At 60.6% G+C, this 57,671-nt stretch carries 44 protein-coding genes (2 of these 44 cut by a window edge); 15 read left to right on the top strand and 29 right to left on the bottom strand.

Going from position 1 to position 57,671, the window contains the following annotated elements:
- Positions 1-235: the 3' portion of a hypothetical protein gene (locus CRN80_RS31015; protein ID WP_138183577.1), read on the top strand. The gene continues 179 nt to the left of window position 1, outside the view; only the last 235 of its 414 coding nucleotides appear in the window; the start codon falls outside the window, past its left edge; its stop codon occupies positions 233-235.
- Between the two features lie 69 nt (positions 236-304).
- Here CRN80_RS31015 and CRN80_RS25385 read toward each other — a convergent pair whose 3' ends face one another.
- Positions 305-1,477, bottom strand: coding sequence for a Gfo/Idh/MocA family protein (locus tag CRN80_RS25385; protein ID WP_256588561.1), 1,173 nt, complete (start codon positions 1,475-1,477; stop codon positions 305-307).
- Positions 1,478-1,577: 100 nt separating this feature from the next.
- Complete coding sequence (locus CRN80_RS25380; protein WP_202877252.1) at positions 1,578-1,937, bottom strand: hypothetical protein; 360 nt, start codon at positions 1,935-1,937, stop codon at positions 1,578-1,580.
- A gap of 331 nt (positions 1,938-2,268) precedes the next feature.
- Between CRN80_RS25380 and CRN80_RS25375 the strand changes: the two genes are divergently transcribed.
- Together CRN80_RS25375 and CRN80_RS25370 are read left to right on the top strand one after the other, a co-directional pair.
- Positions 2,269-3,306 (top strand): YCF48-related protein, encoded by a 1,038-nt coding sequence (locus CRN80_RS25375; RefSeq protein ID WP_098951766.1) that lies wholly within the window; start codon positions 2,269-2,271, stop codon positions 3,304-3,306.
- Positions 3,307-3,324: 18 nt separating this feature from the next.
- A complete protein-coding gene (locus CRN80_RS25370; protein WP_098951764.1) occupies positions 3,325-5,700 on the top strand; it encodes an RND family transporter in 2,376 nt (791 codons plus the stop codon).
- 65 nt (positions 5,701-5,765) lie between these two features.
- Here CRN80_RS25370 and CRN80_RS25365 read toward each other — a convergent pair whose 3' ends face one another.
- Positions 5,766-10,769: a dermonecrotic toxin domain-containing protein gene (locus tag CRN80_RS25365; RefSeq protein WP_098951762.1), complete on the bottom strand. Its 5,004-nt coding sequence runs from the start codon at positions 10,767-10,769 to the stop codon at positions 5,766-5,768.
- A gap of 285 nt (positions 10,770-11,054) precedes the next feature.
- On the opposite strand from CRN80_RS25365, the gene CRN80_RS25360 reads away from it, so the two are divergent.
- The 3 genes from CRN80_RS25360 to CRN80_RS25350 all read left to right on the top strand — a co-directional run bounded on the left by CRN80_RS25360 (position 11,055) and on the right by CRN80_RS25350 (position 12,849).
- Entirely contained in the window at positions 11,055-11,351 is a 297-nt protein-coding gene (locus tag CRN80_RS25360) for a DUF5629 family protein (RefSeq protein ID WP_032892149.1), read from the top strand.
- On the top strand, positions 11,338-12,513 hold the full coding sequence (locus CRN80_RS25355) for a lactonase family protein (RefSeq protein ID WP_098951760.1): 1,176 nt from the start codon (positions 11,338-11,340) through the stop codon (positions 12,511-12,513). Before CRN80_RS25360 ends, CRN80_RS25355 begins: the two co-directional genes overlap by 14 nt.
- A 156-nt stretch (positions 12,514-12,669) precedes the next feature.
- Positions 12,670-12,849: a hypothetical protein gene (locus tag CRN80_RS25350; RefSeq protein ID WP_032892147.1), complete on the top strand. Its 180-nt coding sequence runs from the start codon at positions 12,670-12,672 to the stop codon at positions 12,847-12,849.
- A 608-nt stretch (positions 12,850-13,457) separates the two neighbouring features.
- On the opposite strand, the gene CRN80_RS25345 is transcribed toward CRN80_RS25350, so the two are convergent.
- The 5 genes from CRN80_RS25345 to CRN80_RS25325 form a co-directional block, all read right to left on the bottom strand.
- A complete protein-coding gene (locus tag CRN80_RS25345; RefSeq protein WP_098951759.1) occupies positions 13,458-14,051 on the bottom strand; it encodes a glutathione S-transferase in 594 nt (197 codons plus the stop codon).
- Positions 14,048-17,686, bottom strand: coding sequence for an AAA family ATPase (locus CRN80_RS25340; protein ID WP_098951757.1), 3,639 nt, complete (start codon positions 17,684-17,686; stop codon positions 14,048-14,050). Before CRN80_RS25340 ends, CRN80_RS25345 begins: the two co-directional genes overlap by 4 nt.
- Positions 17,683-18,924: an exonuclease SbcCD subunit D C-terminal domain-containing protein gene (locus CRN80_RS25335; protein ID WP_098951755.1), complete on the bottom strand. Its 1,242-nt coding sequence runs from the start codon at positions 18,922-18,924 to the stop codon at positions 17,683-17,685. Before CRN80_RS25335 ends, CRN80_RS25340 begins: the two co-directional genes overlap by 4 nt.
- 90 nt (positions 18,925-19,014) lie before the next feature.
- Positions 19,015-20,988, bottom strand: a complete 1,974-nt coding sequence (locus CRN80_RS25330; protein WP_032892143.1) for a zinc-dependent metalloprotease family protein — start codon at positions 20,986-20,988, stop codon at positions 19,015-19,017.
- A gap of 160 nt (positions 20,989-21,148) precedes the next feature.
- The gene (locus tag CRN80_RS25325) at positions 21,149-21,388 is read right to left on the bottom strand and encodes a DUF6124 family protein (protein WP_032892142.1); all 240 of its coding nucleotides are present in this window, start codon (positions 21,386-21,388) and stop codon (positions 21,149-21,151) included.
- Positions 21,389-21,945: 557 nt separating this feature from the next.
- Here CRN80_RS25325 and CRN80_RS31310 point away from each other — a divergent pair.
- Positions 21,946-22,263, top strand: coding sequence for a hypothetical protein (locus CRN80_RS31310; RefSeq protein WP_228391225.1), 318 nt, complete (start codon positions 21,946-21,948; stop codon positions 22,261-22,263).
- Positions 22,264-22,915: 652 nt separating this feature from the next.
- Here CRN80_RS31310 and CRN80_RS25310 read toward each other — a convergent pair.
- The 7 genes from CRN80_RS25310 to CRN80_RS25280 form a co-directional block, all read right to left on the bottom strand.
- Positions 22,916-24,556: a BatD family protein gene (locus tag CRN80_RS25310; RefSeq protein ID WP_098951751.1), complete on the bottom strand. Its 1,641-nt coding sequence runs from the start codon at positions 24,554-24,556 to the stop codon at positions 22,916-22,918.
- On the bottom strand, positions 24,553-26,292 hold the full coding sequence (locus CRN80_RS25305) for a tetratricopeptide repeat protein (protein ID WP_098951749.1): 1,740 nt from the start codon (positions 26,290-26,292) through the stop codon (positions 24,553-24,555). Before CRN80_RS25305 ends, CRN80_RS25310 begins: the two co-directional genes overlap by 4 nt.
- On the bottom strand, positions 26,289-27,377 hold the full coding sequence (locus CRN80_RS25300; protein WP_098951747.1) for a VWA domain-containing protein: 1,089 nt from the start codon (positions 27,375-27,377) through the stop codon (positions 26,289-26,291). Before CRN80_RS25300 ends, CRN80_RS25305 begins: the two co-directional genes overlap by 4 nt.
- Entirely contained in the window at positions 27,370-27,864 is a 495-nt protein-coding gene (locus tag CRN80_RS25295) for a DUF4381 domain-containing protein (protein ID WP_056784594.1), read from the bottom strand. The genes CRN80_RS25300 and CRN80_RS25295 overlap by 8 nt, the downstream gene beginning before the upstream one ends.
- Positions 27,861-28,793: a DUF58 domain-containing protein gene (locus CRN80_RS25290; RefSeq protein ID WP_032892136.1), complete on the bottom strand. Its 933-nt coding sequence runs from the start codon at positions 28,791-28,793 to the stop codon at positions 27,861-27,863. Before CRN80_RS25290 ends, CRN80_RS25295 begins: the two co-directional genes overlap by 4 nt.
- Positions 28,794-28,798: 5 nt before the next feature.
- Positions 28,799-29,758, bottom strand: a complete 960-nt coding sequence (locus tag CRN80_RS25285) for a MoxR family ATPase (RefSeq protein WP_032892134.1) — start codon at positions 29,756-29,758, stop codon at positions 28,799-28,801.
- 462 nt (positions 29,759-30,220) lie between these two features.
- Entirely contained in the window at positions 30,221-30,574 is a 354-nt protein-coding gene (locus CRN80_RS25280) for a hypothetical protein (protein WP_034135431.1), read from the bottom strand.
- A 482-nt stretch (positions 30,575-31,056) separates the two neighbouring features.
- Between CRN80_RS25280 and CRN80_RS25275 the strand changes: the two genes are divergently transcribed.
- Positions 31,057-35,925, top strand: a complete 4,869-nt coding sequence (locus tag CRN80_RS25275) for an NAD-glutamate dehydrogenase (protein WP_032892132.1) — start codon at positions 31,057-31,059, stop codon at positions 35,923-35,925.
- 223 nt (positions 35,926-36,148) lie between these two features.
- Here the strand turns inward: CRN80_RS25275 and CRN80_RS25270 are convergent, their stop codons facing one another.
- The 3 genes from CRN80_RS25270 to CRN80_RS25260 all read right to left on the bottom strand — a co-directional run bounded on the left by CRN80_RS25270 (position 36,149) and on the right by CRN80_RS25260 (position 39,037).
- On the bottom strand, positions 36,149-36,835 hold the full coding sequence (locus tag CRN80_RS25270) for a GntR family transcriptional regulator (RefSeq protein ID WP_098951745.1): 687 nt from the start codon (positions 36,833-36,835) through the stop codon (positions 36,149-36,151).
- 16 nt (positions 36,836-36,851) lie between these two features.
- Positions 36,852-37,553, bottom strand: a complete 702-nt coding sequence (locus CRN80_RS25265) for a FadR/GntR family transcriptional regulator (RefSeq protein WP_014718317.1) — start codon at positions 37,551-37,553, stop codon at positions 36,852-36,854.
- 158 nt (positions 37,554-37,711) lie between these two features.
- Positions 37,712-39,037, bottom strand: coding sequence for a C4-dicarboxylate transporter DctA (locus CRN80_RS25260; RefSeq protein WP_169855370.1), 1,326 nt, complete (start codon positions 39,035-39,037; stop codon positions 37,712-37,714).
- 215 nt (positions 39,038-39,252) lie between these two features.
- Between CRN80_RS25260 and CRN80_RS25255 the strand changes: the two genes are divergently transcribed.
- Complete coding sequence (locus CRN80_RS25255) at positions 39,253-39,882, top strand: DNA-3-methyladenine glycosylase I (protein ID WP_098951744.1); 630 nt, start codon at positions 39,253-39,255, stop codon at positions 39,880-39,882.
- A gap of 126 nt (positions 39,883-40,008) precedes the next feature.
- On the opposite strand, the gene CRN80_RS25250 is transcribed toward CRN80_RS25255, so the two are convergent.
- From CRN80_RS25250 to CRN80_RS25230, 5 genes are all read right to left on the bottom strand, one after another.
- Entirely contained in the window at positions 40,009-40,410 is a 402-nt protein-coding gene (locus CRN80_RS25250; protein ID WP_098951742.1) for a cupin domain-containing protein, read from the bottom strand.
- Positions 40,411-40,494: 84 nt separating this feature from the next.
- The gene (locus CRN80_RS25245; RefSeq protein WP_098951740.1) at positions 40,495-41,928 is read right to left on the bottom strand and encodes a PLP-dependent aminotransferase family protein; all 1,434 of its coding nucleotides are present in this window, start codon (positions 41,926-41,928) and stop codon (positions 40,495-40,497) included.
- 70 nt (positions 41,929-41,998) lie between these two features.
- On the bottom strand, positions 41,999-42,766 hold the full coding sequence (locus tag CRN80_RS25240) for an SDR family oxidoreductase (protein ID WP_032892126.1): 768 nt from the start codon (positions 42,764-42,766) through the stop codon (positions 41,999-42,001).
- Between the two features lie 21 nt (positions 42,767-42,787).
- Positions 42,788-43,855, bottom strand: a complete 1,068-nt coding sequence (locus CRN80_RS25235; RefSeq protein ID WP_098951739.1) for a phosphotransferase family protein — start codon at positions 43,853-43,855, stop codon at positions 42,788-42,790.
- Positions 43,856-43,984: 129 nt separating this feature from the next.
- On the bottom strand, positions 43,985-44,938 hold the full coding sequence (locus tag CRN80_RS25230) for a 2-hydroxyacid dehydrogenase (protein WP_098951737.1): 954 nt from the start codon (positions 44,936-44,938) through the stop codon (positions 43,985-43,987).
- Positions 44,939-45,225: 287 nt separating this feature from the next.
- Between CRN80_RS25230 and CRN80_RS25225 the strand changes: the two genes are divergently transcribed.
- The gene (locus CRN80_RS25225) at positions 45,226-45,558 is read left to right on the top strand and encodes a hypothetical protein (RefSeq protein ID WP_032892123.1); all 333 of its coding nucleotides are present in this window, start codon (positions 45,226-45,228) and stop codon (positions 45,556-45,558) included.
- A 12-nt stretch (positions 45,559-45,570) separates the two neighbouring features.
- Here the strand turns inward: CRN80_RS25225 and CRN80_RS25220 are convergent, their stop codons facing one another.
- Together CRN80_RS25220 and CRN80_RS25215 are read right to left on the bottom strand one after the other, a co-directional pair.
- Positions 45,571-45,984, bottom strand: a complete 414-nt coding sequence (locus CRN80_RS25220; protein WP_032897465.1) for a hypothetical protein — start codon at positions 45,982-45,984, stop codon at positions 45,571-45,573.
- Between the two features lie 90 nt (positions 45,985-46,074).
- The gene (locus CRN80_RS25215; RefSeq protein ID WP_078803003.1) at positions 46,075-46,575 is read right to left on the bottom strand and encodes a DUF4822 domain-containing protein; all 501 of its coding nucleotides are present in this window, start codon (positions 46,573-46,575) and stop codon (positions 46,075-46,077) included.
- 413 nt (positions 46,576-46,988) lie between these two features.
- Between CRN80_RS25215 and CRN80_RS25210 the strand changes: the two genes are divergently transcribed.
- On the top strand, positions 46,989-48,266 hold the full coding sequence (locus CRN80_RS25210; protein WP_098951736.1) for a serine/threonine transporter: 1,278 nt from the start codon (positions 46,989-46,991) through the stop codon (positions 48,264-48,266).
- Positions 48,267-48,945: 679 nt separating this feature from the next.
- On the opposite strand, the gene acnB is transcribed toward CRN80_RS25210, so the two are convergent.
- A complete protein-coding gene (gene acnB, locus CRN80_RS25200) occupies positions 48,946-51,555 on the bottom strand; it encodes a bifunctional aconitate hydratase 2/2-methylisocitrate dehydratase (protein WP_032892119.1) in 2,610 nt (869 codons plus the stop codon).
- Positions 51,556-51,950: 395 nt separating this feature from the next.
- Here acnB and CRN80_RS25195 point away from each other — a divergent pair, with 395 nt between their 5' ends.
- The gene (locus CRN80_RS25195; protein ID WP_032892118.1) at positions 51,951-52,421 is read left to right on the top strand and encodes a DUF1289 domain-containing protein; all 471 of its coding nucleotides are present in this window, start codon (positions 51,951-51,953) and stop codon (positions 52,419-52,421) included.
- 127 nt (positions 52,422-52,548) lie between these two features.
- Here CRN80_RS25195 and CRN80_RS25190 read toward each other — a convergent pair whose 3' ends face one another.
- Entirely contained in the window at positions 52,549-53,412 is an 864-nt protein-coding gene (locus CRN80_RS25190) for a universal stress protein (RefSeq protein ID WP_098951734.1), read from the bottom strand.
- A 150-nt stretch (positions 53,413-53,562) separates the two neighbouring features.
- On the opposite strand from CRN80_RS25190, the gene CRN80_RS25185 reads away from it, so the two are divergent.
- Positions 53,563-54,165 (top strand): tRNA-(ms[2]io[6]A)-hydroxylase, encoded by a 603-nt coding sequence (locus tag CRN80_RS25185; RefSeq protein WP_032892116.1) that lies wholly within the window; start codon positions 53,563-53,565, stop codon positions 54,163-54,165.
- On the opposite strand, the gene CRN80_RS25180 is transcribed toward CRN80_RS25185, so the two are convergent.
- Positions 54,121-55,320 carry an MFS transporter gene (locus tag CRN80_RS25180; RefSeq protein WP_098951732.1) on the bottom strand — a complete coding sequence of 400 codons (1,200 nt, stop codon included), beginning with the start codon at positions 55,318-55,320 and terminating at the stop codon, positions 54,121-54,123. The genes CRN80_RS25185 and CRN80_RS25180 overlap by 45 nt on opposite strands.
- 157 nt (positions 55,321-55,477) lie before the next feature.
- Between CRN80_RS25180 and CRN80_RS25175 the strand changes: the two genes are divergently transcribed.
- Positions 55,478-56,185 (top strand): response regulator, encoded by a 708-nt coding sequence (locus CRN80_RS25175; protein ID WP_032892114.1) that lies wholly within the window; start codon positions 55,478-55,480, stop codon positions 56,183-56,185.
- Positions 56,186-57,463, top strand: a complete 1,278-nt coding sequence (locus CRN80_RS25170; protein ID WP_098951730.1) for an ATP-binding protein — start codon at positions 56,186-56,188, stop codon at positions 57,461-57,463. It begins immediately after the preceding gene.
- A gap of 118 nt (positions 57,464-57,581) precedes the next feature.
- Here CRN80_RS25170 and CRN80_RS25165 read toward each other — a convergent pair whose 3' ends face one another.
- Positions 57,582-57,671: the final stretch of an AAA family ATPase gene (locus tag CRN80_RS25165; protein ID WP_003190840.1), read on the bottom strand. Its footprint extends 429 nt past the window's final position; 90 of the gene's 519 nt are visible here — the last part of the coding sequence; its start codon lies off the right edge, out of view; the stop codon is at positions 57,582-57,584.

The raw sequence follows: 57,671 nt of genomic DNA, 5'->3' as shown, positions 1-57,671 counted from the left end.
AAGGTACGGCGACCAGCCCGCGTTATACTATTTTAGTAATGTTGCACCACTTGAAAAGCCTGAGGGGACGGAGTTTGTGCAAACAGCACAACAGTTGAGAGTAAGAGGCTTGCCAAATTTAATGGATGTGCCGTCCATGTCAGGAGTTCCTATTTGGGAGGTAAGCCTACTTGCAGAAAAGCAGGTTAGCGAGGCTGGTTTGATTTTTTGCCAAACGTTTCGTTATCGATACTAGTATTATATGACAAGGAGTATTTCCGGTGGTCCGCGATGCCTAGGCACTCGCGGACTAGCTGACTTTAATTTAAAGTACCGTGCCCTCTACCTCCCCAAAATTTTTGGGTTGACTGTTTTTGAGTGGCCCGTGCGCGCTGACCTTGACCCAACGTTCTTCGAGGGCTGCCACGCGAATCGCTGTCGCCAATCGCTCTATCTCCCATGCAGCCTCGAAGTCGGTGCCATCCGCACCTTGCCCCGCCAGCGCCATGATCAACTCCTGCACCTCCAGCGTCTTCAACTCGTTGTAGCCCAACTGATGCCCCGCCGCCGGGCTGAACGCCGCATAGCCGGGCAGGGCAGGGCCAGCCAACAGGCGCTGGAAACCGTCCTGGCCGATGCGGCACAGGCGCAGTTCATTCAAGCGTTCCTGGTCAAACGCCAGCGTGCCTTGGGTACCGCTGATCTCGAAACTCAGATGGTTCTTGTAGCCGTGCTTGAGCCAACTGCTGCTCACCGTGCCACGGGCGCCGTTGGCAAAGCGCAACAGGGCGTGCACTTGGTCATCCACGGCAATGGTTTTTGAGGTCGGGCTGCCGGCGGTGGCGGGGCGCTGGCTGTGTACGGTCTGGGTATCGGCACACACATGGGTTACCTCGCCCACCAGATAGCGGGCCATCGACAGCAAATGGCTGCCCAGGTCCGCCAGGGCGCCGCCAGCATGCTCCACTTCGCAGCGCCACGACCAAGGGGAAGCCGGGTCGGCCATGAAGTCTTCGCTGAACTCACCTTGAAAACTGATGATCTGGCCCAATTCGCCCTGGGCAATCATCTGCCGCGCCAGCACGATCATCGGGTTGTGCTGGTAGTTGTAGCCGACCCGAGTCACCACCCCGGCGGTATGGGCGGCGCGGCGCATGGCATCGGCTTGTTCAAGGCTGACGGCCAGGGGCTTTTCGCAATACACGGCTTTACCCGCCGCTATCGCGGCCATGGCCATGGGGTAATGCAAATGGTTGGGGGTGGTGATAGCTACGACGTCGACTGTGGGATCGTTGACCAGCGCTTGCCAGTCACCATGGGCCTGGGCAAACCCCCAGGCGCTGGCGCAACGCTGGGCGCGCTCGGTGTCGGCATCGGCCAGGGCGGCCAGCTTGAGGTGCACCGGCAGTTCAAATACCGCCCGCGCGTTATTGAACGCCAGCGCGTGGGCGCGGCCCATGAAGCCTGTGCCGATCAAGCCGATTCCGAGTTCACGCATCGTCGTGGTCCTTTGGATTATTGTTTTCAGGAAGCCTATTAATGGAATAAACATTCTCTAAACTCAATAGATGGAATAAAAATTCATTCCGCCTGATCGCTCACCACTTGATCAGCGGCCGTTCGACTTTTGTGCGAGTCCAACCATTTTTGTACATGCAGTCCTTGATCAACGTTTCCCGAGGCAGGCGGTTTTTATCCGTATAGCTGTACTCGGTGTCGGTCTGTTCATTCTTTTTCCTGCAAGTGCTGTCGTCACTCGAGCAGGTTGAGCGTTTGGACGTTGCCGACGCCCTCACGTTATTGGGGGGCAGTGCCCTTAGCGCATCCGCTTCACACGCTGCTTGCTGATGCTTGCGTTGCTCGCGGGAGGCATCGGCCTTGACCCACGTTCGATCGTAGGTCGTACAGGAAACCAGTAGCAGGCAAGACACTAATAGGGTTAGGGCAGGGGTTTTCATGGCTGGCGCGTCCTTATGGCAAGGTTTGAGCGCCGATTGTGGTTCAGCTTGCAAAGGGCCAGCCAGTAAGCCGTTTCCGAATAGGCCCGTCGAAATTTCCGATATCGCACGTTAAAACGCCATCATTGCGCCGAATGCTCGGCTATTCACCCTTCGCTTTGCAGCCATCAGTTAACAAAAGATAACGTAGCGCCGATTGTCAGACGATTCCAAAGCCCGATAGGATGGCTCCTGCTTCCTCCAGGCGCTCTAGATTGCAGGTTTCAAGGTCCTGGCAGAGAAGACGACCTAACAATAATAAATGGGAGAAAGGTCTATGAGTGAGCCTGTCATGGGTTGGGTTGTTTGCCGCCCACGCGCCGCACGCAGGGTTGCGTTGCTGGCCACAGCGCTCTCGCTGCTTGCTGGCACGCTGTTGTCGATGCCGGTTCTGGCCGCCAGCGATACCTCCGCCGCCGCAGTCTTTGCGATTGAATCCCCCAAGGCCGCCAAAGGCTTGATGATCGACGTGGTTCACGCGGGCAAGCGCCTGGTGGCGGTCGGTGATCGTGGGCATATCCTGTATTCCGATGACCAGGGCAGCACCTGGGCCCAAGCCAAAGTGCCCACCCGGCAACTGCTCACGGCGGTGTTTTTCGTTGATGATCAGCACGGTTGGGCCGTCGGCCATGATGCGCAGATTCTTGCCAGTACCGATGGCGGCGCCACATGGACCCAGCAATATCAAGACCTCAAACGCGAAGCGCCGTTGCTCGATGTGTGGTTCAACGACGCCAACCACGGCCTGGCCGTGGGCGCCTACGGTGCGCTGATCGAAACCACCGACGGCGGCAAAACCTGGAACGACGTCAGCGAGCGACTCGACAACGAAGACCAGTACCACCTCAACGCCATCGCCCAGATCAAGGGCGCCGGCCTGTTTATCGTCGGTGAGCAAGGCAGCATGTTTCGCTCCAGTGACGACGGCCAGACCTGGGAAAAACTCGAAGGCCCCTACGAGGGTTCACTGTTTGGCGTGATCAGCACCGCACAGCCACAGACCCTGCTGGCGTATGGTTTGCGTGGCAACCTCTACCGCTCCACTGATTTCGGCAGCACCTGGGAGCAGGTCCAATTGAACGCGGCACGTGGTGCGCTGGAGTTTGGCCTGTCGGGTGCGACCTTGCTGGAGGACGGTTCTATCGTCGTGGTCGGCAACGGCGGCAGCGTGGTGGTCAGCCATGACGACGGCCAGACCTTCAGTGTGTTCAATCGCCCAGACCGCATTTCACTCTCGGCGGTCACGGCGGCAGGCAATGGCAATTTGATCCTCGCGGGGCAGGGTGGCGTGCGGGTTGCCACTTCGGCCGGCGCAGAGCTCTCAAAATAATAAGAAGGCGGGGATTCAATGAGCAGTCATCACAACGATAAAGCGACCTTTCTTGAGCGTCTGATCTTCAACAATCGCCCGGCGGTGATCGTCATCTGCCTGCTGGTGAGCCTCTTCCTGTTCTGGCAGGCGACCTTGATTCGCCCGTCCACCAGCTTTGAAAAGATGATCCCCCTCAAGCACCCCTTCATCGAAAAGATGATGGAGCACCGCAACGACCTGGCCAACCTGGGCAACACCGTGCGTATTTCGGTGGAGGCCAAGGACGGCGACATCTTCACCAAGGAGTACATGGAGACCCTGCGCCAGATCCACGACGAGGTGTTCTACATCTCCGGTGTGGACCGCTCGGGCCTCAAGTCACTGTGGAGCCCCAGCGTGCGCTGGACAGAAGTGACCGAAGAAGGGTTTGCCGGCGGGGAGGTCATCCCGCAGAGCTACAACGGCTCGCCGCAGAGCCTCGACCAGTTGCGCAATAACGTGCTCAAGTCCGGCCAGGTCGGGCGGCTGGTGGCCAATGACTTCAAGTCGAGCATCGTTGATATCCCGCTGTTGGAGTCCTACCCGGACCCGCAAGACCAGGGCAAGCTGCTGGCCCTGGACTATCGCAAGTTCTCCCATGAACTCGAAGACAAGATCCGCGACAAGTTCGAAACCCAGAACCCCAACGTCAAGATTCATATTGTCGGCTTTGCCAAAAAGGTTGGCGACCTGATCGACGGCCTGGTGATGGTGGTGCTGTTCTTCGGCGTTGCGTTTGTCATCACCCTGGTTCTGCTGCTGTGGTTCACCAACTGCCTGCGCAGCACCATTGCGGTGTTGAGTACGACATTGGTGGCGGTGGTCTGGCAACTCGGGTTGATGCACTTCTTCGGTTTCGGGCTGGACCCGTATTCCATGCTGGTGCCGTTCCTGATCTTCGCCATCGGCATTTCCCATGGGGTGCAGAAGATCAACGGCATTGCCCTGCAATCCAGCGAGGCAGACAACGCCCTGACCGCTGCGCGGCGTACCTTTCGGCAACTGTTCCTGCCGGGGATGATCGCGATCCTCGCCGACGCAGTGGGCTTCATCACGCTGCTGATCATCGACATCGGTGTGATCCGCGAACTGGCCATCGGCGCGTCCATCGGCGTGGCGGTCATTGTGTTCACTAACCTGATACTGCTGCCGGTCGCGATTTCCTACGTGGGCATCAGCAAACGCGCCATCGCCAAGAGCAAGAAAGACGCGAACCGCGAACATAGCTTCTGGCGCCTGCTGTCCAAATTCGCCAGCCCGAAAGTCGCGCCGGTTTCGGTGTTCCTGGCCCTGATCGCCTTTGGTGGCGGCCTCTGGTACAGCCAGAACCTGAAGATCGGTGATCTGGACGAAGGCGCACCGGAACTGCGCCCGGACTCGCGCTACAACAAGGACAACAACTTCATCATCAGCAATTACTCCACCAGTTCCGACGTGCTGGTGGTGATGGTCAAGACCAAGGCCGAAGGCTGCTCGCGCTATGAAGCCATGGCGCCCATCGACCAGTTGATGTGGAAGATGCAGAACACCGAGGGCGTGCAGTCGGCGATCTCGTTGGTGACCGTGTCCAAGCAAATGATCAAGGGCATGAACGAGGGCAACCTGAAATGGGAAACCCTGTCGCGCAACCCGGATGTGCTGAACAACTCCATCGCCCGTGCCGATGGCTTGTACAACAACAATTGCTCCCTGGCGCCAGTGCTGGTGTTCCTCAACGACCACAAGGCCGAAACCCTCGACCGCGCCGTGCATGCAGTGCAGGACTTCGCCAAGGAAAACAACAAGGACGGCCTGGAATTCATCCTCGCCGCGGGCAATGCCGGGATCGAAGCGGCCACCAACGAGGTGATCAAGGAGTCGGAGCTGATCATCCTGATCCTGGTGTACCTGTGTGTAGCGACCATGTGCATGATCACCTTCCGTTCCTGGGCAGCGACCCTGTGCATCGTGCTGCCGCTGGTGCTGACCTCGGTACTGGGTAACGCGCTGATGGCGTTCATGGGCATTGGCGTCAAGGTCGCGACCTTGCCGGTGGTGGCCTTGGGTGTGGGCATTGGCGTGGACTACGGCATCTACATTTACAGCCGCCTGGAAAGCTTCCTGCGTGCCGGCCTGCCGTTGCAAGAGGCGTATTACCAGACGCTGAAATCCACCGGTAAAGCCGTGCTGTTCACCGGCCTGTGCCTGGCCATCGGCGTGTGCACCTGGATCTTCTCGGCCATCAAGTTCCAGGCTGACATGGGCCTGATGCTGACCTTTATGCTGCTGTGGAACATGTTCGGCGCGCTGTGGCTGTTGCCGGCGCTGGCGCGGTTCCTGATCAAGCCCGAGAAGCTGGCGGGGCAGAAGGGCAACTCATTGTTCGCGCATTAAGCCTGGGTAGCAGAACAAAAAGCCGCACACTGTGCGGCTTTTTGTTGGGCCTCAGGCCCAGGGTTTCACAATTTCAAGAACAGCTTTTCAGCCAGCGGCTTGGTGATAGCGGCCTTGATGAGTTTCTCAACGACCCCGTTGTTTCCGGCTTCTTCAATCAGCATCTTTTGAGTCTTGATGCGTTGCTGCGGTGTTTTCAAGTGCGCCGCCCTGAAGTCATCACGCGCCCAGCCTTTTTCTGGGTAGTGAAAGTGGGCATACCACAACGCATCGATTTTGTTTTTCTTGCGCACCACATACTCGGTGAAGACATCGCCACTTCTGGTCGGGATGTCGCGCCGTACCAGGTTTATATCGACAAAACCGTGACGCCACAGGTAATCGACGTTTTCCGCCGTGGGCGTCTGTACCAGATAGCCATCAGCGGTATGCTGGCGGGCCTTTTGCAGCATTTGTTCGGCCGCTGCTCGCCAGCGCGCCACCCATTCGGCGGTTTCCGGCTTGTTGCCGTGGGCGGCTTGTGCCTGTTGCGCCTTCTCGAAAAGCAGGTTGGCCTGGGCTTCGAGCATGTCGTTCCAGTCGCGGGGGCTGACAGTGTCTCGCCACAGCGGGTCATCGAGTTTCTTTTTCTGAAAGAGGATGGTTTTTTCTATCTTCGGCACGCCGTCGATGAGGTTTTGCGCCTCACTCTTATACGTGGACCAGGACTTGGGCGGTGAGGCTGGGCGAGGTGCTGTGGGCTGTCCCTGGACGATTTTCACCCAGCCGCGTTCCCCAGGGTGTTCGCTGTAGCTGGCAATGGGTTGCCCGCTCATTGGGTCGACCACGTCGATGATATCGACGGTTCGGCCCGGCTCCGAAGGGCGCAACGTGCCGATAAATGTTTCCTGGTGCTCGGTCCTGAACACGCGTTGGTTCTGCGGTTTCGCCCTTTGGTTGGTGCGCGCGGGCGCGGCAGGAAGCAGAAACTGCTCTTCTTTGACCACCTGGACCAGTTCGGTTTCGGCCTGAGTGATGAACTCATTGAGCAATTCGTTGAAGCGGTGGTGGTACTCGACTCGAAAAAACTCTGGGCGCTGCTCCTGCATCAGTCGACTGTCGTTCAGCACTTGTTTGAACTTGGTAATAATGGTGATCAATGCGGCATGGCGCTCCTCAAGGGTGTAGTCGTGGTATTGGCGAAGATCCTCGTAGGTCAATATTTCGGTTTTCAGGTTTTCTGTCATCAAGCGGTTCATCTGAAAATACACGGCTTCATCGAGGCGACGTGCAGCCCGTGTAGTGGTCAGTTGCTGGAGGTACGACAATCTGTTCACTTGTGTTGTGAGTAGCAGGGTGTCCAGCGATACCGGATACCGTTGCTTGAGGAAGCTGTCGGCGGCCTTGTAGCCAAAAGGCGAGTCGTTCCTCCAGCGTTCGAATATGGAACTGATGGTCTGTCGCACTGCCAACAGGTGCTCGGTGTCCTGATAGCCTATTTTGAACGCCTCCATCATTTCGTTATATGACACCTCCAAGCCGTTATTGGATTTGTCAGTCAGTTCGGCCAATGAAGCGCCATTCACGCCATGTTTCAGCATTTCGCTGGTCAGGCCCACATATATATTATCTAGCTCGATCAGCGCGCTTAGAGTCTGCTGATATTCCAGTGAGCGGTTCTTTTTGAGCTCGGATAAATCGTCAATGCCGCCGATCTTTTTCGGCGCCAAGGTTTCGATGTTGTGCTCGCTGGCCGCTATCAGTGACTGCGTCAACGGCCTGAGGTTTTCAAGTTGTTGGTCCAGGTCGGCTCTGAGTGCTTCGGCGGCCTGCCGCTGATTGGAGTAGGTCGCGGCGAAACGGTCTGCAGATGCTTCATTGTTTGCCAGACCGCGTAGCGTCTTGAGTTTTTTTCGTGCTTGTTCGTACTCGGCAAAGGCGTTGCGGATTTTTTCCATGCTGCCAGCATGTTCTTTTGAAATCTTGCTGCGTTCCTGCCAGCCGCGTTGAAAATCCTCTTTGGTTCGGGCCCTGGCTTCCAGGTTTTGTCTGATCGTACTCTGCAAGTCTTTCGTTTTCGGCATTCCGCCCTTGAGCCTTGGCGCCAAGTCAAAATACCAGTTGCCCCGGGCGTCCCGTGCTATCGAGGGCGCGGTGCGTGCCTTGTTGTGTTCGTCAATCACGTAAGGGCCATCCAGGTCGGTGGCGACGCGAAACCAGTGATTGTCGATTTTGGCGTACCAGCGGTTATCCACCTGATACAGGCCCTTCCTGATGCCTTCGGCGATGGGGGTGCCGGGAGCTGCCGGTGCGGGCGCTTTGAACGAGTCGATGTGCGCGCGCAGCTCAGGGGTGAGTCCGCGTGGGCTCGACAGCCTGATATCGATGGCCGTACCTGCGCCCAAACCGGTGGTGACCGGCGCGTTCGGGTCCTGGTGAATGGTGGGCGCAGGGCGTACGGGGTCATTGCTCTGACGGGGGCGAGGCGCAGGGTTGCTGGTCTCTGGCCTCGGCTTGAACGGCTCAAAGGTGCGCGTCGGCGTGGGTTCGGCAACTGGGACATGGGTCAGGGTCATGCCCAGGTTCACCAGCAGGTCGACCATTGCCCCGGCCGGGTCCGGATCGTTCGCGGTCGACAGGCGCTTGATGTCGTTTTCGGCATTGGCCAGTTGCAGCAACCAGCCGGCCATGGCGCCCGGCCCGCGCATCAGCGGCAGCAGGGTATTGAACAGCAGCCAGCCGAGTTCCTTGTAGGAGGCCCAGCGGCTTTGCGCATCGGAAGTGGATTGGCCTTCTGCGAGGGTAACCAGGCTGTTGGCGTTGGAGTGGAACCAGTGCGTGGCCAGGTCGCCATTGAGCAGGTCCTGGCGTAGCGTGCTGGCAGCGGCATAGCCGTCGACAGCCAGGGCGGTCGGCTTGGGCGTGGCAGGCGGGTCAAACTCATTGAATACGGTAAAACGGGCAATATTGGGCGTGTGAAAACCGCCATTGCCGTACACCGCCCGTACTTTGTCGTCCGGCAACCAGGCCAACACGCTTTCCTGCAGCGCACCGGGCTTGCGGATGGCCTCCAGCAGCGCGTCGCGGCTGGCGAACTCCAGCAGTGCCGGCTTCAGCTGGGGGCGATACAAAAGGTGCGGGCCGCTGCCGTTGGCCAGCGGTTCGATGATGAACATATTGGCGACCACATCCGGCGTCGCTCCCGGCTTGCGCACAAACGCCAGGGGCCGCACGGTAATCTCTTGGCCGTCCACCCATTTGCTGCCCGCGCCGGGTTGGGTGACGGCTTCGATAAACGCGTGGCCCTGGGCGGTGATGCCGGCTTCACCCTTGAGCTTGAGTTCCAAGGCCTGCATCGCGAGCTGCAGGGGTACCTGCTCGATGAAACGTGCCAGCCGATCACGGGCCGCTGGGCTGTCGTCCAGCAGTTCACGCTTGAGCAATTCGGGGTAGTGGCCGCCTATGTCCACGGTATTGATCAAGTCCTTGAGCATTTTTGGCAGGCTGGCATCGCTGACCCGTTGCCCATGCAGGTGGACTTCCATCTCACCCTTGGGCAAGCCCGAAAGGTTTTCCAGGGCCATGTCCACCAGGCTCATTTTCACCCGTTCCAGGTAGTTGCTGCCCATATCGCCCACCGGGACCTTGAACACCACCTCCACATCCTTGGCGGTGTAACCCTTGCCGGCTAAATGCTGGTCGAGCTGTTGCTCGGTGTAGGTGCGGATATCGGGGATGCCGTCGAGGAAGGTGCGGCCATTGTTGCGGCGCACACTGCTGGCCAGGGCCAGTGCGTGCTGTCGATAGGTGTCGCGTTCTGCGGCGCTTGCCGAGCCGAACCAGGTAGGCAGCTGTTCATGCAGGCGGTCAAGCTCGCGCGCGTTGGGCGCATAGGCCCCGACAAACCAGGGGCTCGGGTCGCTGGCCTGGGTGAAAGCCTGCTCCAACGCCTCAAGCGAACCGGTGGTGGGCACCTCGATGGACGCAACGTTCTCCACCACGGCATTGAGGATGACCGCCGCCTGGGTATCGAAAATATTCCCCGCAGGCTCCTGGCGCTTCCAGTTCAGGCTGTCGAAAACGAAGGCATCGCCCATTTTCTCGCCCCAGGCTTGGCCGAATGCGTGCAAGGAGTCATAGGGCGTCACCACGCCGGCGGCGGTGGCGTGCAGCACCTGCATGCGGCCATCGACCTGGCGCGTGATCAGCAGGTCTGGGGTGAGTTGCGAGGCATTGCCACCGGCATGGCTCACCGCAGAGTCGAGGATAAACACCTGCGCCGCGGCCTCGCCTTTGGCCGCTTGGCGCTGCGCACGGTCCGGGTAGGTCAGTACCTGGTCGAGGGTTTCGCGCTGTTGAGCGCTGAGCCCCGGCTGTTTCAGAGCGGCGATGGTCAAAGTGTCGCGCAGCGTGTCGCTGAGCCAGCGCCAGGGGTTGTCGCCTTGAGAATGGGCATCGGTGCTGGCCATGAAGTGCTTGAGCAGGGCCTGTTCGAAGGTTTTTTTGAGCGGGGCGCGCAGGCTGCGGATCGCCAGTTCGATGGCCTGCATATCAATGCCGGGCATCAAGGCATCCGGCGACGGCGTCGGCTTGAGGGTGTGCCCGGTGACTGGGTCGATCAGCGTGCAGGGCAGTGCATGTTTGTCGGTAAAGTCGAGGTCGCCTTCGGTGGTCAGGTGCCTCAGGGCGATGTCCAGCAAGGGGGTCAGGCGGTACTGGGGCGGGCTGCTTGAAATGGGTTCGGCGACCGCCGTTTCGGCGGGATTGAATGCCAAAGTGGGGTACAGGCTTTTGATCGCCTCCTCGAGCATCCCCGACACCACTGAACGCAGCGTAGGGCGGGTATCGAACTGGTGGGCGACCGCCGTTGCGGTGAGCGGCGCCGAGCTTTCGCTGGCCGGGGTGGAAGCGGTGGTCCCTGTGGTGCGCAACGGTGCGGATGCACGTCGGGGCCGGCTCAGCGGTTGGTCGTTTGCGGTATTCGATAAGGGTTCTTGATGGGGGCCGACCGTCTGGCGGGCAGCCGGTGTTGGCAGTGACAGGGGCAGGTTAGGGGCAAAAAAACGCTGGGGGTAGTTTCCCTGGATCATCGTGCAGCTTCCTTGTCGAGTCATGCTAGTCATAGAGGTGACCCTGTTCGCGTCATGCGGGCAGGTAACAAGGAAACTACCGAGGCGGGTTTTTCAGTGAAATCGGCAAAAGGTAATCAAGCATTTCGATTGGCACGCGCTGGCCGTCAACCCTTGATACGGCACGGGGTGGAGCAGGGCGCGGGATATGTGGCTGCATGTAAACGCGGCGCAGGCCACGCGAGGATTTACGCCGCTGCAACCATTTGCCCTATCATGGGGTCTTTCCTCTGAACGATTGATGTTATGACTGCCGAATCCGCCTCCTTGCGCCCCGTGCTTGAAACCAGCGACATGCTTGAAATCGACGGCCTGCATGCCTTTGATTTCGAGTTGACTGAACTAAAGCTTGTGATTACCGCCATGGATGGCCGGGCCGAAAAACGCTGGAGCTTCACCACGGCGCAGGTGGACGCCGCCACATTTGACGACACGCTGCAAAGCTGGACCCTTACCGGTGAGTCGGGCGAGCACCGCTTGATCTGCATGAGCGCCTTCACCGGCAACAATAACGATGAGGACGAAGCGGATGATGATGCGTAAATTCTGGCCCCTGCTGATGGCAGGCAGCGTCGGTGCGATGTCGGTACAGGCCGCACCCAGCGATGTGCATGAACTGCTGGTGGGCAGCTACACCGCCGGTAGCAGCGAGGGTATTTACCGCCTGCAGTTCGACAGCCGCACCGGGCAGTTCAACGGCAAGCCGGTGCTGGCGGCGAAAACCGCCAACCCTTCCTGGCTGACGATTTCCAAAGACCAGAAGCAATTGTTCGTGGTCAATGAAAACGGCCCGGGCCAGGAAGACCCGGTGGGGCGTGTCAGCAGCTACAGTATCGACCCGCAGAACCACCAGCTGACCCTGATCAACCAGGTGCAGAGCCTGGGCAATGAGCCCACCCATTCCAGCGTGGCCGCCGATGGACGTTACCTGTTCGTCGCCAACTATTCGGTGGTGGAAGACCCGGGTGGCAGCTTGGCGATCTTGCCGGTGGATGCCAGTGGCAAGCTGTCGGCGCCGGTGCAGTTGAGCGGGCACCCGGCCAGCCGCGTGAACCCGGAGCGCCAGGCGTCCAACCATGTGCATTCGGTGGTGTCGTCGCCGGACGGCAAGTATGTATTCGTGCAGGACCTGGGCGCAGACAAGGTATTTGCCTACCGCTACGACCCCAAGGCCAATCACGAGCTGCCACTCACCGCGGCCAACCCGGCGTCGGTGCAGTTGCCACCGGGCAGCGGCCCGCGTCACTTGCTGTTCAGCGCGGACGGCAAACACGCCTGGCTGACCACTGAGATGAGCGCCCAGGTGGCCGTGTTCGACTACAACGACGGCAAGCTTAAGCAAACCCAGGTGGTGGACTATGCCGCCGGCCAACCGGTGTCCGACAAGGCCGGTGCAGCGTTGCATGCGTCAAACGACGGCAAATTCCTGTACGTGAGCAACCGTGGCACGGCCAATCAGATGCTGGTGTTCAGCATCGACCCGGCCACCGCGCACCTCAAGGAAATCCAGCGGCGCTCTGTCGAAGGCGACCATCCGCGCGAGTTCAGCCTCGACCCGAGCGGCAAGTTCCTGCTGGTCGCCAACCAGAAAAGCAATGAAATCGTGGTGGTTGAACGCGACCCCAAGACTGGTCTGCTGGGTAAAACCGTGCAGAAATTGCCGATCGATGCCCCCAGCGACCTCAAGTTTCTGGTGCGTCAATAAGCCACAGGCCCCGCAATGCGGGGCCTGAGCCTTTGTATTAATGGCAGTGATAACGGCTACTGTTTCAAAGCATTTCTAAGGTTCAACCCTCGGGCGTAAGTTGGGTTCCAAGGCCTTCCCAGGCCACCCAACCAAACGCACACAAGGGTTACCGCCATGAATTTCAATCTCTTCTCGATCATTGCTGCTTCTGCTGTTTCCGCTACTGTGGCATTGCCTGCCGCTGCTAGCGTGGAAGTCTCCGGCAAAAAATCCAGTGTCACGGCCTATACCCAGAAGTACCTGCAACAGAGTGCCAATTTCTATGCTGCGCTGGATCACAAGAGCCAGCACTGAGGCGCCATTGAGCCAAGGTCAACTGTGGGAGCTGGCTTGCCTGCGATGATGGCCTGCCAGCCGACACCTATCTACCTGAAACCCCACGATCCAACTGTGGGAGCTGGCTTGCCTGCGATGACGCCCTCACAGCCGCCCCATATCTACCTGGCGCCCCAACGATCCAACTGTGGGAGCGGGCTTGCTCGCGAAGGCGGCCTGGCGGGCGACACTGTTATATCGAGTACATATTCATTGCTGCGGTAACGGCTACTTAGGGTTCCGCCCTGACGGCGGCTCACTTTTGAAAAGCGCAAAAGTAAGCAAAACGCTCTTGCCCCACCACTCGGCACCTCGCTTAGGCTCGGTGTGCCCGTAATCCGCCAGTGATTTGGGGGGCCGCCGCCACGCGCCATCCATGGCGCGGGGCGGCTAAACCGGCATCCCTGCCGGTTTACCCCCCAAATCCCTGTCGAATTCCGGCCAGCGTGGTTTGACGGGGCGCCTAAGATCAAAAGCAGATCAAGATCAAGAGCGGCTCGCTTCGCATCGTGGTTACCGTTGAGCGCTACAGAGTTGTCCTATGGCCATCGCAGGCAAGCCAGCTCCCACAGTTGATTGGATTAGCCTCAGGGTTTCGCCATCACCGCCATAAACAACGGTGAATCCAGAAACCGTTGCAGCCAGGCCTGCAAACGCCCATACCGTGTGCTCGCAAACCACTCCCGATCCACATGGGCAAACTGGCGTACAAACGGCATCAGCGCCGCATCTGCCAGGCTCAGGTGCTCGGCGAGCAGGTACTCACGGTCTGCCAGCAATGTTTCCAGTTTCTGTAAGAACACTTCACCCTCGGCCCGATAATGCTCCATCGAGTGCTCCGGGTAGCGTTCGGCGTACTTGTATCGATTCAAATGATGCTTGAACACCTGATCATTCTCGGTAATCAACGCCAGCACCGCAGGGTCACCTTGCAGCAGCCAATCATCCGGGTCGTGCTGCGCCAGCGCCCACTGCATGATCTGCAGGCTTTCCTCGATCACTCGACCTTCGACACTCAGCACCGGCACCGTGCCCTTGGGCGACAGCTTGAGCATCTCGGCCGGCTTGGCTTTCAGGCTGACTTCGATAATGCGCACCGCCACGCCGGAGTAGCGCAGCGCCAGCCGCGCGCGCATTGCATAGGGGCAGCGCCGGAACGAATACAGCAGCGCTTCGCTCACTTGACCTCCAACGTGCTCAGGCCGTTGCCCTGGCGCTGGACCTGAATCTGCACCGGGATGCGTTCATGCATTTCCTGTACATGGGAGATCACCGCCACTTTGCGGCCCTGGGCTTGCAAGCCGTCCAGGGCGTCCATTGCCAGTTGCAATGACTCGGGATCGAGGCTGCCAAAGCCTTCGTCGATAAACAGCGACTCGATCTTTAAGGTGCTCGACGCCATCGACGCCAGCCCCAACGCCAGTGCCAACGACACCAGGAAAGTTTCGCCACCGGACAGCGAGTGCACCGAGCGCAGTTCATCGCCCATTTCTGTGTCCATGACCAACAGCCCGAGCATGCTGCCGCCGCGTTTAAGCCGGTAGCGGCGCACCAGTTGGCGCAGTTGCACGTTGGCGTGGTGCACCAGCAAGTCGAGGTTGTAGGCCTGGGCGATCTTGCGGAAGGTGTCGCCGGTGGCCGAGCCGATCAGCGCATTCAGGCGGGCCCAGCGCTGCCACTGCTCGTAAGCTTTGGCGATCTGTTCGGCCAGGGCCTGGTTGGCATTCTGGCGACGCTGGTCTTCGGACTGGCGTGCGCGCAGTTCGGCGCAGTGTTTCTCACCCTCGAGCAGTTGCTGGTTAAGCGTTGCCAGGGTGGCGTCCAGTTGCTCGGCCTCCAGGTTGCCGTTGTGCAGGGCCTGGTGTTCGGCCAGGCGCTGTTCGCGCTCGTGCAGCAGAACCTTGGCCTGTTCCACGGCCTTTTCGCTGCTGTGCAGGTGCTGACGCAACTGCGTGACCTGGGCCTCATCGAAGGCCAACAGGCGTGCCAGGCCTTGATCATCCAGTTCGGGGTGCAGGGCGCGCCATTCGCTGATGCGTGTCGCGAGGGCTTGCTGTTCCGCCTCCAATGCCTGCTGGCGTTGCTGCTGGGCGTTGAGGTCGGCGGCCAGTTGTACCAGGGCCGTGTGCACAGCGTGCAGTTCCTGGTTGGCGTCGGTCTCGCTCTGGCGGGACTGGATGACGGCTTGTTCCAGTTGCTGTTGCCAGTGTTCGGCGCTGGGGTGGTCCCCTAGCACGGCGCGGAGTTTTTCCTGGACGGCGTGTTGCTGGTCGGCCAGCTCGGCGACTTGCAGATTCAAGGCATCGAGTTGCTGCTGACGATGCTGCTGGTGGGTGTGTTGTTTCTCGATGGCCTGTTGGCGCTCCTGCTGCTCGGCCTGCTCGTCGCGTTGATGGCCCAATTGCTCAAGGCGCTGGCTGACCTGCTGGTCGAGCTGCATGAAGGTCGCCGCAGGCGCGCTGCGCAAACCCTCCAGCGTATCGACGGGCAACAGGCTGGCGAAGGCGCTGAGTTCCGTCTCCAGGCGTTCGCGGTCGCCGGCCAGTTGCCGCTGTTGGTCCACCAGCAATTGCCGGGCTTGCTGGCTGGCGTCCTGGGCGGCTTGCAATTGTTGCTGCAAGCGCCCGGCGTTCTGTTGCAGGTTGAGCAGGGCGCCCTGGCGTTGTTCGTCCTGGCTGATGCTTTGGGTCAATTGGGCCAGTTGCTGGGCCAGCCAAGGGCTGCGCTTGTCGACGTCCTGGTTGAACAGCGAGGCGCACAGCGGATGGGCTTGCAGGCTCGGTGCCAAACCCTGCTGCTGCGTGGCCAGCTGTTCCTGCTGTTGCAGGAATTCTTTTTGCTGAGCGATCAGGCCGCCCACTTCACCGCGCAATTCAGTGAGTTTTTCCTTGAGGCTGTCGACGGCTTTCTGCGCCGCCGCCTCTTCACTTTCATCATGGCGACCCAGGCTTTGCAGCAGGGCTTCAGGCTGGTGATAGGGGTGCTCGTGGCTACCGCACACCGGGCAGGGTTGGTCATCCTGCAACTGCTCGCGTAATTCCTCGACGCTGGCACTGCGGGCCAGGCGTTGGCGTTCCAGCAGTTGCTTGGTCACCGCCAGGGTTTGTTCGGCAACGGTGAGTTCGGCCTTGGTTTGCAGGCCGGTCTGGTTCAGTTGTTCGCGTTTTTGCGCGGCCTCGGCAAGCTTTTGCGTCAGCGCAGCGGCCTGTTGATCCAGCTGTTGCTGGCTGTCCCACAAGCGGGCCAGGTCTTCGAAGGCGCGCTGTTGCTTGCGATTGTCTTGCAGCAGGCTGGCCAGTAACTGGATTTGTTCGGCCACCGCGTGCGGTTCGGCACCGGCCTCGTGGTAGAGCAAATCCAGGGCTTCGCGCTGTAGGGTGAACTGTTCGGCGGCGGCGCTGGCGCGCTGTTCGAGCTGCCCCAGCTCGGCCTGGCCTTGGTTGAGGCGATTGCCAATCAACACCAGCTGTTGCAGGCGGTCACGGTAGGCGTTCCAGGCATCGCTCAGCGGGGCGAGGGCGGCGCTGTGTTCAAGCTCGGTGGCCAGGCGTTGCAGGCGCTCGCTGCCTTGGGCCTGCGTGTGTTGCAAGCCGTCGAGCAGGGCCTGGCCTTCGGTGCAGGCGCTTTCGTGCTGGTGTTTTTCCTCGTTGCGCTTGGCCAGTTCGCGGCTCACGTGGGCGAGGGTGTTTTGCTCCTCGATGGCCTGGCGCAGCAGGGGCGCGGCGTCGGCCTGGTTTTTCAGGGCCTCAGCCAGTGCTGCCTGGGCGGCCACTTGCTGGTGTTGCGCCTGTTCCTGGCGGGTGTGCAGGGCGGTTTGTTGCTCCAGGTGCTGGGCAATCTGCGCCGCCAGCGGTGTCAGCAAGGTGGCGAGTTCTGCCTGGCGCAGGAAGTGATGGCGTTGCGGTGCCAACTGCTCCAGCAGGCTCAGGTCCTGGCGTTGCTGGCCTTGGGCGGCCCAGGTCTGTTCGTCGCGTTGCAGTTGCTCCACGGCATGCTGATGGCGCTCCTGCCATTCACGCAGCTCCTTGAGCCAGGTGTGCTGCAACTCCAACTGCTTGAGCTGGGCTTGCTGGGTCTTGAGCTGTTGCTGAGCTTCGGCCAACTGTTGGTCCAGCTCGGCGCGGGCTTCGGGGGCCAGGGGCACCACGCCGGTGGCTTGGTCCTGCAGCTGTTTGTGGGCGTCCTTGGCCTCTTTGGCCTTGTCGAACGCACGGCGGCCGAGCTGGGTGTAAAGCGCGGTGTCGGTGAGCTTTTCCAGCAGCTCGCTGCGCTCATTGTCATTGGCCTTGAGGAAGGCGCTGAACTCGCTTTGCGCCAGCAGCACCGCACGGGTGAACTGTTCGAAGTTCAGGCCCAGGGCCAATTCCAGCTGGGTCTTGTATTCGGTTTTCTGGCTGGCCAGCAGTTGGTCGCTGTCCAGGTCGATCAGGCTTTGCCGGCTGTTCTGTAACTTGCCGCTGGCTTTGTCGCGAGCGCGGTTGGCTTCCCAGCGCGCACGGTAGCGACGGCCACTGACACCGACAAAATCCACCTCGGCATAGCCACCACCGGTGCCGCGGCGAATCAGGGTGCGCGGGTCGCCGATGGAAATATCCGTGTCGGCATCCGGCATTTTGGCCTGGCCGGTATCACCCAGGCGCGGCACCGCGCCAAACAGCGCCAGGCACAACGCATCGAGCAGGGTGCTTTTACCCGCGCCAGTCGGCCCGGTGATGGCGAACAGGCCCGCACTGGCCAGCGGCTCGGCGGTAAAGTCGATTTCGAACGGGCCCGCCAGGGAGGCGAGGTTTTTCAAGCGGATGGCGAGAATCTTCATGGCTGTTCGCCCTCCTGTTGCACTTCCTGGAGCAGCACGGCGAAGTCCTTCAAGGTCTGTTCATCCACTTCACTGCCGTAGCTGTCCTGCCAGGCGCGGCTGAACAGTTCCTGGGGCGTGAGCTGGTCGAGTTCGATCAGTTGCGCATCGTCTGCCTCTGCGCTGCCGCGTGTGCCGGCGTATTCGGCGGCGATACGCACCAGGCGCACGGCCTTGCCTTGCAACGCGGTTTCGATCTGTTGGCGCAGGTCTGGTTGCGGCTCGTCGAGGCGCACGCGCACTTCCAGCCAGGGGTGGCGCTGGGTTTCGGCGAGCAGGTCGATGTCGGGCAGTTCACCGAGTTGCTTGAGGATATCGGCCAGGGGCGCGGCGTCCAGGCGTTGCAGGTTGACGGAGCGGGGGATCAGGATCGGTTCGCAGCCCACCAGCCTTTCGCCCTGGAACGTCACGTCGAGAATCTGGTGCTTGTAGCCGATTTCGGAGAACGACAAGGGTATCGGCGAGCCGCTGTAGCGAATGCGCTCCTCGCCATTGACCTTTTGCGGCTTGTGCAAATGGCCGAGGGCCACATACGCCACGCTTCGGTCGAACAGTGTGGCGGGCAGTGCCTCGGCATTGCCGATGATCAGGCTGCGTTCGGAGTCTTCGGATACCGAGCCACCGGCCATGTGCGCATGGCTGATGGCTATCAACGCCTGGCCTTTGTTGCGCTTGGCATTGGCGGCCGCGATCAGCCATTCATGCACTTGGCCGATGCCGCGCAGGTAATCATCGCCCAACTGGGCACCGGTGACTTCCGCTGGCCGCAGGAAGGGCAGCGCCAGGCACCAGGCGACGATCTTGCCTTTGGCATTGGGCAGCGGGATCAGCAGGCGGTCGGCATCCAGTTGGCCGTCATCCAACCACAGCACCCGGCCCAGGGCATGGGTGCGCAGGCGGCGCATCAGGGGCGCGGGCAGTTCGATGCGCGAGCCGGAGTCATGGTTGCCGGCGATCATCACAATGGTCAGTGTCGGCTGTTGTTCGTGGGCGCTGATGATGAAGTCATACAAGCGCTCCTGGGCCTTGAGCGGCGGGTTGACCGTGTCGAAGATATCGCCGGCGATCAACAGCACATCCGGGCGCTGGGCCTTGAGTTGGCCCAGCAGCCATTCAAGGAAACAGGCGTGTTCGAAGTCGCGTTCCTGGCCGTGGAGGTTTTGGCCCAAGTGCCAGTCGGAGGTATGAAACAGACGCAAGGCGAACTCCGTGGAGAAGATGAAAAGGAGGGGAGTTTACCTGTATTGCGAACACGCTGCCCCCGCTGTCCCATTCTTCAATTGCTGCAATCAATGGGAACAGCTACTCAACTTCCGCCACGGTTTGCCCTCTGGCCCAGCGTTCAGGTCGGGACGCTGACGTTGTGTCCAGTGCGCAACCTCATAGTTGTAGCCGGCGTAGGATGCTTTCTCGTTAACGGTTGCGTAGATTTTTTCTTCCTCCCAGGGCGCAGCGCATAGGGCCAGCGCTGTAAGAATGACGACGCTCGAACTGCGTTTAACCTCGTTTGTGCCGTCGCTGACCGTCACATAAATAGTGGTGTTAGTGTCTTTATCGACGTCTGCCGCAGTATAGATGCCGCTGGGCCGCCCCCCCGTGGTGCCGGTGTACATGCCCGCCGTCCTGGACCAGGCGTAGGTCAGTGGTTTGTCGGTTGAACTGTAGGCGTCGACCTTGACGGGCAATTGACCACCAGCGATAACGGTCGGCGGGATATCCATGGTGGCGGTAATCGGTGCAATAGCGGGCCTGATCGTGAGGGTCTTGTTCAGTAGGGTGGTGCCATAGGCGTTGGTCAATTTCACCGAAATGGGTTTTCGCAGGGGTTGCGCAACATTCGGGGCTTTCAAGCTCAGCGAATCGGCGCTACCGACCTCGGGTGTGAAGCCAGGCGCGGACCAGGCATAGTCCAATGTGCTGCCACCGGGGTCGGTCGCTATAGCGCGGGCGACGAACGTCTGGTTGGCCTCGACATCCAGGGGAATCTCCAATTGGCCGACAGGCAGTTGGGCCTCGAGTGGTGGGTAAAAGTTGGCGAGCACTTCGCGCCGTAGATTGAGGACACGCACGCTGTTGTGAATACCGGCGATGCCCATGGGCAAGCCGTTATATGTACGGTTGGGGCTGGACCAATAATTGCCCCTTGGACACGCCGGTATGCAGTCGTAGGCCATGGTCGTACGCCAGAAAGGACTATGCCCTTTTTGTTGATAGCCGAAGCCATCGCCGTATTGGCCTGCCGGCACATCCGAATAATGGTTCAAACCAAAGTTATGCCCCATCTCATGGGCGAAAGTGTAGTTGCCGGTTGGGCAACTGACGATGCTGAAGGCGTAACCCTTGGGCGCATTCACGTAGGCCAGCCCGCAATAGATACTGGCCTTGCTGACCATGACAACCAGATCGGCCCGTTGTTGTTCACGCAATAAACTTACCGGCCCGCCCAGGGCCGCATGGGTGGGTGTCCTGAGGTCCACGAGCATTTGGCTGTAACCGTCCGTTCCCTGCTTATCGGAATAGTCGAGGTGATAGACCCCTGCGCTCTCAAAATAGATCGGTACGTCGCTATGGGCCATGCCTTGATTGGCTTCAGCGAACATCAGTGCGGCATGGCCTTCCATATCGGGCCACGCCGCCTTGGCCTGGTTGGTGTAGATCAGCAGTACACGAATGGCGCTTAGCGCAGTGCTAGTCGGTGCTGCCGGGGAATGTTCCAGGGGGGGATCAACCGGTAGGACGAGGTCTTCAGGGTATTTGGAGGTGTCTACTTTAACGATGACGTGTTCTCCCGCGCCCACCGGAACGATTTGATACAGCTGGCCGAGATAATGAATAGAACCGGAGACTTGATCGCCATTGCGCACCAGTATCGCGCTATTGAGCTCGTCCACCGGCACTTCTTTGCCGGTTTGCACCCCGGCGTTGATCATGCGCTGATCGGGAAGGCGTCCATGCCAGGTGAACAGGCGAGTGCTGGCGAATTCGGCTTGAAACTTACTCGCCACGACAACCAGGCCTTCCTCCAGGGGAAACGCCAATTCCTGCATATCGGTTGTCAGCAACCCAGCATCCAGGGTCAATTGGTTGACTTGTACTGTGGTCTGATCGTCGAGGATGGCTTTCAAGGCGCTGTTCGCCGGATGGCCTGCCGTGGACTGGGCTGATACCTGTGGGCCCAGCAGAAATAATGCCTCGGCTGCGAACAGCCGTGAAGACATTAGCAGCCAGCAGGTGGCAAGGGCATAAAGTACGGGTCTGTTCATTGTTTGCGCTCTCCTGGATGCTTCCCGCTTGGGACGTTCCGTACAGCTAAATCGGGAATCGCGCGGGCGGATACTGTCGTAAATACCAGTTCCGATCAGTGGTCAGGAGGGGAAGCGCCTAAGTGCCTGGGTGCCTGCACACACCCAGGCTGGGGTTACGTCATACCTTGGGTTGCAGGCAATCCAGCGCACGGTCGGCGAGGGTGCGGGCCATGTCGATCAGGTGAGCGGTGGAGCAGGCCATGTCTCGCTGGGTGCCTTTGAGGCCCTCGGCGGTTTCGGTGGCGGTGGTGGCGGCGCAGCGCAGTAGCGAGGAGATGCTGGCGATGGCGTCTTCGAAACTCAGGTCTTCGTGGGCGACGAAAATCGGGAAGGGTGGGTCGGGGATGAGTTTGTTCATGGATAAAGCTCCTGCTTGGATTGGGAGCCATTCTTTTGCCGATCTCACACGTCAAAAGGTGGCAGCTATGTGCGGGGTGAGATACCGGAAAACAGGACCCGGCCAGACCGAAGTCTGCCCGCACACAGCCGCCATAGACGGTTGTAGCGCATTGCGCCTGCTAATAACGGGATCTCACACCCGATCGCTGATATGCAGCGACGAAGCGAAGGCTAGCCAGCGAAATGAGCGGGCGCAAGGCCAAAGGATTGTCTAGGAAACGTCCTGCAAATTAAAGGGATATGGATTGCTGGCCTTTAACAATGCATGTCGAGCGGGCGGTGATAAATGGAACGGCAGGTTGAGTGACGACCACCCACAAGGTGGATTTTTCAATCAATCCCTGAATGAATCAGAGGCCCAGCATGACATTTTCAATAAAGCCATCTTCCACTAGCGCTTTCACCGCTCTACCCGAGCAACCGGATGCTGACAGTCGCTCACGCCAAGCTAGCCATCGACAGGCACGAAGCGCTGAAACCCAGGCCATCGTCCCCGACACGCGCCCGTACGCTAGTGTGACTGACCGACAACTAATAGGGCTGATCCGCGACCACTTCCGCGAATTCGCCGCAGGGGCGACAGACAGCTATGTGAACTTCAATGAGTTGAAAGAAGCCGCCGGCCTGGTTGCCACCGACAGGACATTTTCACCAGAGGCACACCACGCGGCCAAGGAGTTACTTTCACGTCCCAAGCTGCTGCGCAAGCTGGATATCGGCATCAGCTTCTTCGGTGGCCCCGGTAAGGAGGATGGCCGATTCGATATGGATAACCTGAACTATCTGTACAAATTCCCCCATCGTGAATGGAAGGTGCCGCGTCGTAATCATTAAGTGCAGGCAGGCGTTCGAGCAGGCACTGCAGATCAATTGTGGGAGCTGGCTTGCCTGCGATGGCGGCCTGACAGCCGACGCTGATCTAGCTGACGCGCCGCAGTCCAAATGTGGGAGCTGGCTTGCCTGCGATGGCGGCCTCCCAGCCGACGCCTATCTACCCGATGCCCCACGATCAAACTGTGGGCTTGCTCGCGAAGGCGGCCTGGCAGTCAACACAGTTGGATTGTGTACATATCCATTGCTGCGGTAACGGCCGCTTAGGGTTCCGCCCTGACGGCGGCTCACTTTTGAAAAGCGCAAAAGTAAGCAAAACGCTCTTTCCCCACCACTCGGCACCTCGCTCACGCTCGGTGTGCCCGAACGCAGGCTTGAATCCGTGGGCCGCCGCCACGCGCCATCCATGGCGCGGGGCGGCTAAACCGGCATCCCTGCCGGTTTACCCCCCAAATCCCTGTCGAATTCCGGCCAGCGTGGTTTGACGGGGCGCCTAAGATCAAGATCAAGAGCAGATCAAGAGCCAGATCAAGAGCGGCTCGCTTCGCATCGTGGTTACCGGCTGCTGCTACAGGCTACAAAGTTGTGTAGATACCTATGGCCATCGCGGGCAAGCCCGCTCCCACAGGGTTTTGTGGTGTTGGTTGAGGCTGGGTTATTTGGGGTAGAGCGGCGGCAAGCTGGTGGTGTCGGTCGCCGGGTCTTGCTCGCGTTCGGCCACGGGGATCGCCTTGATCGCGCGCCATAGGTCATCGCCCAACCAGTATTGGCCGCTTTCGCTGTACAGCGCACCATTCAACCCGTCCAGGGCATCTGACAACGGCACAAACCGTGCGGCCATGTCGGCCAGGGTTTCGGGTTGTTGCCTTGCCCAGGCGTCGAGGGCCTGGCGGGTGGCGTGGGGGTCGTTGGCCTGGGTGGCGCGCTTGAGGTCGTCGAGCAGCGTGCGTGGGCTGGGGCCGGTTTGGGCGGCGCGTTGTACCGCCGGTTGCCGGCGTGCGCGCCACCACAGGCCAAAGCCCAGCAGGGTGGTGCAGGCCAGTATCAGTGTGCTCAGTTGCCAGAGCCACAGGCGGTCATCGTCGGGTGCGGTGATGATGGTCGGTGTCGCCGGGGTGTCGACCACCAGGCTGGGGTTCACCGCCACGTGCACGGTACGCGCCGGCAGGCTGGTGCGTTCCAGATGGTCTTCGTGGGTGTTCCACCACACCACTTCCACGGCGGGCAGTTCCAGCTCGCCGGCGCGGGTCGGCACCAGGGCTTCGCGGTCTTCACGGCTGCCGGTCAGGCCGCGGTCGCTGGTGCGGTTAGCCATCACCGGTTGGTCGGGGTAGCGGCGCAGGCCGTTGACCTCGGTGCCGGGCAGCGCCGGCAATTGTGCGCTGGACAGGCCTTCGGCCTCCACGGTGAGGCTGCGGGTCAGTGAGTCGCCGACTTGCACGTGGTCCGGCGTGGGATTCCAGCCTTCGCTCAAGCTCAGGCTGCGTGCGGGCAGCCAGGGGGCGTCGGCGGGGTAGGCGTCCGGTTTGGGTTTGACCGTCAAGGGCAGGGGCGCGGAGCTGACGTGAATCATCTTGCCCGGCTTGGTGCCCTGCAGGGTGTTTTCCTGGGGCGGGCGCGATTCCACCAGGGTGGCGCTGAAGGTCTGCGCCGGAATCACTACCGAGCCACTGTGTTGCGGGTAGAGGGCGTAGCGGGTTTCGATCACGCCATGGCGGATGCTGTTGATGACCTTTTCATAGGTGCGTGATTCGCCCAGTTGTTCGACACGTGCATCCGGTATCTGCAAAGGCGTGAGGCTGCTGTCGTCATACAGCGACACCGAGTGGTACACGCGAACGGTCAACAGGGCCTGGGCCTGCACGTACACGCTGGTCTGGTCGAGGTTGGCTTCGATGAACACCGGGGCCAGTTCGGCGCTGGTGTTCTGGCTGGCGCTTTCCACCACTTGCAGGGTGATCGGCTGGGTCTTGAGCGCGCCCACTTGCAGCGGCGGGATGACCACGTTGCCGTTCACCTTGGGCAGCAGGGTAATGATCCAGCGGGTGGTGGCGTGGTTGTCGCCGTCCAGTGTTGTAAGTTGGTTGATCTGGCGGGTGCCGCTGACTTCGAACTGTGCGTCCAGGGGCGACAGGTCCGGTTTGCCGAACTGGGTCACATCACTCGATTGCACCGTCAGTTCCACCGTTTCCCCGGAGTTGAGGCGGCTGCGGTCTACGCTGGCGACCAGGTCCGCCGCCTGGGCGTGGCCTGCCGACAGCGCGAGCAGGAGCAAAAGGGTGGTGCGGCGGCTCATCGAGTGGTGTCCTGATGTTGTTGCTGTTCGTACCAGAATTTGCGTCGCAACAGTTCGCCGGGGTTGTCCGGGATCTCCTGCAACCATTGCTCCAAGGCCTGGCGGCGCTCGCCTTCCAGGCGTGTGTCGGCGGGGCGCAGTGGGGGCGTGGTGGTTTGCTCGTCGCCCAGTTCGCTGCCTGGCACTTCATTACCGCCAGGCAGTGGCGTGGCGGCTGTCTGAGTCTCAGCGGTGCCCGCTTCGCCCTGGCCGTGGGACGACTGCTCGCCACCCTGTGCCGTTTGTGCGCTGGCACCCGGTTGCGCAGTTTGGCCGGGTTGGGCGGTTTCGTCATCTTCGTTTTTTGCTGGCGGCTCTGCCTCGGGCTGCGCTTGCTCCTGCATCAGGGTTTCAACCAGGGCTTTGTTTTTCAGTGCCGGTTGCAAATCGGGCTGGGCTTCCAGGGCTTGTTCATACGCATCAATGGCCGCTTCAAGCTCGCCGGCCTTGGCCAGGGCATTGCCACGGTTGTAGTGGGAATAGGCATCGCTGCCTTGGGCAAACCGCTTGATGGCCTCGGCGTAATTGCCGGCTTCATACAGCGCCACGCCTTGCCATTGCGGGTCCTGGAAGTGTTCGGCGGCTTCGGCCGGGCGTTTGTGCTTGAGCAGGTACTGGCCTTGTTGGTCGGGGCGCAGCCACAGGTCCTGCAGCCCAAAGGCGTAGCTGGGTTGCGGCGCGCCCATCAGCAATAAGGGCAGGCAGAACAGCCAGCCGCGACGCCCGGCGCACGCGGCCAGCAGCAATAGCGGCAAGAGCAGCCAGTAACCCTGGTCGGCCCAGGTGTCCAGGCGCAGCCGTTGGCCGTCGTCGCGCAGGGCTTGGGCGCTGTCGAGCATGCCGAGTTGGCGCAGGTCCTTGTCATCCAGGCGCGCCGCACGGTAGCGGCCGCCCATTTCGCTGGCGAACGCCTTGAGGGTCGGGCTGTCGAGACGCGGCACCAGGATCGCGCCCTGGTCGTCCTTGAGGAATTCGCCGCTCTCCTGAGTCACCGGCGTGCCTTCGCGACTGCCGATGCCGAGGATCGACAACGTTGGAGCCTGGGCACTTTGCAGTTGCAGGCGGATGCCTTGGCGCTCTTGTTTGGACAGTGAGGAACCGATCAGCAGCAGGCGCCCTTGGCCGAGACCGCCTTGCTTGAGCAGGCCCAGGGCTTTTTCCACGGCCAGATCGGCACGATGGCCGGGCTCGGGCATGATCGAGGGGCGCAGGGCTTCCAACAGGTTGCGGCTGGTGGCCAGGTCATCGGACAGCGGCACCAAGGTGTGGGCGCTGCCGGCGTACACGATGATGGCTGTTTGCGCATCGGTGCGCGCTTGCAGCAAGTCATACAGCTTGCGCCGCGCCTGCTCCAGGCGGTTGGGCGGGCTGTCGGTGGCGAGCATTTCCGGGGTCAGTTCCAGCAGCACCACCAACGGGTCGGAAGGTTTCTGGCTGGCTTGTTCAACCCGTTGCCAACTGGGGCCCAGCAACGCCAGCACGGCCAACAGCCAGGCGATGCCGAGCACCACCCAAGGCGACTTACTCTCGCGGCCATTGCCACCACTGAGCAACTCGGCATGGAACGCCGGCGGCAGGATCATCTGCCAACGCCCGGCGCGCTTTTGCCGGTGCCACAGCTGCCACAGCAGCCAGCCAAGCAGGGGCAGCAACAACAGCCACCAGGGGCGCAACCAGTGCGGCCACAGCGCGATCATCGACGCCTCCGCAAACGCAGGCGCTGCAGACGCTGGCGCCATTCAGGGTGTTGCTGCAAAAAGATGCCCCTGCTCGATAGTCGATTGAAGCCTCGCTGCAAGGCGTTGTTCGGCCAGCGTTCCTGGATCACCAGCAACAGGCTCAAGATCAGCGCCAGGGCCAATGGGCCGCTGTACAGCGCCTGGGCCGGGCGGGCCTGGGTGGGTTGTTGCTCCACCGGCTCAAGGGTGTCGAGGGTGTCCTTGATCTTCAGCAACTCCTCACCATCACGGGCGCGGAAATACTGGCCGCCGGTGGCCTCGGCCAGTGCCTTGAGCGCCGGTTCGTCGAGGTCCAGGCTCGGGTTGACGCCAAGGATGCCCAGGGAGCCGGTTTGCTCGGGGTCGGCACCGATGCCGATCGGGTAGATTTTCACGCCTTCCTCGGCCGCCAGGCGCGCAGCGGTCAACGGGTCGATCTGCCCGGCGTTGTTGGCGCCGTCAGTGACCAGGATCAGCACGCGGCTTTGCGCCGGGCGTTGGCGCAGGCGCTTGAGGGCCAGGCCGATGGCGTCGCCGATGGCGGTGTTCTTGCCGGCAATGCCGATGCGCGCTTCATCCAGCCAGGTGCGCACGGTGCGGCGGTCAAAGGTCAAGGGCGCTTGCAGGTAGGCTTGGCTGCCAAACAGGATCAGGCCCACGCGGTCACCTTCACGCTCCTCCAGAAAGTCCCCCAGCAGGTGCTTGACCAGGGCCAGGCGGCTGACGTCCTCGTCCTGCCAATGCATGTCGGGAAAGTCCATGGAGCCGGAGACGTCCACCGCCACCAGCAGATCCCGGCCGCTGGCAGCAATCGGCAGGGGTTCGCCCAGCCATTGCGGGCGGGCGGCGGCGGTCAACAGCAGCAACCACAGCACCACGAACGGCGCTTGCTGACGCCAGCCGGGCAGGTTGACGCGGGCACGGCGGCGGGCCAAGCCTTCGAGGTCGCTGAGGTAGCTGACTTTCAGCGCCGGTTCGCCGCTGTCGGCCACGGGCAGCACCAGGCGCATGACCCAGGGCAGTGGCAACAGGGCGAAGATCCACGGCCAGGCGAACTCAAACATGTTTGCGAATCCAGGTGTCGACGGCTTGTGTCAGGCCAGCGATGGCTTTGTCGTCGAGCTTGCATTCGGGCTTGTAGGCGCCTTCCACCAACACCATCCAGCGCGTCAGGCCGGCGGCGGGGCAGCGGTTATCCAGGAAGGCCAGCCATTTACGCCCGTTAAGGGTGTGGCTCTGGCTATAAGGGTAGTCGTTACGGCACAGGCGCTTGAGCAGGCCGTTGAGTTGCTGCAGCCAGGCGCCAGCCGGCGCGCCGTCGTAGGGCTTGGGCATCAAAGCCAGCTCGGCCAGGGCGGCGATGCGCAACGGGTCCAGCGGTTGTTCGGCACGCGCCACGGGGCGGCGGGCCGGCAGATAACGGCGCAGCCACCACAGGCCCCAACCGAGCAGGGGGATCACCAGCAGCAACAGCCACCAGCCCGGCGCAGGCGGCCAGAAGCCAATGGCGGGCGGGGCGATCAGTGGTTGCAGTTGGTCCAGGCTGCTCATGGTTTTTTAACCGGGCGTTGCGGGTTGAGGTATTCGCGCAGTTGCTCGACCATTTCACTCTGGGTACTCAAGGGCATCAACAACAGCCGCAGTTTCTGCGCGAGCCGTTCCCAACGGGCGATACGGGCTTCGGCCTGGGCCTTGTAGGCCTGGCGCAGGTCGATATTCAGGGTGTCCAGTTCCAGTTGCGCGCCTCTTTGCGCGAAACGCAGCAGCCCGGCGGCGGGCAGGGCATGGTCCAACGGGTCGGAGATCGGTAATAACAGCAGGTCGCAATGGCGCGCCAACAGGCTCAGCTGTTGCTCGGCGCCTTCGGTGAGGGCGCGTTCATCACAGATCACCACCACCAGGCTGCCCGGGCGCAGCACCTCGCGGCCACGGCGCAAGGCCATGCCCAGGGCATCCGCTTCCGGCTGACGCTCGGTGTTCAGGCTCTGGTTGACCCGCACCAGCCGGTTAAGCAGTTGCAACAGGCTTTGCTTGCTGCGCCGTGGCTTGATCTCGTAGTGCTCGCTGTCGCCGAACACCAGCCCGCCCACTCGGTCGTTATGGCCCAGGGCGGCCCACCCGATCAGGCTGGCAGCCTGGGCGGCGAGCACCGACTTGAACATTTGCCCCGAGCCGAAAAACAGCCGGCAACTTTGCTCCACCATGATGAAAATCGGCCGTTCGCGCTCTTCGTGGAACAGCTTGGTGTGCGGCTCCTGGGTACGCGCCGTCACGCGCCAGTCGATGGTGCGCACGTCGTCGCCGGCCTGGTACACGCGCACCTGGTCAAAATCGACGCCACGCCCGCGCAGCTTGGAGTGATGCAGGCCCACCAGCGGGCTACGTTGGCCAGGCGTGGAGAACAACTGCACTTCACGCACGCGGTGGCGCATCTCAATCAATTCACTGAGGGTTACGCGGATGCCATCGCTTGCGTTCATCGACTTCAAGCGACGGCAACGACGTCGAGAATGCGCTGCACCACGCGGTCCTGGTCGACCCCGGCGGCTTCGGCCTCGAACGACAGGATGATGCGGTGGCGCAGCACGTCGAACAGCACCGCCTGGATATCTTCGGGGCTGACGAAATCGCGACCGGCCAGCCAGGCATGGGCGCGGGCGCAACGGTCCAGGGCGATGGAGCCTCGGGGGCTGGCGCCGTAGGCGATCCACTCGGCCATTTCCGGGTCGAACTTGGACGGGGTGCGCGTGGCCATCACCAGTTGCACCAGGTATTCCTCCACGGCATCGGCCATGTACAGGCCGAGGATTTCCTTGCGTGCGGCAAAGATGGCCTGCTGGCTCACCCGACGCTCGGGCTTGGTTTCGCCATTGAGCGCTTCGCCACGGGCTTGCTGCAGGATACGGCGCTCGACGGCGGCGTCCGGGAAGCCGATCTTGACGTGCATCAGGAACCGGTCGAGCTGGGCTTCGGGCAGCGGGTAGGTGCCTTCCTGCTCGATGGGATTTTGCGTGGCCATCACCAAAAACAGCGGCGACAGCTCGTAAGTGCTGCGGCCCACGCTGACCTGGCGCTCGGCCATGGCCTCGAGCAAGGCCGACTGCACCTTGGCCGGGGCACGGTTGATTTCGTCCGCGAGCACCAGGTTATGGAAGATCGGCCCTTGCTGGAACACAAAGCTGCCGGTTTCCGGGCGATAGATCTCGGTGCCGGTGATATCGGCGGGCAACAGGTCGGGGGTGAACTGGATACGATGGAACTGCGCTTCGATCCCTTCGGCCAACTCCTTGATCGCCTTGGTCTTGGCCAGCCCCGGTGCGCCTTCGACCAGCATATGGCCGTCAGCGAGCAGGGCGATCAGCAGGCGATCGATGAGTTTTTCCTGGCCGAGAATCTGCGTAGAAAGAAAGGTTCGCAGCGCAAGCAGCGCTTCACGATGTTCCATCGATGACGGTTCCTGGAAAAGATGAGCCTGGGTGTTGTGACAAAACACCGGGCCTGGGGCGTTTACTTTAATGCATCGCGGGGTGCGGCGACTAACGGCTTGATGGGTATTTTTGGCGAAACTTACAGGATTGCGGTGTGAGAGGCATGACAGCTGGGTAGGTAGAGTACGGCCACACACTCCACGATGCGAAGCGAGTCGCTCTTGATCTTGATCTGCTTTTGATCTCAGGCGGCCCCCCAAATCACTGGCGGATTACGGGCACACCGAGCCTAAGCGAGGTGCCGAGTGGTGGGGCAAGAGCGCTTTGCTTACTTTCGCGCTTTTCGAAAGTGAGCCGCCGTCAGGGCGGAACCCTAAGTGGCCGTTACCTAAATAACGGATATGTACCCGGTCCAACTGTATTGACTGCCAGGCCGTCATCGCAGGCAAGCCAGCTCCCACAGGGGGTCTTCGGTGCATTCAGATCCGAATGAAAGTGCCGGTGCCCGTGAGGATGTTCTGCAGGGTTTCCTGCACTTCAGCCATGTCTGCCGCAGCGGTGCTGTGGGTGATCTCCAACTGGTCCTTACCGCCCAGGGCATCGGCATCGCCAGCCGCCAGTTCGATCAATAAGGTGGTGTCGCCCAGCGTCACTTTCAGCCCATCGAGGGTCGAAGGTTCGTAGTCCCAGGTCAGCTCCACTTCATCTTCATCCGGGTAACGGGTGAGCATGAACATTTCGCCGTTCTTGCCGTGACAGCACAGCATGGCCATGTTGTCTTCTTCGTCGTCGCACGGGGTGACCATCAGGGCGTCGGTTTTCAGCTGCAGCATGGGGCAATCCTGTGTAGGGGAGGGCAATTGTGCCATTGCGGCGAATTTTGTGCTTCATCCTGTGTCGGAACTTAGGCATGACCTGACGGACCGGATCGGTCATTTCTGGTACTGATGGTGTGCAAAGTAGCAAGATTTTCCACCGAAAAACCGGGGTTGCCCAAGTTGCAACCGGCCCCCTGCTTACCGATGACCGAATATGTCGCAGCGTCGCAAGCAGCGCTCTTCCTACACTCGTTAAGCTGCGCAACGGATGTGCCCTGTGCCAGGCGCCTGACCTGCCCGTCGTATCGTCATCTGGCCAAGGGCATGCCGTATGGAAGTTGTATGTGACCTGACTGTCTTGTCCAGCTTCACCCACCTGTCACCCTGATTCGTTTATGGTGCTTGTCAGCACACCAGCGAACAGAGCTGACGGTCTCCCCGCAAGGGGACAACACGCGACGCTTTCATCAATAACAAGCCCAAGCGGAGTACCACAGATGGCGTTCTTCACCGCAGCCAGCAAGGCCGACTTCCAGCATCAACTGCAAGCGGCACTGGCGCAGCACCTCAGTGAACAGGCACTGCCACAAGTGGCGCTGTTCGCTGAACAATTTTTCGGCATCATTTCCCTGGACGAACTGACCCAGCGTCGCCTTTCCGACCTGGCCGGTTGCACCCTGTCTGCCTGGCGCCTGCTTGAGCGCTTTGATCACACCCAACCGCAAGTGCGGGTCTACAACCCCGATTACGAACGTCATGGCTGGCAGTCGACCCACACCGCGGTCGAAGTGCTGCACCATGACCTGCCCTTTCTGGTGGACTCGGTACGCACCGAGCTGAACCGCCGTGGCTACAGCATCCATACCCTGCAAACCACCGTGCTCAGCGTGCGTCGTGGCAGCAAGGGCGAGCTGCTGGAAATCCTGCCCAAGGGCACCCAGGGCGAAGGCATCCTGCAAGAATCGCTGATGTACCTGGAGATCGACCGCTGCGCCAATGCCGCCGAACTGAACGTGCTGAGCAAAGAGCTTGAGCAGGTGCTGGGCGAAGTGCGCGTGGCCGTGGCCGATTTCGAACCGATGAAAGCCAAGGTCCAGGACCTGCTGGCCGGTATCGACGCCAGTGCGTTCGCCATCGACGGCGAAGAAAAAGCCGAGATCAAGAACTTCCTCGAATGGCTGGTGGGCAACCACTTCACCTTCCTGGGCTACGAAGAGTTCGTGGTACGTGACGAGGCGGACGGCGGTCATATCGAATATGACGCCAGCTCCTTCCTCGGTCTGACCAAGCTGCTGCGCGCCGGCCTCACCGCTGAAGACCTGCGCATCGAAGACTACGCCGTGGCCTACCTGCGCGAGCCGACCGTGCTGTCGTTCGCCAAGGCCGCCCACCCAAGCCGCGTGCACCGCCCGGCTTACCCGGACTACGTGTCGATCCGCGAGATCAGCGCCGACGGCAAGGTCATCAAGGAACACCGCTTCATGGGCCTGTACACCTCGTCGGTGTACGGCGAAAGCGTGCGGGTGATCCCTTATATCCGTCGCAAGGTTGCGGAAATCGAACGTCGTTCGGGCTTCCAGGCCAAGGCGCACCTGGGTAAAGAGCTGGCCCAAGTGGTTGAAGTACTGCCCCGTGACGATCTGTTCCAGACTCCGGTCGACGAGCTGTTCAGCACCGTGATGTCGATTGTGCAGATCCAGGAGCGCAACAAGATCCGCGTGTTCCTGCGCAAAGACCCGTACGGTCGTTTCTGCTACTGCCTGGCCTACGTGCCACGCGATATCTATTCCACCGAAGTGCGCCAGAAGATCCAGCAAGTGCTGATGGACCGTCTGAAGGCTTCGGACTGCGAGTTCTGGACCTTCTTCTCCGAGTCCGTGCTGGCCCGTGTGCAACTGATTCTGCGTGTTGACCCCAAGAACCGCCTGGACATCGACCCGCTGCAACTGGAAAAAGAAGTGGTGCAGGCCTGCCGCAGCTGGCAGGACGATTACGCCAGCCTGGTAGTGGAAAGCTTCGGCGAAGCCCAGGGCACCAACGTGCTGGCGGATTTCCCCAAAGGCTTCCCGGCCGGCTACCGCGAGCGTTTTGCCGCACATTCGGCTGTGGTCGACATGCAGCACCTCAACAGCCTGACCGAAGCCAACCCGCTGGTGATGAGCTTCTATCAGCCGCTGGGCCAGGTCTCCGGCCAGCGTGAGCTGCATTGCAAGCTCTACCACGCCGATACGCCGCTGGCGCTGTCCGACGTGCTGCCGATTCTGGAAAACCTCGGCCTGCGTGTGCTGGGCGAGTTCCCGTATCGCCTGCGTCATGCCAATGGCCGCGAGTTCTGGATCCATGACTTTGCGTTCATCGCCGCCGAAGGCGTGAACCTGGATATCCAGCAGCTCAACGACACCCTGCAGGATGCGTTCGTGCACATCGTGCATGGCGATGCTGAGAACGATGCGTTCAACCGCCTGGTCCTCACTGCCGGCCTGCCTTGGCGCGACGTGGCGCTGCTGCGTGCCTATGCTCGCTACCTGAAGCAGATTCGCCTGGGCTTCGACCTGGGTTACATCGCCAGCACCCTGAACAACCACACCGACATCGCCCGCGAATTGACCCGGTTGTTCAAGACCCGCTTCTACTTGGCGCGCAAGCTCACTGCCGACGACCTGGAAGACAAGCAGCAACGCCTGGAGCAAGCGATCCTCAGCGCCCTGGACGACGTCCAGGTGCTCAACGAAGACCGCATCCTGCGTCGCTACCTGGACCTGATCAAGGCCACCCTGCGCACCAACTTCTACCAGACTGATGCCAACGGCCAGAACAAGTCCTACTTCAGCTTCAAGTTCGACCCGCGTGCTATCCCAGAGCTGCCCAAGCCCGTGCCGAAGTTTGAAATCTTCGTGTACTCGCCACGGGTCGAAGGCGTGCACCTGCGCTTTGGCAACGTGGCCCGTGGCGGCCTGCGCTGGTCCGACCGTGAAGAAGACTTCCGTACCGAAGTGCTCGGCCTGGTAAAAGCCCAGCAAGTGAAGAACTCGGTGATCGTGCCGGTGGGCGCCAAGGGCGGCTTCCTGCCGCGTCGCCTGCCATTGGGCGGTAGCCGGGACGAGATCGCGGCCGAGGGCATTGCCTGCTACCGCATCTTCATTTCCGGTCTGTTGGACATCACCGACAACCTGAAAGACGGCGCCCTGGTGCCGCCGGCCAACGTCGTGCGTCATGACGACGATGACCCGTACCTGGTGGTGGCGGCGGACAAAGGCACTGCGACTTTCTCCGACATCGCCAACGGCATTGCCATCGACTACGGCTTCTGGCTGGGCGATGCGTTCGCTTCCGGTGGTTCGGCCGGTTACGACCACAAGAAAATGGGCATCACCGCCAAAGGCGCGTGGGTGGGTGTGCAGCGTCACTTCCGTGAGCGCGGCATCAACGTGCAGGAAGACAGCATCACCGTGGTGGGCGTCGGCGATATGGCCGGTGACGTGTTCGGTAACGGTTTGTTGATGTCGGACAAACTGCAACTGGTCGCAGCCTTCAACCACCTGCATATCTTCATCGACCCGAACCCGAACCCGGCCACCAGCTTCGTCGAGCGCAAGCGTTTGTTCGAACTGCCGCGTTCGGCCTGGACCGACTACGACACCAGCATCATGTCCGAAGGCGGCGGTATCTTCTCGCGCAGCGCGAAAAGCATTGCCATCTCGCCACAGATGAAAGAACGCTTCGACATCCAGGCCGACAAGCTGACCCCGACCGAACTGCTCAACGCCTTGCTCAAGGCGCCGGTGGACCTGTTGTGGAACGGCGGTATCGGTACTTACGTCAAGGCCAGCACCGAGAGCCATGCCGATGTGGGCGACAAGGCCAACGACGCACTGCGCGTCAATGGCAACGAGCTGCGCTGCAAGGTAGTGGGCGAGGGCGGTAACCTCGGCATGACCCAGTTGGGCCGTGTGGAATTCGGCCTCAATGGCGGCGGTTCCAACACCGACTTCATCGACAACGCCGGTGGCGTGGACTGCTCTGACCACGAAGTAAACATCAAGATCCTGCTCAACGAAGTGGTGCAGGCCGGTGACATGACCGACAAGCAGCGCAACCAGCTGCTGGCGAGCATGACAGACGAAGTCGGCAACCTGGTGTTGGGCAACAACTACAAGCAGACCCAGGCCCTGTCCCTGGCCGCGCGCAAGGCTTACGAGCGTGCTGCCGAGTACAAGCGCCTGATGAGCGACCTGGAAGGCCGTGGCAAGCTGGACCGTGCCATCGAGTACCTGCCGACCGAAGAGCAGCTGACCGAGCGCGCCTCCAGCGGCAAGGGCCTGACCCGTCCGGAACTGTCGGTGCTGATTTCCTACAGCAAGATCGACCTCAAGGAAGCGCTGCTCAAGTCGCTGGTACCGGATGACGAGTACCTGACCCGCGACATGGAGACCGCGTTCCCTCCGAGCCTGGTGGCCAAGTTCGGCGAAGCCATGCGTCGCCACCGTCTGAAGCGCGAGATCGTCAGCACCCAGATCGCCAACGACCTGGTCAACCACATGGGCATCACCTTCGTTCAACGACTCAAAGAGTCGACCGGCATGAGCCCGGCGAACGTGGCGGGCGCGTATGTGATCGTGCGGGACATCTTCCATCTCCCGCACTGGTTCCGTCAGATTGAAGCCCTGGACCACCAGGTTTCCGCTGACGTGCAACTGGAGCTGATGGATGAACTGATGCGCCTGGGCCGTCGCGCTACGCGCTGGTTCCTGCGCAGCCGTCGCAACGAGCAAGACGCCGGGCGTGACACCGCGCACTTCGGTCCGCACCTGGCCGCGCTGGGCCTCAAGCTCGACGAACTGCTGGAAGGCCCGACCCGCGAAGGTTGGCAGAACCGCTACCAGGCCTACACCCAGGCCGGCGTACCGGAGTTGTTGGCGCGCATGGTTGCAGGTACTACCCACCTGTACACCTTGCTGCCGATCATCGAAGCCGCCGACGTGACCGGGCATGACGCCGCCGAAGTGGCCAAGGCCTACTTCGCCGTCGGCAGCGCCCTGGACCTGCCTTGGTACTTGCAGCAGATCAGCGATCTGCCGGTTGCCAACAACTGGCAGGCCCAGGCCCGCGAAGCCTTCCGCGATGACGTGGACTGGCAGCAACGGGCGATCACCATCTCGGTCCTGCAAATGGCCGATGCGCCACAAGACATGGAAGCCCGCGTGGCCCTGTGGCTTGAGCAGCACCAGGACATGGCGGATCGCTGGCGCGCCATGATGGTGGAAATTCGTGCCGCAGTGGGCACGGACTACGCCATGTACGCGGTGGCCAACCGTGAGTTGCTGGACCTGGCGTTGAGTGGCCAGTCGGTGTTGCAACCGGCTTGATGCCTCGCTAAACCAAAAGCCCCCGCATCGTGAGATGCGGGGGCTTTTTTATTTGATCTGGAATGCGATCAATGTAGGAGCGAGCTTGCTCGCGAAAAACGTCAACGATAACGCGTGCTTGCTGAATGAATGCGGCGCCTGTGCGTTTTTCGCGAGCAAGCTCGCTCCTACAATCGCATTAAGGCAAGCCAGCTCCCACAGGTTGATCTTCATTCACTGGGGATCAGTGGTGTTTGAGTAGTCGGGTTTCCAGGTGATCCAGGTGCTGGGTCATCAAGGCGACGGCCATGTGGGCGTCGCGCTGTTCCACGGCATCCACAATCGACACATGCTCCTGCCACGCGCAATACGTGCAGGCCTTGGCTTCAAATTGCGCAATGATCAACGACGTCAACGGCACCAGGCTGTTGAGAAACTGGGCCAGCGGCGCATTGCCGGCCATGTGCGCCAGTTGCAGATGAAACTCTCCGGAAAACCGGATCGCCGGCCCCCGTTGGTCACGCTCAATGGCGTCGCGCTCCTGGGCAATCAGCTCGCGCAGTTGGCGAATCTGCATCGCGGTGGCCTGGGCGCAGGCCAGTTGCACCACGGTGATTTCGGTGAGGCGCCGGGCTTCCAGGATCTGCCGTGTGTGCTGGGCATCCGGCGCGGCGACCTGGGCGCGCTGGTTGGGGCGCAGGATGACCACTTGCTGATGGGACAGCTTGGCCAGTACCCGGCGAATCACGCTGCGGCTCACGCCAAAGAGTTCGCCCAGGCCTTCTTCGGTGAAGCGGCTGGCGGGCGCAATGCGTTGCTCAAGGATGGCGTCGAACAAGCGTGGGTAGATGTCGTCCACCGAGGGCTTTTTCTCGGGCGTCCAGCGTAAGGACGTGAGGGTGCAATTGCGTTGCAGGGCGTGAGCGTTCATGGCCGGTCTCCGAAAATCAACTGCCCAGATGGTCGTCCGGGATATTCAAGCGAATGCCCATGCGCAGGCCTTCCTGCAGGATGTGCCGGCGCATTTCGGCACTGGCCAGGGCGCTGTTCTTGTTGCGGATAGCGCGTACCACGGCTTCGTTTTCTTGCAGGCGTTCGGCCAGGTGTTCTGGCGAGTTGCGCAATACCTGGGCGCTTTGTTTGAGCGCGGTGCTGGTTTGCTGCACCACGTTCTGAAAGATCGGGTTGGAAGTCAGGGCGAACAGTTCTTCATGAAAGTCGATATAGGCGTTCATACCGGCTTCGGCATCGCCCGCATCGAGAGCCTCGCGCATGTCCATCAGGGTCAGGCGCAGTTGGCCGATTTCCTTGCTGCTGATGGACTGGGCCACCAGGCCGACGATGAAAGGTTCGAGGGTGTAGCGCAGTTGCAGGATGTCCTCGAGGCTGGCATCGGCCACGGCGTCGCTCGATTGCGGCTCGCTGACGCTGGTTTCCAGCACGACCACGCCTTTGCCGGGCATGGAGCGCACCAGGCCAAGGGTCTCCAGCACGATCACCGCTTCGCGCAGGCTCGGGCGGCTGATGCCCAGCTGTTCGGCCAGTTCACGCTGGCCAGGCAGCATTTCACCGCGGCGCCACTGGCCTCGCGCCAAGGCGGCGCGCAGTTTTTCTACCACTGAATTGACGACGGTTGAGGTGCTGATCACGTCGAAGGCTCCTTGATGTTGCTCATACAGTATTCAGTCTGGCGAAGGTCCGATGTGGGAGCTGGCTTGCCTGCGATGACTGAGTGTCAGGCACTACATTTGACGCTGACCCACCGCTATCGCAGGCAAGCCAGCTCCCACATTGGATGGGTGTTGTTCTAGAACTCCTGATGCGCCGGCAGCACCGGCTTCTTGGCCTGGAAGGCATAGCCTTGCTGGCCGTCGAGCACCTTGTTGGCGCGCTGGATATCAATGTCTTTTTCCCAGCGTGCAATCGCCACGGTGGCCACGCAGTTGCCGATCAGGTTGGTCAGCGCCCGGCCGATGCCCATGAACCAGTCCACCGCCAGCACCAACACCAGGCCGACCACTGGAATAGCCGGGATCGCCGTGAGCGTTGCCGCCAGGATCACCAACGCCGAGCCTGGAATGCCATGGGCGCCCTTGGAGGTGATCAACGATACCAGGAGGATGGTCAGCAAGTCGGTCATCGACAGCGGTGTGCCGGTGGCGTTGGCAATAAACACGATCGCCAGGGTCAGGTAGATGGAGAAACCGTCGAGGTTGAACGAATAGCCGGTGGGAATCACCAGGCCCACGGTGGAGCTGCCAATGCCCAGATGCTCCAGTTTGCGCATGATCTGCGGCAACACCGCATCCGACGAAGCGGTGCCCATCACGATCAGCAGTTCTTCACGCAGGTACTTGAGCAGCGGCAACATGCGCAGGCCCGAGAGGCGCATCACCAGCCCGAGGATCACCGCCACGAAGGCAAAGCAGGTCAGGTAGAAAAGCCCCACCAGGCTGCCCAAGTGTTGCAGTGAGTCCAGGCCATAGGTGCTGGTGGTGAAGGCGATGGCACCGAATACGCCAATTGGCGCTAGGCGCACGATCATGCCCATGATGCGGAAGATCACATGGCTCAATTCGTTGATCAGCCGCGAGATGCCGCTGGCCGCTTCGCCCACCAGGTTCAGCGCGCTGCCGAACAGCACCGAGAACAACAGCACTTGCAGCACGTTGTTATCGGCAAAGGCGCCGACCACCGAATTGGGGATCAACTCCATCAGGAACTGGCTGGTGCCGCGGATGTGCTGGCCCTTGTCGGCCAGCTCATTCAAGCCAGCGGAAGAGAGTTGCTCCAAGTGAATATTGGCGCCGCTGCCAATGCCGGTGCTGAAGGCCATGATCAGGCCGAGCACCAGGGCGACGGTGGTGAGCATTTCAAAATAGATCACCGACTTGAGGCCGATGCGCCCGACTTTCTTCAAGTCGCCCGCGCCGGAAATACCGCTGACCACCACGCAGAACACGATCAGGCCAATCAGCATTTTGATCAGCTTGATAAAGCCGTCACCCAAGGGTTTGAGTTGCGAGGAGAATTCGGGAAGGGCCAGGCCGCAGGCGATGCCGAGCATCAGGCCAATCACGACTTGCAGGAAAATCGAACGCGAGCACCATCTGAGCATGGGAGGGATCTCTATTCGGTGCCCTGGTGGTTCCAGGGCTTAATTGTTGTGGTCTTACCGGTAAGTCCAGTGCGGGGCCAGTCTACGCTCGGTTTTTTTCAAATCACAAGCAATTATTTGGCGGTTGGCAGGTCCCGGTCTGACCAGTTGGTCGGTAAGCACGATGCTTGAGCGGTTGGCGGGGATTAATTTTTTTTGCGTATCATCGCCCCCGGCATACGAGGTGATGGATGGACCAACCAGGGCTGACAACCGACGAAGCAGGGCGCATGTATTGCGCATGGCGCACTGCAGCGCCTGCTTACCTGCATTACCACGACCACGAGTGGGGCGTGCCGGTGGCGGATGACATCGCGCTGTACGAGAAGATCTGCCTGGAGGGTTTTCAGGCGGGGATGGCGTGGATCACCATCCTGCGCAAGCGCGAAAACTTTCGCCAGGCGTTCGAGGGCTTTGATTTTCGCCGGGTGGCGCAGTATGGCGAGGCGGACATCGAGCGGTTGATGAGCGACCCGGGCATTGTGCGCAACCGGGCGAAGATCGTCTCGGCCATCAACAATGCACGTCGGGCCTGTGAACTGGTGGAGGAGACCGGCTCGCTGGCGCGCTGGCTGTGGGCGTTCGAACCCGGCACAGAAGAGCGGCCGGCAGTGGTGGATATGGCTTACTGGACGGCCAATCCGACCTCGGCGGCTTCGGTGCGTTTGTCCAAAGCCCTGAAGAAACGCGGCTGGACCTTTGTCGGCCCGACCACGATGTATGCGTTGATGCAGGCGATGGGGATGGTCAATGACCATCTGGAGGGTTGCGAGTGCCGGTCGCGTATTGAACACCTGCGCAACCTGTTCAAACGTCCCTGACCAGACACGGTTGAAACTGTGGGAGCTGGCTTGCCTGCGATAGCTGTGTATCAGCCAGCTCATCTTTTACTGGCCCACCGCTATCGCAGGCAAGCCAGCTCCCACAGGGATTTGTGGTGTGGCGGGTTACTGTGCAAGCGGGGTAAGCACCTCAGCCTTGTCATCCAGCACCATCACCACCAGCAGTTTGGCCGGTTGGGTCTGGCTGGCATTGCTTGACTCAAAATGCCGCGAGCCGGCCGGCTCGTAGAACGATTGCCCGGCTTTGTAGGTGATCGCCTTTTCATCATTGACCCGCGAGGTAATCTGGCCTTCGAGCACATACGCCACGGCGGTGCCGGTGTGGCTGTGGGGCACGGTGGCCTGGCCGGGGGCGTAGTCCACGGTGAGCATGATGGTTTTCTTGCCTGGCACGTTGGTCAAGGCGTGCTCTTGCAGCACCTTGAGCGTTTCCTGGTTGTAGACCGGGTCGTGGGCAAATGCACTGAGGGAGGCGAGCATCAGTGTGGCAGCGAATAAGCGTTTCATGATGAGGGTTCCATCGGGTGAAAGACCGCTTCACCCTACGCCGCAGAAGGCCTGCCACCAATGACCAATGCGCCGGAAAACCGCCTAGCCAATCTGCAAGAGAATATCGCGAACCTTGTCCAGCGCCGGGTCGATATCCAGAGTCTCGATGGCGCCGAACCCCAGAATCAGCCCAGAGCGCACCGGCAGATCGTGAAAGAACACGTCCAGGGGATACAACCCCACCTCGACCTCACGCGCCCGTTCCATCAGTAAGGGAATATTCACTGGCACCTTGCACAGGGCCGCCAGGTGAAAACCCGCCACCGTCGGTACTGCCTCGAACCACGGTGACAGATCGCCCGCCAGACGCTGCAATATGCGTTCGCGACGCCCCGCATAGAGGCTGTGACAGCGACGAATATGCTTGAGCAGGTAACCTTCACTGATGAACTTGGCCAGTGCCCACTGCGGCAAGGTAGCGCTGTGCTGGTCGGTCAATTTCTTGGCCTTGAGCACCGCACCGTAGATGGCCGGCGGCAGCACCGCATAGCCCAGGCGTAATTCCGGCGACAGGGTTTTGGAGAAGGTGCCGACGTAGGTAACCACGCCTCGGGTATCCATGCTTTGCAGGGAGTCGGTGGGGCGGCCTTCGTAGCGAAACTCGCTGTCGTAATCGTCTTCAATGATGATCGCGCCGAGCGCAATGGCGCGGTCCAGCAGGGCCTCGCGCCGCGCCTGGCTCATGGGCATGCCGAGGGGGAATTGGTGGGACGGCGTCACATAGATCAAGCGGGTGCCATCCGGGATCTGGTCGACCTGCAGGCCCTCTTTGTCGACGGCCACACTGGCAACATTGGCGCCCATCGCGACGAACAATTGGCCTGCGGGGCTGTAGCCGGGGTCTTCCATCGCGACCAGGCTGCCGGGCTCAAGCACCACGCGGGCAATCAGGTCCAGCGCCTGCTGTGCCCCGTTGGTGACCACGATATCGCGGGCTCCGCATTTGACCCCGCGAGAAAACGCGATATGCCCGGCGATGGCTTCGCGCAGGGCGGGCACGCCTTCTGGCTGGCTGTAAAAACCGCTGTTCTGGGCGATACGACGCAACGCATCCTGGGTACAACGCCGCCATTCGTCCTGGGGGAAGTGGTGGCGTGTCGTCGCGCCGCCGATAAATTCGTAGCGCAGGATGTCTTCACGGGCGGGGTGGCCCATGGGCGAGGGCAATGCCGCCCATTTGCCCAGGTTGGCGGCGCACGCCAGGTCGGTGGCGGTTTGCACGCGATCGGGCTGTGGCGCCCACGCGTTGACGAAGGTGCCGCGGCCGATCTTGCCAATCAGCAGGCCTTCGTAGGTCAAGGTGGCGTAGGTGTCGGATACCGTCTTGCGCGAGATGCCCAGTTGTTCGGCGAGCAGTCGGCTGGGGGGCAGTTGCGCGCCCGCCGACAGTCGCCCGGTGGCGATGGCTTGGCGCAGTTGCTGGTAAAGCTGGGCAGCCAGGTCCTTGCGGCCGGTGATGACGAGGTGCAGTTCCATGTTTCATCCTGGGACAGATCGATCTGCGCCAAGGTTACGCGCAAATCGATCTGAAAAAACCCAGGTGAGGTCAGGACAAGAAGCCGCCGTCCACATTCAGCGAAACGCCGGTGGTATAGCTCGACGCGTCACTGGCCAGGTACAACACCGCGCCGGCCATTTCGCTGGGGGCGGCAACGCGCTTGAGCGGGATTTGCGCCAGGGCCATGTTCAGGATCGAATCGTTCTTGACCAACGCCGAGGCGAACTTGGTATCGGTCAGGCCCGGCAGCAGGGCATTGCAACGGATGCCAAAGGCCGCACATTCCTTGGCAAATACTTTGGTCATGTTGATCACGGCGGCCTTGGTCACCGAGTAGATGCCCTGGAACACACCCGGCGAGATGCCGTTGATCGAGGCCACGTTGATGATGCTGCCGCCGCCGTTCTCGCGCATTAGCTTGCCGGCTTCCACCGACATGAAGAAGTAACCACGGATATTCACGTCGACGGTTTTCTGGAACGCGCCGAGGTCGGTGTCCAGTACGTTGCAGAACTGCGGGTTGGTGGCGGCATTGTTGACCAGGATATCCAGGCGGCCGAACTGTTCGCGAATGCCGGCGAACACCTGGGTGATCTGCTCCATTTCACCAATGTGGCAGGCAATCGCCGTGGCTTTGCCGCCGTCGGCGATGATCGCATCGGCCACGTGCTGGCAGCCCTCCAGCTTACGGCTGGAGACAATCACATGGGCGCCTTGCTGGGCCAGTAACTTGGCGATGGCCTCACCGATGCCACGGCTGGCGCCGGAAACAAACGCAATCTTGCCGTCGAGGTCGAACAGGTTGGTCTTGGACATGAGGGTTCCTTGTAGTTGCACTCAGAGCGCAGATTTGCCGATGACGTTCAGGCTCATCTGCTCCAGCAGCTTGTTCATGTGAATGAACTGCGCAAAGCGTTTGTCCTGGGTCTGGCCATGGAAGAAGCGGTAGTAGATCTGCTGCACAATCCCGGCCAGGCGGAACAGGCCGTAGGTGTAATAGAAATCGAAATTGTCGATCTGGATGCCGGAGCGCTCGGCGTAGTAGTCGACAAACTGGCGGCGGGTGAGCATGCCGGGGGCGTTGCTCGGCTGGCGGCGCATCAGTTGCACCGGCGCCGGGTCCGCGGCCTCGATCCAGTAGGCGAGGGTGTTGCCCAGGTCCATCAGCGGGTCGCCCAGGGTGGTCAACTCCCAGTCCAGCACGCCGATGATCTGCATCGGGTTGTGCGGGTCGAGGATCACGTTGTCGAAGCGGTAATCGTTGTGCACGATGCTGGAGGTGGGGTGATCGGCTGGCATTTTGTCGTTGAGCCAGGCGCGTACCGCCTCCCACTTTGGCGCATCGGGCGTCAGGGCTTTTTCATAACGCTCGCTCCAGCCGCGAATCTGCCGTGCCACGTAGCCTTCAGGCTTGCCCAGGTCGGCCAGGCCGCAGGCGGTGTAATCGACCTGGTGCAACTCGACGAATTTGTCGATAAAGCTTTTGCACAAGGCTTCGGTGCGGGTGGCGTCCAGGCCCAGTTCAGGTGGCAGGTCGGACCGCAGGATGATGCCGTTGACGCGCTCCATCACATAGAACTCGGCGCCGATCACCGATTCATCGGTGCAGTGCACATAGGCTTTGGGGCAGTACGGGAAGCCATCTTTAAGCTGGTTGAGAATGCGGTATTCGCGGCCCATGTCGTGGGCAGACTTGGCCTTGTGGCCAAACGGCGGGCGACGCAGCACAAATTCCTGGCCTGGGTATTCCAGCAGGTAGGTCAGGTTCGACGCACCGCCCGGAAACTGGCTGATGGTGGGCGTGCCCTCCAAGCCCGGGATATGGGCCTTGAGGTAGGGATCGATCAGGCTGGCATCAAGTTCTTCGCCTGGGCGAATCTGGGTCGATTGGTCGTTCAGCGCCATGCTTATCCCTTCTGCTTATTCTAAAGGCCTTGGACTATTTCCTAATCTAATGCGCACAGCCGCCCAGCGACAAGGTCGGGGCGGCTTAATAGGTTAGCGTGTTGAAGCGTGATCAGCGTGCCTGATCGGTCATTTTGCAGGCGCTGGCAAGGCCACCGGTGTAAGCACGGGGCGGCCGGCGAAGTATTCCACCAGGTTGTCAGCGACGCGCTGCACCGTGTCATGGACCGCTTCCGGGGACAGCCCGGCCACGTGGGACGTCAGCACGGTATTGCTCAGGCGCTTGAGGGCATCGGGCACTGCGGGTTCGTCGTCAAACACGTCCAGCGCGGCGCCGCCGATGCGTCGCTGTTCCAGTGCGGCGACCAGGTCGGCGGTCACCACCACGCTGCCGCGGCCAATGTTGACCAGAAAACCGTGCGGCCCCAGGGCGTCCAGGGCGTGGCGGTCGATCAGGTGGCGAGTGCTGGCACCGCCGGGCGTGGCCAGCACCAGGAAGTCCGAGGTGCGCGCCAGCTCCACGGCCGTTGCACAATAGGTGTAATCCACGTCATCGCGGGGTTGGCGGTTGTGATAACTCACCTCCATGCCGAACCCCAGGGCGGCGCGCCGGGCAATTTCCATACCCACCGCGCCCAGCCCGACAATCCCCAGGTGTTTACCGCTGAGGGAAGGGCGCATCACCTTCGGCCATTCGCCGCGCCGTACCGCCGCATCTGTCTGGGGAATGCCACGCACCAGCGCCAGCAACAACGCCATGGCGTGATCGGCCACCGAAGGGGCGTTCACGCCGGCGCCGTTGGTAACCACAATCCCACGGTTGCTCGCCGCCTGCAGGTCTACATGCTCGTAGCCGGCACCAATCACGCAAATGATCTCCAGCAGGGGCAGCGCGGCGATTTCCTCGGCGTACAGCCCCAGCGGGCCACGGGTCAGCACAGCCTGGATCTGCCCACCATGGGTCTTGATCGCCTGGGCGCGTTCAGCGGGCGTCGGCGCCAGGATCACATGGAAGTCACTGCTTTCGATGATTTGCAGGTATTCGTTGATGGTTTCAACCAGGACCAGAACAGTGGTGGGCATCGCAAGGCTCTTCCTGAAGGGTTTGAGAGCATGAGTATGCGGGATTTGTAAGACAGAGCGTTTTATTGCGGTGGAAAAATTTCTTCGCTCGTAAGGCCTGTCTGATTTTACAGGCCGTCCATTCGCGCCCGCTTTTTTGCGCAAGGAAAACCTTGGAAAGTGATGGAGTTCTCCCACTGCATTGGGGCCAGCCATGGCAAACTCAGCCGCTGGGTGCGGATAGAGCTCAGCGCTGGTGCTATTCATGGTCACCCGATTTCTGAACAGGAATTCAGGAGGTTAACAAATTGATCTCGCTTAACTTTACCGGTGGCACAGTCACCCATGACGATCTGTCGCACCTGCAGGATATTGCAGTGGCCAAGCAGGTCGATCTGTTAAAGGAAGATATGCTCCAGGTGGAGTTCGCCGAGGGATTGTTACTGGATGTGGGTTGGTACCCAGAATTTGATGCGGCGGGTGGTTTTCGGATAAACGTCATCAAGAACTATGACTGGGACCTCCCACTTATGGCGCTGACGGCCCACGAAACCTCTGAATTGTTAGAAAAACTGGCTATTGCGCAGAACGCCATACAAAGCGAGCTGCGCAATCCAAACCTGGGCACCTCGGCCACTTAGCGAGTGCGCCAGCTACTGCGCAGTCCCCGTTTGCCGTGCCTGGGCTCGCTCTCTTTGCGCGATCGGCATGAAATCGTACGTCGGGAAGAATTCTGTCTTGTAGACACCCCACGCCGTGTTCTCGATGGCCAGGTTGACTTGAGCCAGGCGCGACGCCGGCAGGCGCAGCACAATGACTTGCCCGATGCCCATGGTGATATTCCAGCTGACGACTTCGACACCTTCCGGCGGGAAGACTTTATGAAATTCCTGCTTGGCCAGCTGGGCTTTCAATTCGCTGAGCGGTCGTGATTGATCGTGTTTAAGAAACACGGTCAACATGACGGTGTTATCTGGCGTGGCGGCGATGCTTTTAGTGGGCAGTGTCGTGCTGGCCTGTAGCGTAGTTGCGCTGGGTAACAGCACGGCTGCCAGCAGTGCAGGCATTAATAGCGATTTGAATGAAATATATGTCTTTATCATGAAGTGTCTCTTTTGTTGTTGGTTTATATGGCTGGGTATAAAGAAGGTATTCAACTAGTTTGACATGTGAGTCTTTATCGGCCCTGTGTAAGGGGCATGTACAACGTAAATCCTAACCGGAGGGTTGGTCGCTACCATGTCGCGAGGGACTTCGCGAGAATACGTGAACTCGGTGCTGTCCAGTTTTTCCAGCCTTCTGACGATGGTGCGGTGTGGGCCTAGGTCAGGCACCAGGATGTGGGTCTGTTTGTCGCCAGTGACCAGGAAATAGCCGCCCCCTCCGTCAGGGTGTTTCGAGCGTCCTGTATCGGTGTAGAAGAACTCATAACGATTGCGCTGCGGATCCCACATCGATATGCCCACCACACCGGGGTACTGGGCCTTGACGTCGTTTTCTGGTTCACCCTCTATATAGACTTTGGTGGTCAGCCATTGGGGCGATGAGGCCAGGGCACGTATATCCGCCTCGGGTTCAACAGGCTTGGCGTAAGTGGCAGGCGCGCCTAATAAGCCTGCAAAGAGCAGGCCGGTAACTGCAAGGGTGAGTCTTCGCATTGTCAAACTCCTTGAGCGTTGACTAAGTGTTGTTATCGTGTTGTTGGTCGGTGCGCGAAGATATTAGTTTGTAAATTTGTGCGCGCTCAATAGCTGTGTATGGTTCTGTAACAGTTGAAGTGTTGTATGAGTAATAATATGTTTTTGAAGGAGGTTAATTCTGAGCTTGTTGTCGGACTCTTCTTGTATGTTTAGCGCTTAATAGTAAAGAGCTACTTTCCGTTTGACTTCTCGGTCATCCAAATCCTTCCCTCGGGACGGCCTCTGAACGGCTGCACCGCCTAACCATTCCTCAGCTAAGTCTTTGCTTCTCCAAGAGAATCCCGGACAATCCGGCCCTTGTTTCGGCCAGGGCGCTGCCTGTCAGGTTTTTCTGACTCGTGCTGGCCGTGTGAATGCGGAGATCCGACCGGATGAATGATCAGGCCAATAGCGTCGACGAACGCTATGCAACGACACCTGCAACGCTCACAAGCTGGAGCCGCCAGGACACTACCTGGATGCTCGGGCTATTCGGTACCGCCATTGGCGCCGGTACTTTGTTCTTGCCGATCAACGCGGGCCTGGGGGGCTTCTGGCCGTTGGTGATCCTGGCGTTGCTGGCTTTCCCGATGACGTTCTTTGCCCACCGTGGGCTGACCCGTTTCGTGCTGTCCGGCCGTGAAGGTTCCGACATCACCGACGTGGTTGAAGAGCATTTCGGTATCACGGCCGGTGCATTGATCACCTTGCTGTACTTCTTTGCGATCTTCCCCATCCTGCTGATCTACAGCGTGGCGCTGACCAATACCGTCAGCAGCTTCATGGAGCACCAACTGCATATCCTGCCGCCGCCGCGGGCGATCCTGGCGTTTGTGTTGATCCTGGGTCTGCTGGCCGTGGTGCGTTGCGGTGAGCAGGTGATCGTCAAGGCCATGAGCCTGATGGTGTATCCGTTTATTGTCGCCTTGCTGTTCCTGGCGGTGTACCTGGTACCGCACTGGAATGGCGGCATTCTCAGCACCGCGAGCGAAGTGCCGGCACCGTCGGCGTTGCTCAACACGCTGTGGCTGGCGATTCCGGTGATGGTGTTCTCGTTCAACCATTCACCGATCATCTCGGCCTTTGCGGTGGATCAGAAGCGCCAGTACGGTGCCCACGCCGAGGAACGCAGTTCGCAGATTCTGTCCCGCGCGCACTTGCTGATGGTGGCGATGGTGCTGTTCTTTGTGTTCAGTTGCGTGCTGACCCTGTCGCCCGCACAGTTAGCCGAAGCGAAAGCGCAGAACCTGTCGATCCTGTCGTATCTGGCTAACCACTTCGATAACCCGACGATTGCCTTTGCCGCACCGTTGATTGCGTTTGTGGCGATTGCCAAGTCCTTCCTGGGCCACTACATCGGCGCCAGCGAGGGCCTCAAGGGCCTGGTGGTCAAGACTGGCCGCCGTCCGGCGCCCAAGACCCTGGACCGCATGACCGCAGCCTTCATGCTGGTGGTGTGCTGGATCGTCGCCACGCTTAACCCGAGCATCCTCGGCATGATCGAGACCCTGGGTGGGCCGGTGATTGCGTCGATTCTGTTCCTGATGCCGATGTACGCCATCCGCAAGGTGCCGGCCATGGCCAAGTACCGTGGGCAGGCGTCAAATGTGTTTGTGACTGCGGTTGGTTTGGTTGCCATTACGGCGTTGGTGTATTCGCTGGTTGCTTGAGCCCTGATGCGGTCTATCTGACTGAACTTTGTGGGCTGTAGCAGCAGACGGTAACCACGATGCGAAGCGAGCCGCTCTTGATCTTGCTCTTGATCTGCTTTTGATCTTAAGCGCCCCGTTAAACCACGCTGGCCGGAATTCGACAGGGATTTGGGGGGTAAACCGGCAGGGATGCCGGTTTAGCCGCCCCGCGCCATGGATGGCGCGTGGCGGCGGCCCCCCAAATCACTGGCGGATTACGGGCACACCGAGCCCAAGCGAGGTGCCGAGTGGTGGGGCAAGAGCGTTTTGCTTACTTTTGCGCTGTTCAAAAGTGAGCCGCCGTCAGGGCGGAACCCTAAGTGGCCGTTACCTAAATAACGGATATGTACCCGGTCCAACTGTGTTGACTGCCAGGCCGCCTTCGCGAGCAAGCCCGCTCCCACATTAGGATCGCGGGGTGTCAGGTAGATAGGCGCCGGCTGGCAGGCCGTCATCGCAGGCAAGCCAGCTCCCACATTTGGATCGCGTTGCGTCAGTTAGATCAGCATCGTCTGTCAGGCCGTCCCGGGAGCAAGCTCCCTCGCCACAGGGTCCGCAGCTCCCACATTTGTTTTGTGTTGGCCGTAAAGGTTAGTTCCAGGCATAAAAAAACGCCGCGTACCTTGCGATACGCGGCGTTCTTCACATCAACACACCGTTAGGCTTGAATCACCGGGATGTTGGCGCTCGCTGCGATCTTGCGGAACTCAGCGATCTGGTCGAAGTTCAGGTAGCGGTAGACGTCACTGGCCATGGTGTCCAGTTTCGCCGCGTAGCCCATGTACTCTTCGACGGTCGGCAGGCGACCCAGGGTAGAGGCCACGGCCGCCAGCTCAGCCGACGCCAGGTAGACGTTGGCACCATCACCCAGGCGGTTCGGGAAGTTACGCGTCGAGGTCGACACCACGGTGGAGTTTGGCTCAACGCGTGCCTGGTTACCCATGCACAGCGAGCAGCCTGGCATTTCCATGCGTGCGCCAGCCTTGCCGTAGATGCCGTAGTAGCCTTCTTCGGTCAGTTGGTGAGCGTCCATCTTGGTCGGCGGCGACAGCCACAGACGGGTTGGCAGCTGACCCTTGACCTGCTCCAGCAGTTTACCGGCAGCGCGGAAGTGACCGATGTTGGTCATGCACGAACCGATGAACACTTCGTCGATCTTCTCGCCAGCGACGCTGGACAGCAGACGGGCGTCGTCCGGGTCGTTTGGCGCGCAGAGGATCGGCTCGTTGATTTCCGCCAGGTCGATCTCGATGATTTCGGCGTATTCGGCGTCGGCATCGGCTTCCATCAGTTCCGGGTTGGCAACCCAGGCTTCCATCGCTTGGGCGCGACGTTCCAGGGTGCGTGCATCGCCGTAGCCTTCGCCGATCATCCAGCGCAGCAGGGTGATGTTGGAGTTCAGGTATTCGGTGACGGACTCTTTGGACAGCTTGATGGTGCAACCGGCAGCCGAACGTTCAGCCGAGGCGTCGGACAGCTCGAAAGCCTGTTCCAGCGTCAAGTCGTTCAGGCCTTCGATTTCCAGGATGCGGCCAGAGAAGGCGTTCTTCTTGCCTTTCTTCTCTACGGTCAGCAGGCCAGCCTGGATCGCGTAGTAAGGAATGGCATGAACCAGGTCACGCAGGGTGATGCCAGGCTTCATCTTGCCTTTGAAGCGCACCAGAATCGATTCCGGCATGTCCAGTGGCATTACGCCAGTGGCTGCGGCGAACGCGACCAGGCCAGAACCGGCCGGGAACGAGATGCCCATCGGGAAACGGGTGTGGGAGTCGCCACCGGTACCGACGGTGTCCGGCAGCAGCATGCGGTTCAGCCAGCTGTGGATGATGCCGTCGCCTGGACGCAGCGATACACCGCCACGGGTCATGATGAAGTCAGGCAGGGTGTGGTGGGTGGTCACGTCGATCGGCTTCGGGTAAGCCGCGGTGTGGCAGAAGGACTGCATCACCAGGTCGGTCGAGAAGCCCAGGCACGCCAGGTCTTTGAGTTCGTCACGGGTCATTGGGCCGGTGGTGTCCTGGGACCCCACGGTGGTCATCTTCGGCTCGCAGTAAGTGCCTGGACGAACGCCTTTGCCTTCTGGCAGGCCGCAGGCCTTGCCGACCATTTTCTGTGCCAGGGTGAAGCCTTTGCCAGTGTCGACAGGCGCTTCAGGCAGCTTGAACAGGTCGGTTGGGCCCAGGCCCAGCTCAGCGCGTGCCTTGTCGGTCAGGCCACGGCCGATGATCAGCGGGATACGGCCGCCAGCGCGGACTTCGTCCAACAGCACCGGAGTCTTCATTTCGAAGGTGGTCAGGACTTCGTCGGTGCCGTGCTTGCAGACTTTGCCAGCATGCGGGTACAGGTCGATCACGTCGCCCATGTTCATGTTGGTGACGTCGAATTCGATTGGCAGTGCGCCAGCATCTTCCATGGTGTTGTAGAAGATCGGAGCGATCTTGCTGCCGAAGCAGAAACCGCCGGCACGCTTGTTCGGCACGTAAGGCACGTCGTCACCGAAGAACCACAGCACCGAGTTGGTTGCCGATTTACGCGACGAACCGGTACCGACCACGTCGCCCACGTAGGCGATCGGGAAGCCTTGGCCGCGCATCTCTTCGATCTGCTTCATCGGGCCGGTCTTGCCTTGCTCGTCCGGCACGATGCCTTCACGGGCCATTTTCAGCATGGCCAGGGCGTGCAGCGGGATGTCAGGGCGGGACCAGGCATCCGGCGCAGGCGACAGGTCGTCGGTGTTGGTTTCGCCGGTGACCTTGAAGACGCGCAGGCTGATCTTGTCGGCCAGGGTAGGGCGGTTGCGGAACCACTCGCCATCAGCCCAGGACTGGATCACGCCTTTGGCGTGTTCGTTGCCGTTGCGGGCTTTTTCGGCGACGTCGTGGAACGCATCGAACATCAGCAGGGTGTGCTTGAGCTGGGCGGCCGCGACGGGCGCCAGTTCGGCGTCGTCCAGCAGCTCGACCAACGTCACGATGTTGTAGCCGCCTTGCATGGTGCCGAGCAGTTCAACAGCGCGCTTCTTGTCGATCAGGGGGGAAGTGGCTTCGCCCTTGGCCAGGGCAGACAGGAAACCGGCCTTGACGTAAGCGGCTTCGTCAACGCCTGGTGGAATGCGGTTGGTGATCAGGTCAACGAGGAATTCTTCTTCGCCAGCCGGAGGATTTTTCAGCAGCTCGACCAGGCCTGCGGTTTGTTCGGCGTTAAGCGGCTGGGGAACGATACCCAGTGCTGCACGCTCTTCGATATGTTTGCGGTAGGCTTCAAGCACAGTTATTACCCTCATCAGTGGTCCCACGGGACGCTCATCCAGAAATGAACGGCACGCATGCGCTCGGGGGCTTTTTGGGCCACAAAGCCAGCGCTGCCGGCATTCCTTACAGAAGCTGCTTTCAAAGTTTTACGCCTGCAGAACGGAGCTGATGAGGGTTGGCGCGGGCTCTGACCTACCGGGTCGAACCTGCGCCAACACCGTTCTGAAGGAACGACTGTGCTCGTGACGCTTTGAAAACAGCTTCCAGCGGATTATTGGCGCCTTACAAGGCCGGGTGATTCTACGGCAAAAAAAATCTAAAGGTAAGTTGCCTGCTCAAGTTTGCTGGGTGATCAACCTTAGACAAAGGGCTAACATGGCGCACTGTTTCGCGGATTTGCGTGTCGTTGCCCATGCCCAACCAAACCATCAAAACTCCCTGCGTCGGCCTGTGTTCCACGGTCTACGGCGATCTCGTGTGCCGTGGATGCAAGCGTTTCCACCATGAAGTGATCCAGTGGAATGGCTATAACGAAGAGGAAAAACGCGCGGTCTGGCTCAGGCTTGAGCAGCTGTTGGTGCAGGTCATGGCCGGCAAAGTGGAGGTTTTCGACCCTAAGACCCTGCGCGGGCAGTTGGAGCAACGCAAGATTCGCTTTGTGCCGCACCAGTCCGAGTATTGCTGGGCCTACCAGTTGATCGCCCGTGGAGCCCGCGTGATCAATAACCTGGAGGCCTATGGCATGGTGCTGTTGCCGGAGTTTCGCGACTGGGCACTGCCTGAATTGCGCGATGCCATTGATCGCGAGTTTTTTATCTTGTCCGAGGCGCATTACCAGCGCTATATCGCGCCGGGCTTCTTGAAAGATGCGCTGGGTAACTGACGGGCGCGGTCAATGTAGGAGCGAGCTTGCTCGCGAAAAACTTAAAGACGCCGCGTTTATTCAGGAAGCGCGCGTTATCGTTGGCGTTTTTCGCGAGCAAGCTCGCTCCTACAGTTGATCTTCAGGGTCAGGGTTTGGTCGCCAGCTCTTCCAGTTGATCCATGAGCGTCTGCGGTTTTAGCACCAGCACATCGCTTTGCACCGCATCCAGCACCACCTCCGCCGTATTGCCGATCAACGCGCCGGAAATCCCCGTGCGCGCCACCGTGCCGATAATGGTCACCGCCGCCTGTAATTGATGGGCCATATGCGGGATCAGCACATCGGCTGGGCCTTCCTTGATATGCAGGTGACTGTCGTCTACGTCGAACTCAGCCTGGAATGCCTTGCATTGCTCGCGATAGCGCGCCTCGATGGTTTCCTTGAGCTGAAAGGTCGGGTCGGCCGCCGACAGCATGGGCGACGGGTGAGCGCTGATGACATGCAATTTGGCCTTGGCCAGGCTGGCGATATCAAAGCCATGGTCGATGATCGAGTTGTGCAGCGAGCGGTGTTCGCCGTCTGTGTTGCCCACGTCGATGGCCGCCAGGATCACGCCGCCCGCCCAGGGCGTAGCGGTCTTGACCAGCAACACTGGCGTTGGGCAATAGCGCAGCAACTTCCAGTCCGCCGGGGTCAGTAGGGCTTTTTTCAGCGGGCTGTCGGGAAAGTGCTGCTTGATAACCAGGCCGCAGCCTTCGGCTTGCTGCACATCGATGATGGTTTCATGCAGGCTGTCGTTCCACGCTTGCTCGGTGGTGACGCTGTAGCCGTCTTCCGTCAAGCCTTGCTTGAGCAGGCTCAGCAGCGCCGAATGTTCGTGTTTCTTGTCACAGACCAGCAAGTGCAGGTGCGCGTCGGTCACCCCGGCAATCAGCTTGGCACGCTTGAGTGCCAGGCTTTCGGAGTGCTCGGGCTCGATGACCACCAGGATGCTGCGGATGGCTTGCATGGTCGGGATCTCCAAAAAGGGCGGGCGTTGGATAACTATAGTTGCTGGCCGGCAGCCGTCATGTTGATACACATCAAGGCCGGTGGCTGGTGGTCTGCGGCGGGGTCGGTATAATCGGCGCCCTTTAGTGATCCTTTGCCCGTGAGCCCGATGAACCTGCCCGAAATCCATGAATTCCTCGGCTGCCGCACCCCTGATGCCTGGGTACAGGCCGCATTGGCCGATCAGGAAACCCTGCTGATCGACCATAAGAACTGCGAATTCAAAGCCGCCAGCACCGCCTTGAGCCTGATGGCCAAGTACTACGGCCACGTTGACCTGATCAACATGATGTCGCGCCTGGCCCGCGAAGAGTTGGTGCACCACGAGCAGGTCATGCGCCTGATGAAAAAGCGCAAGGTCGAACTGCGTCAACTGCACGCCGGGCGTTATGCCTCGGGCTTGCGCAAGGTGGTGCGCAGCCATGAGCCGGTCAAGCTGGTGGATACCCTGGTGGTAGGCGCCTTTATCGAAGCGCGCAGTTGCGAACGTTTCGAAGCACTGGTGCCGCATTTGGACGAAGAACTCGGCAAGTTCTACTTCGGCTTGCTCAAGAGCGAGGCGCGGCACTTCCAGGGTTACTTGAAGCTGGCTTACCAGTACGGCGACGCCAAGGACATCGCTCAGGTGATCGAGCGGGTGCGGGCCACCGAGCAGGACCTGATCGAATCACCCGACGTCGAGTTCCGCTTTCACAGTGGCGTGCCAGCCTGAGGCCACGGCCACACCGATCAAGGCGGTGATCCCCGCCAGCAGCAGGATCACCGTTGGCGTGCCCAAAGGCGCTGCCAGCACGGCAATCATCAAGCCCGCCAAGGGCTGGGCGAGGTTGTTGAGCAAGGTCATCACGCCGACTGTCTTGCCGAAGTCCTGCACTGGGATCACCCGTTGGCGGGTGCTGCGAAGATACACGTTGAACATCTTGTCGAAGCCGCTCACCAGCAGGAAGCCCACCGCGTAGGCCCATACGCCGGGGCTGAGTGCGGTGATCAGCGCGCCGACGGTGATCATCGAATACGACAACCCGCCCAGCACCTTCAGCTTCAGTGATGAGCGCGCCAGGTAGAACAGAATAGCGATGGTCACCAGCGCCCCGGCGGCTTGCAGCAGGGCATAGGCGTCTTTGCCCGCTGCATAGTGGCCGGTGACCATGGCGGCCGAGGTGGCCAGCGTCACCCCGACTATCAGGTTCACACCGACTGCCAGGACGATGATGCGCTTCAACTCCACCCGGCTGAAGATGTGGCCGAAGGCGGTGCGCAGGGGTTGCAGCCAGATCCCCGGGTGCTGTTGGTGTATTTCCAGGGTCACCGTGGTGTTGCGCCGCCAGATCAGCATTGCCAGGTCTGCCAGTACAAACAGCACGGCCACCCCCAGCACCACCCAAGGCCACGCCCAGACTTCCAGCATCAGCGCCGCCACCAACGGGCCGAGCACCAGGCCACTCTGGTCGGCGATTTGCGAATAGGACAAGGTCTTGGCGTAGGTGTACTGCCCGAAGATATGCGGCATCACCACTTCCCGCGCCATGATGCCCTGGGTGGTCAATACGCCGCACAACGCAGACAGCATCACCAGCCAATGGATGCCGTCGAACAGCCCATAGCACGCCATCGCCACCACACATGCCAAGGCCCGATACACCTGGCTGATATGCAGGATACGCACCGGTGAAAACCTGTCGCACAGCGCACCGCATACCGGAAACGCCAGGTAACGCGGCAGCGACTCGACAAAAAACGCCAGCCCCGCCCACGACACGCTTTGAGTGGTCTGGAACACGATCAGGGGCACGATAAACAGCAATACCTGGTCGGCCAGCCGTGACAGGAACAGCGAAATGAAGAACGCCAGGTAATCCTTACGCATGGAACTCCCTGTCAATGGCGTTAAAAAGTGCAGGCTATTTGTTAAAAACTCTTAAAAGCATGAAGCTTCTTCGCTGGGTGCTGGCCAGCGGCTTCTGTCGGCCAGCTTGCCACCTATAATGGCCCTTTTTCAATCCGCGCATCCACACTGAGAACTTATGGAAAACCTGGGTCTGGGCAAGGTCCTGCTCGTTGAGGACGATGAAAAGCTGGCAGCGCTGGTCTCGCATTTTTTGTCGCAACATGGGTTCGAGGTTCGGGTGGTGCATCGGGGCGATGAAGCCCTGGCGGCGTTCGTGGATTTCAAGCCGAAGATCGTCGTGCTCGATCTGATGCTGCCGGGGCAGAGTGGGCTGCATGTCTGTCGCGAGATTCGCAACGTGTCGGACACGCCCATCGTAATCCTCACCGCCAAGGAAGATGACCTGGACCATATCCTTGGCCTTGAGTCCGGTGCTGACGATTACGTGATCAAGCCGATCAAACCGCCGGTGTTACTGGCGCGCCTGCGTGCGTTGCAGCGCCGCCAGGTGCCCGAGCCCACGGTGCGCGGCGCTCTGGAGTTTGGCCGTTTGTCGATTGATCGCAGTTGCCGGGTAGTGCGTCTGGGCGACGAAACCATTGACCTCACCACCATGGAGTTCGAGTTGCTGTGGTTGCTGGCCAGCAGCTCGGGCAAGGTTCTGTCCCGTGACGATATCCTCAACCGCATGCGCGGCATTGCCTTTGATGGGCTGAACCGCAGCGTAGACGTGTACATCAGCAAACTGCGCGGCAAGCTCAATGACAACCCCCGCGAGCCGGTGTGCATCAAGACCATCTGGGGCAAGGGTTACCTGTTCAATCCGTTCGCGTGGGAGGTGTAGATGCTGCGTTTGTATCTGCGCCTCTATTTGATTCTCGCGCTCGGCCTCGCCGGGTCGATCTGGCTGGTGAACTTCGGCCTGGACACCTACATGCCCGAGTCCAACGAGACCTACAACCGTGAAGCCCTGCGCGGCCCGGCGTGGGCCCTGGTGGAACAGCTGCGCCCCGTGCCGGCAGAGGCGCGCCAGGCACGCCTGGACGAACTGCAGCCGCATTACGGCTTGCGGCTTAAACTGGTGCAACGCGACAACCAGCAGTTGAGCGAGCGCGAGCAGAAACTCCTGGCGGCTGGTCAGGTGGTGGTGCGCGAAGACTTCATGAAATTTCTCGCACCTATCGACGACGGCCCACAACTACTCGAAATCAAACTGCCGGAAGAACCCAAGTGGTTGTACCTGTGGGCCTACGGCTTCCTGGGCGTGAGCCTGGCCATTGTCCTGTATTTCTGGGTGCGCCCACACTGGCGCGACCTGGAGCACATTCGCCTCGCGGCGCAACGTTTCGGTGACAACGACCTGGGCTCGCGCATCTTGCTGCCGAGCCGTTCCACCGTGCGTTCCCTGGCCGGGCATTTCAACCAGATGGCCGAGCGCATTGAGGGTTTGATCGCCAACCAGCGCGAACTCACCAACGCGGTGTCCCATGAATTGCGCACGCCGATTGCGCGGTTGTCATTCGAGCTTGATCAACTCAGACAGCAGAGCGACCCACGGCAAAGCCGAGCGTTGATCAACGACATGTACGCCGACCTCGGTGAGCTGGAAGAAATGGTCTCCGAACTATTGACCTACGCAAGCCTGGAGCCAGGCGCCACCCAGGTCACCCGCGAGCATATCGAGGCCCACAGTTGGCTCGACAGTGTTATAGGCGCCGTGGCCCTGGAGGCCGAGGCGCAAGGGGTGCAGCTGTCGTTGCGCACCTGCGAGGTGGACGTTATCCAGATCGAGCCACGCTTTATGGCGCGGGCCGTGATCAACCTGCTGCGCAACGCCATTCGTTATGCCGACCACCGTGTGGAAGTGTCGCTGGTCAAGTTTGGCAGCGGTTACGAAGTGCGGGTCAACGACGATGGGCCGGGGGTGCCGCTGGAGGGCCGCACCAAGATATTCGAACCCTTCCTGCGCCTTGACACCAGCCGCGACCGCCGCACGGGCGGGTTTGGCCTGGGCCTGGCGCTGGTCAAGCGTGTCAGCCAGTGGCATGGCGGGCAAGTTGAGGTGCTGGATTCGGAATGGGGCGGGGCGTCGTTTCGGATGACGTGGGCATATGCCGAGTAGAGGGGCTTGCCCCAAATGCCAACTGTAGGAGCGAGCTCGCTCGCGAAAAACGCACAGGCGCCGCGTTTATCCAGAAAACACCCGTTATCGTTGACGTTTTTCGCGAGCAAGCTCGCTCCTACAGCAACTGCGTTACCGCGGCAAACGCCGCCTGGCGCCGTTGTTCCCAGCCCCCGCGAATCACCACCAGTGGCTGTTGGTGCTGCTG

The sequence above is a fragment of the Pseudomonas sp. FDAARGOS_380 genome (assembly GCF_002591235.1).
Taxonomy (GTDB): Bacteria; Pseudomonadota; Gammaproteobacteria; order Pseudomonadales; family Pseudomonadaceae; genus Aquipseudomonas; species Aquipseudomonas salmasensis.
The sequence above is the reverse complement of the archived record's forward strand: the minus strand, read 5'-3'. Positions and strand labels throughout refer to the sequence as shown.

Excerpts from the sequence above, each read along its gene's own strand:
- CRN80_RS25385 (WP_256588561.1), bottom strand. The coding sequence starts at position 1,477 with ATGCGTGAACTCGGAATCGGCTTGATCGGCACAGGCTTCATGGGCCGC.
- CRN80_RS25380 (WP_202877252.1), bottom strand. The coding sequence starts at position 1,937 with ATGAAAACCCCTGCCCTAACCCTATTAGTGTCTTGCCTGCTACTGGTT.
- CRN80_RS25375 (WP_098951766.1), top strand. The coding sequence starts at position 2,269 with ATGGGTTGGGTTGTTTGCCGCCCACGCGCCGCACGCAGGGTTGCGTTG.
- CRN80_RS25370 (WP_098951764.1), top strand. The coding sequence starts at position 3,325 with ATGAGCAGTCATCACAACGATAAAGCGACCTTTCTTGAGCGTCTGATC.
- CRN80_RS25365 (WP_098951762.1), bottom strand. The coding sequence starts at position 10,769 with ATGATCCAGGGAAACTACCCCCAGCGTTTTTTTGCCCCTAACCTGCCC.
- CRN80_RS25360 (WP_032892149.1), top strand. The coding sequence starts at position 11,055 with ATGACTGCCGAATCCGCCTCCTTGCGCCCCGTGCTTGAAACCAGCGAC.
- CRN80_RS25355 (WP_098951760.1), top strand. The coding sequence starts at position 11,338 with ATGATGATGCGTAAATTCTGGCCCCTGCTGATGGCAGGCAGCGTCGGT.
- CRN80_RS25350 (WP_032892147.1), top strand. The coding sequence starts at position 12,670 with ATGAATTTCAATCTCTTCTCGATCATTGCTGCTTCTGCTGTTTCCGCT.
- CRN80_RS25340 (WP_098951757.1), bottom strand. The coding sequence starts at position 17,686 with ATGAAGATTCTCGCCATCCGCTTGAAAAACCTCGCCTCCCTGGCGGGC.
- CRN80_RS25330 (WP_032892143.1), bottom strand. The coding sequence starts at position 20,988 with ATGAACAGACCCGTACTTTATGCCCTTGCCACCTGCTGGCTGCTAATG.
- CRN80_RS25325 (WP_032892142.1), bottom strand. The coding sequence starts at position 21,388 with ATGAACAAACTCATCCCCGACCCACCCTTCCCGATTTTCGTCGCCCAC.
- CRN80_RS25310 (WP_098951751.1), bottom strand. The coding sequence starts at position 24,556 with ATGAGCCGCCGCACCACCCTTTTGCTCCTGCTCGCGCTGTCGGCAGGC.
- CRN80_RS25305 (WP_098951749.1), bottom strand. The coding sequence starts at position 26,292 with ATGATCGCGCTGTGGCCGCACTGGTTGCGCCCCTGGTGGCTGTTGTTG.
- CRN80_RS25300 (WP_098951747.1), bottom strand. The coding sequence starts at position 27,377 with ATGTTTGAGTTCGCCTGGCCGTGGATCTTCGCCCTGTTGCCACTGCCC.
- CRN80_RS25295 (WP_056784594.1), bottom strand. The coding sequence starts at position 27,864 with ATGAGCAGCCTGGACCAACTGCAACCACTGATCGCCCCGCCCGCCATT.
- CRN80_RS25290 (WP_032892136.1), bottom strand. The coding sequence starts at position 28,793 with ATGAACGCAAGCGATGGCATCCGCGTAACCCTCAGTGAATTGATTGAG.
- CRN80_RS25285 (WP_032892134.1), bottom strand. The coding sequence starts at position 29,758 with ATGGAACATCGTGAAGCGCTGCTTGCGCTGCGAACCTTTCTTTCTACG.
- CRN80_RS25280 (WP_034135431.1), bottom strand. The coding sequence starts at position 30,574 with ATGCTGCAGCTGAAAACCGACGCCCTGATGGTCACCCCGTGCGACGAC.
- CRN80_RS25275 (WP_032892132.1), top strand. The coding sequence starts at position 31,057 with ATGGCGTTCTTCACCGCAGCCAGCAAGGCCGACTTCCAGCATCAACTG.
- CRN80_RS25270 (WP_098951745.1), bottom strand. The coding sequence starts at position 36,835 with ATGAACGCTCACGCCCTGCAACGCAATTGCACCCTCACGTCCTTACGC.
- CRN80_RS25255 (WP_098951744.1), top strand. The coding sequence starts at position 39,253 with ATGGACCAACCAGGGCTGACAACCGACGAAGCAGGGCGCATGTATTGC.
- CRN80_RS25250 (WP_098951742.1), bottom strand. The coding sequence starts at position 40,410 with ATGAAACGCTTATTCGCTGCCACACTGATGCTCGCCTCCCTCAGTGCA.
- CRN80_RS25245 (WP_098951740.1), bottom strand. The coding sequence starts at position 41,928 with ATGGAACTGCACCTCGTCATCACCGGCCGCAAGGACCTGGCTGCCCAG.
- CRN80_RS25240 (WP_032892126.1), bottom strand. The coding sequence starts at position 42,766 with ATGTCCAAGACCAACCTGTTCGACCTCGACGGCAAGATTGCGTTTGTT.
- CRN80_RS25235 (WP_098951739.1), bottom strand. The coding sequence starts at position 43,855 with ATGGCGCTGAACGACCAATCGACCCAGATTCGCCCAGGCGAAGAACTT.
- CRN80_RS25230 (WP_098951737.1), bottom strand. The coding sequence starts at position 44,938 with ATGCCCACCACTGTTCTGGTCCTGGTTGAAACCATCAACGAATACCTG.
- CRN80_RS25220 (WP_032897465.1), bottom strand. The coding sequence starts at position 45,984 with ATGCCTGCACTGCTGGCAGCCGTGCTGTTACCCAGCGCAACTACGCTA.
- CRN80_RS25215 (WP_078803003.1), bottom strand. The coding sequence starts at position 46,575 with ATGCGAAGACTCACCCTTGCAGTTACCGGCCTGCTCTTTGCAGGCTTA.
- CRN80_RS25210 (WP_098951736.1), top strand. The coding sequence starts at position 46,989 with ATGAATGATCAGGCCAATAGCGTCGACGAACGCTATGCAACGACACCT.
- CRN80_RS25195 (WP_032892118.1), top strand. The coding sequence starts at position 51,951 with ATGCCCAACCAAACCATCAAAACTCCCTGCGTCGGCCTGTGTTCCACG.
- CRN80_RS25190 (WP_098951734.1), bottom strand. The coding sequence starts at position 53,412 with ATGCAAGCCATCCGCAGCATCCTGGTGGTCATCGAGCCCGAGCACTCC.
- CRN80_RS25185 (WP_032892116.1), top strand. The coding sequence starts at position 53,563 with ATGAACCTGCCCGAAATCCATGAATTCCTCGGCTGCCGCACCCCTGAT.
- CRN80_RS25180 (WP_098951732.1), bottom strand. The coding sequence starts at position 55,320 with ATGCGTAAGGATTACCTGGCGTTCTTCATTTCGCTGTTCCTGTCACGG.
- CRN80_RS25175 (WP_032892114.1), top strand. The coding sequence starts at position 55,478 with ATGGAAAACCTGGGTCTGGGCAAGGTCCTGCTCGTTGAGGACGATGAA.
- CRN80_RS25170 (WP_098951730.1), top strand. The coding sequence starts at position 56,186 with ATGCTGCGTTTGTATCTGCGCCTCTATTTGATTCTCGCGCTCGGCCTC.